The organism is Acinetobacter sp. PFS20 (assembly GCF_052261015.1).
Classification (GTDB): Bacteria; Pseudomonadota; Gammaproteobacteria; order Pseudomonadales; family Moraxellaceae; genus Acinetobacter.
In genome coordinates, this window is the sequence record NZ_JBPVZE010000001.1 from 2,940,512 (window position 1) to 2,998,182 (window position 57,671).

The following is a 57,671-nucleotide window of genomic DNA, read 5'->3' on the forward strand; positions in this document are numbered from 1 at the left end:
ATATTGGTGTTTTATTTGGCTGGATAAATCAATTAGTACTGGCGCTTTATGCTTTCGTGCTGTGCATTATGATTATTTATGCATACAGGGCTGCGTTTAAAAACTCGAATTTAAAACTCATGACGAGCCACTTTGTTGGGCAAAGCTTATTAGTTTGGAACCATGCAACTGGCTCACAAAAAATAGGATTAATATTGGTGGGTCTCGTGTTAGGGCTAAGCTTACCTGTTTTTGGTTTTAGTATTTTATTTACGCTATTTATCTTTGCTATGCGTAAATACATTCCTTCTAAATCATAACACTCACATTGGTATTAAACTTTTGAGCTGTGCATACTATGCATAGTATGCACAGCCGAAAATGACGACTAAATTAATCTTCAGATAGTGTTTTCATATCAATCACAAAACGATACTTCACATCGCTCTTTAGCATACGTTCAAAAGCGTCATTAATGTTTTGCATATCAATCATCTCTACTTCAGACACAATATTATGCTCACCACAAAAATCGAGTAGCTCTTGTGTTTCCTTAATTCCGCCAATCACCGACCCTGCAATTGATTTTCTTCCTAAAATCATAGGTACTGAATTTGCGCTAATTTCACCTAAATATCCGACCAGCACAATTGTTCCATTTAAAGCTAGTGTTGGAATATAAGGCTTCAAGTCATGGTTATAAGGCACCGTATCAATAATCAAATCAAATTGATTTAACACTGATTTCATTTGAGCTTCATCTGTTGATAACACAACATGATGCGCTCCGAGTTGTTTTGCATCCTGTTCTTTGTTTGCTGAACGAGTGAATAATGTCACTTCTGCACCTAGAGCATTGGCAAGTTTAATCGCCATGTGTCCTAAACCACCTAAACCGACTACAGCGACTTTACTGCCCTTTCCAACATTCCAGTGACGCAACGGCGACCAAGTGGTAATACCCGCACACAGTAGAGGTGGTACAGCTTGAGCATCCAGATTTTCAGGTACTTTTAATACAAAATCTTGGCTACACGTAATACTTTGTGAATATCCACCATAAGTTGGGCGTCGGTCGTGGCGATCTACGCCGCCATAAGTCTGGATGTTACCTTCTTCACAATATTGCTCTAGCCCTGAATGACAAGCCGAACAAGTACGACATGAATCGACCATACAGCCAATACCTACTAAATCACCAACTTTATACTTTGTGACCTTAGGACCAATTGAGCTGACACGACCTACAATTTCATGGCCCGGAACGATTGGATAAGCACTAAATCCCCAATCGTTTTTAGCTTGATGTAAATCGGAATGGCAAACACCACAATATTCAATTTGAATGACAACATCATCTTCACGTGGGGTTCTACGTTCAAACTTAAACGGAACTAAAGGAGTTTCTGATGACAGCGCGGCATAACCTAAAACTTCAATTGTCATATTTTTTCTCTCATGTTTAATGTTTAAATAAAGACGATTTCTTCGCTGGACATTCATTGATGGCTATAGATTTTGAAAATCCATAAATAGGTTTTAGAACGTTTTGGTTCACTAAGTTCCAACTCATCGACTTTGTGCCATGTTGATCAGTATAAAAATGAAAATCGTAAGCTGTTGTTCTATTCCTCTCACAGATTTGCCTAATCCTCCGAATTGTTGCACTTCTCACTATTTTTCTGATTTGAAATGCCTACAATAAAAACACAGAGGGTAATCGGTGGAATCTGAATGGCGAATAGGTCTCTAAACCATAATCAAGAATTAGCTCAACTTATCGATCAATGGACACGTGAGAAAGGTACATTCGAAACGCCTATTATGGGACTGACTTTATTTCGTGCAGAAAAATTGACCCAACCAAGTAGCAGCATGATGGATGCAAGTCTATGTATGATTGCTCAAGGGAGGAAACAGGTAACTCTTAGCGAAGAAACCTATACGTACGACTCTAACCATTTCCTTTTTACGGCAATTGACCTACCTGTAATTGCTCAAGTTCTTGAAGCTTCAGTTGAACGCCCCTATCTTTCAATAGTTCTACGCCTAGACCCGTATGTACTCGCCCAAATCATGCTTGAAGCCCACATACCTTTTAAAGATGTAAATACTGAGAAAAAAGGAATGGCTGTTGGAGTAGTCAATTCAGAGCTGAATGATGCTTTTATACGGTTAATAAAACTACTCGATACACCACAAGACATCCCCATCTTGTCTCCCCTGATTATTAAGGAAATTTTTTATCGTTTATTGATGAGCCCACAAGGCGATCGACTTAAACGCATTGTGGCGGCCGGAACGACTGGCCATCGAATTGTGAAAGCGATTGAGTGGCTGAAAACAAATTTTGCAAAATCCTTTAGCGTTGAAGAACTGGCAAGCACAATGGGTATGAGTGCTTCTAGTTTTCATCAACATTTTAGGGATATCACTTCAATGAGTCCCTTACAGTATCAAAAGAGAATGAAGTTAACCGAAGCACGGCGTTTATTAATGACCGAAGAATATGATATTTCATCTACCAGTATTCAAGTCGGATATGAAAGTTTGTCTCAATTTTCCAGAGAATATAAACGCTTTTTTGGGGTTTCTCCGTCAGTAGATATTAAGAATATATAAAAGCAATAAATGCTGACCTTCAAAAATTAATACCAAAAGAAAGCGGCACTTGATTATGTCTATTCATCAAGTACCGCTAAATTTAAATCAAAGCAAAATCACACTGGATTCATTCGCTCAAGTTCACGAATTAAACCAGAATGGTCCAACTCACCGTCTCCGGCAGCAAGCATATTTTCAAATAACTGACTCACTTGTTGGGCGACGGGTAAATTCAATTCAAGTGATTTGGCATAGCTAACGGCTGTATGAATATCTTTATGCTGGTTTCGAGCAGTGCCTCCCGGTTTAAAATCTCGATTTAGCATACGTTCACCATGCTGCTGTAAAATTGGAGAATCGGCAAAGCCTCCTGTGAGTGCTTGTTTTAGCTTAATAGGATCGGCTCCGGCTTTACTAGCAAGCAATAAACCTTCACTCACTGTTGCAATGGTGGTTGCTACAATCATTTGATTCACAAGTTTTGCGAGCATTCCGCAGCTAGCCCCGCCCACTAAAATTGGTCGACCCATTGCAGTTAAAATAGTTTCAGCTTGTGAAAATGTTTCAGCTTCACCACCAACCATAATGGCAAGACTTGCATTTTGGGCACCTTTTTCTCCACCGGACACAGGAGCATCTAAGTATCTAAGTCCTCTTTCTTTACACTTTTCACTTTGTGCTTTTGCAACCTCAACCGCTATCGAACTCATGACAATAACCGTGCTTTCAGGTTTTAGCTGTGAAATTGCACCATGCTGCTTAAACAGAATCTCATCACAAGTTTTTCCATCGCTGAGCATACAAATCAGAAACTCTACATCTTTCCCTACTTGTTCAAGTTCAGAGCAAACATGAGCACCCGCCTCTTTTAAGCTATCTGCTTTAGAGGAGGTTCTATTCCAGACTTTTAGCTGATGACCTGCCTTGAGTAAATTCATAGCCATCGGCATTCCCATAATACCTGTACCCACAAACCCGATGGTCGCCATTATTTTATCTCCGCAGCTGTTCGAACTTTAAGTTGCTGTTTTTCTACTTTTAAGCTATTCGATTTTAACTTTGCTAATAGCAGCAGTCCTAAGCCACCCATCGCTACAAAGCCTGCAATGGCAAGGAAAGCTACTGTATAGGTTCCTGTGGTCGTATATAAATATCCAGTTAAATATGGGCCAGTAAAACCACTTAAATTACCCACCGAGTTAATTAATCCAATTCCGGCTGCGGCCCCCACTCCCGTGAGAGTTTGCCCAGGAATGGTCCAGAAAATGTTAATTGCGCTAAACACACCAATTGCAAGAAAGATAAAGCCCACAATAATGGCCCACGGTTGATTTACAAGTAGTGCAATCGCAATTGCTAATGCAGCCATAAGTGCAGCACACGCGCCGTGTTTATAACGCTCTTGTTTACGGTCAGAACGGCGGCTCCATAAAACCATTCCGACGGCTGCAAATGCATATGGAATTGCAGTAAGTAAACCATTTTGAATCAGGCTAATTTCCATACCAAATGTGTTTCTAAATGACTCTAAAACACTTGGTAAGAAGAAGAACATTGCATTTGAACCAGAAGTAATTCCAAAGTAAACAATTGCCATAATCCAAACTAAAGGATTTTTAAACACTTGTTTAATGAGTTCACCTTTAGTTAAAGCAGCATCGGCAGATTGCTCTTTTTCTCTTTCTTCACGTTCTAGTGTAGACATTAACCATTGACGCTGCTCAGCCGTTAACCACTGTGCTTCTTTTGGGTTATTGGTTAAATATTTTAGACAGATTAATCCCAAAATAATGGATGGAATACCTTCTAAGATATACATCAAACGCCAACCTTCATAACCAATAGTATTGCCCCATTGCATGAGACCAACTGAAATTGGCGCCCCAATAATTTGAGCAATTGGTAATCCAAGATAGAACGTGGCAAAAACACGAGCACGATATTTTGCGGGAAACCACAAGGTTAAATAAAAGATCACACCCGGAAAGAAACCCGCTTCTGCAATACCAAGTAAAAACCGTAAAACAATAAACTGCGTGCCGCTATGAATAAAACCCATGAGTCCGGCAATAATTCCCCAAGTAATCATGATTCGGGCAATCCAGATTCGCGCTCCAAAACGATGAAGCAAAATATTGCTCGGTACTTCTGCAATAAAATAACCTAGAAAAAAAACACCCGCACCTAGACCAAAAATCGTTTGAGTAATTCCAAGTGCATCATTCATGTGTAGCGCAGCAAAACCAATATTGGTCCTGTCTAGAAATGCCATAATGAACAGAATAATAAGAAACGGGATAATTCGATTCGAAATACGCTTGATTGTCTGCTCTTCGAGAGCAGTTACATTTTTGATATCTTCCATAATAACTCTCACATCAATTGGCGATCACTGCCATTAATTTTGGGTATCTTCTATATGTGCCTGAATCACGCTTTCAAAATTTTCGTCTGCTTGGAAACCTAAAGATTCGGCATATTCAGCTTTCACTTGAACAGGCCAACTTTGAACAATACGTTGAATGGTTTTGTCTTCTTGCCATTGCACCAAATCAGTTGCTTGTTTGCCTGCAACTTGTTCAAGCGCCTCAAGCATTTCTTTAACCGTAACTGTTAATCCTGGTAGAGGAATAATTCGGTTATCTTGAAGTACATCTGAAGAAATTGATGCAGCTTTAATCATTGATTCAACACAACGTCGCGGTGAAGTAACAAAAACTGGAGTATCTGAAGGTACGGGGCAAACAGCCGGTTCGCCTTTTAACGGTTCACGGATGATTGAACTAAAAAATGTTGATGCTGCTTTATTTGGTTTGCCTGGACGAACCACAATAGTCGGTAGTCTTAAAACACGACCATCAATAAAGCCTTTACGTGAATAATCTGAAACAAGCAATTCTCCTACTGCTTTTTGCATGCCGTAAGAAGACTTTGGTGTAACTACTGTCTCGTCTGTCACCACCTCTGGCAACTGTCCACCAAATACAGCACAGCCACTGGCAAAAATAACCCGAGGCGTGGTTTGTTTCTTTCTTAATTCTTCTAATAAATTTAAGAGTCCGTAGAGGTTAACGTCCATACCTAAATCAAAATCGGCCTCTGCTGCTGAACTCACCACAGCAGCCAGATGCCAAACAACATCAATATTTTCTGTAATATTTGCCACAGTGGTTTTATCGGTAATATCGCCTACCACCACTTCAATTCTTGGATCTTGTGGCAAATCATCGCCAGCAAATGCATCAAATAGAATAATTTTATCGATGGACTGAGGTTTATTGTCATCTAAAGTCAAGCTGCCAGCTTTTAAGATCTCTTTGGCAATTTGCTTTCCAATAAAACCTGTTCCACCAGTGATTAGCACATTCATACAGAGGTCCTTTCCTAGTTTTTATTCACTTAAAAACTTTTGTAATTGTCGTGAATTAAACGATAAGGAGTCCTTGCAATAATTTCCAATGAATAATTTCTAAATATTGATAACTTTTTAATATCAGTTTTATGTTTATAAATTTACTAAACAGAGCAGGTTTTTCTTTTTAATTTTAAAGCCTCAAACCTAACTATGGCTTGAGGCCGAATAGATTATTTACGTTTTGCATTTTTAAGTAAAATGTTAATAAATGCTGCTGCAATATCAGAAACTGGCTCATCTTTGCGCGTTAAAATTCCATAATCCTGCGCATCTAAAATTAGATCTGTTTCTAAAATCTGTAATTGCCCTTCTTTTACCTGATCAATCACCATGGCTTCGGGCAACATCCCCACCATGGGCGCGCCTTTTAAGATCTGCAAAAAGGTCTGCATCGACATGGTATTAACCGTATTTAAAGGAATTTTGACTTTTGCTCTGGCAAATGCGCCTTCCATACGCTGTCGAATTGGCGTGCCTTTAGGATAGAGTACCCATGGCCAATTTAGTAATTCTTCTAATGTACAAAACTTTTTCTTGGCACATGGATGGGCATTATTAACAACAATACAAAACGGCTCTGGGCCTAAAGGTTGAAAATCAAAAAACTGGCTTTGTGTAACATCGGTAAAGCGGCCTATGGCTAAATCTAAAGTATGTTCGCTTAGCATTTCCATTAAATGGTCACTGGTTTGTTCAACAACATCAATAGAAAGTAATGGCCATTCTTTCTTAATCTCAATAATGGAGTTTGGAATCACAACTGCTGTTGCGGCAAAGATACCACCTACTTTTAAAAAACCATGTCCACCTAATCTTAAAATTTCTATGTCTTCGACAAAATGCTTTGCATCGTTTAATACACGCTGGGCATATCGAATTACATGTTCACCTAAAGCCGTTACTGGCATATTTCGAGGCAGTCGCTCAAAAACAGGAAAGCCCAATAAACCTTCTATTTCTTTTAGCATTTTACTCACCGCGGGCTGACTTAGGTTCATCTGCTCGGCAGCCAAATGCATATTATTGGTCCTTGCTAAAGTTTCCAATAACACCAAATGTTTGAATTTCAACCAATTATTCAGGCTTGCGTAAGTCAAATCCGCCATTTTCAAAAATCCTTTTCGATAACTTTTCGTTATTAATAATTAAATTATTACGATTGGTGTTTATTAAATAAGAAACATATCATGATTTCAAATAAAAGAAGGATGCTTTAAATGAACTTTACGTTAAATTCCCAGAACTCATTACCAGATGATGCTACTCAAGGATGTTTAATTGGTCGTGCGTGGATTCCAAATCAAATTTCCGGTCCCTCTCCGATTCTTTTAAAAGGCAATCAGGTTTTTGATATTTCTGAAAAGTTTCACACGATTTCCCAGTTGCTTGAAAGTTCGGATCCTTTAAAAGCTTTATCTGAAATTGAAGGAAAATTAGTGGGGTCAATTGATGAGTTATTTGCCAATACTGTCGCTGAGCCAGATACAAACAAAGCATATTTTTTAGCCCCTATTGATTTACAAGTAATTAAAGCAGCTGGTGTGACCTTTGCAGCAAGCATGTTAGAGCGCGTAATTGAAGAACAAGCAGGTGGCGATGCACAAAAAGCTCAATCGATCCGTGCAGTTGTACAAGGGGTAATCGGTGATAATTTAAAAACAATCGAACCCGGCTCGGAAAAAGCCCTTCAACTCAAAGAATATTTAATTGAACAAAAAATGTGGTCTCAATATCTTGAGGTAGGCATTGGTACTGACGCTGAAATTTTTACTAAAGCACCCGTTTTAGCGGCTGTGGGAACTGGTCAAAATATTGGTATTCATCCAAAGTCTGAGTGGAATAATCCAGAACCAGAAGTTGTATTGGTTGCAAATAGCCACGGTAAAATTTTAGGTGCGACTTTAGGTAATGATGTGAATTTACGGGACTTTGAAGGTCGTAGCGCCTTACTGTTGAGTAAAGCCAAAGATAACAACGCATCTTGTGCAATTGGACCGTTTATTCGCCTTTTTGATCATACTTTTACTTTAAATGACATTCGTGCTTGTGATGTTGAACTGAAAATTGAGGGGACAGATAACTTTGTGCTCAATGGCGTGAGTTCCATGTCTCAAATTAGCCGTGACCCCGAAGATTTAATCCAACAAACCCTGAATGAAAATCACCAATATCCAGATGGTTTTGTTCTATTTTTGGGAACTTTATTTGCGCCTACTCAAGATCGTGAACAAGCTGGGGCTGGCTTTACCCATAAAGTCGGAGATGTCGTCCGTATTCATTCACCTAAACTTGGTACTTTATACAACACGGTTATGACCAGCGACAAAGCAACGCCGTGGAATTTTGGAATAAATGCTTTGATGCGTAATTTAAAGCAACGTGAATTACTGTAATTTTCACGTATTATCGATCGGCTGAATTGTAAGATTCATCTCGTGAATAAACTAAATTTCAAAAAGTATGAGTGAAAGGATCAAAAAATGAATGATCAAAATAAACGGATTTTTTTACGTAGCCAAGAATGGTTTGATGATCCTGAACATGCTGACATGACAGCACTTTATGTTGAGCGTTATATGAATTATGGCCTGACCCGTGCCGAACTACAATCAGGTCGCCCGATTATTGGTATTGCACAAACTGGCAGTGATTTAACTCCATGTAACCGTCACCACAAAGAACTTGCTGAACGGGTTAAAGCAGGTATTCGAGATGCGGGTGGTATTCCCATGGAATTCCCCGTTCACCCGATTGCAGAACAAACCCGTCGCCCTACTGCCGCACTTGATAGAAATTTAGCTTACTTAGGCTTAGTTGAAATATTACATGGTTATCCGCTTGATGGTGTGGTGCTAACCACAGGTTGTGACAAAACTACACCTGCTTGTTTGATGGCTGCCGCAACGACAGATATACCAGCCATTGTGTTGTCTGGTGGACCAATGCTAGATGGCCATTTTAAAGGTGAGTTAATTGGTTCTGGGACTGTGCTTTGGCATGCAAGAAATTTACTTGCCACAGGTGAAATTGACTATGAAGGATTCATGGAAATGACCACTTCAGCATCGCCTTCGGTCGGACATTGCAATACAATGGGTACTGCACTTTCAATGAATGCATTAGCAGAAACTCTGGGCATGTCTTTACCTACATGTGCAAGCATTCCCGCGCCGTATCGCGAACGTGGGCAAATGGCCTATATGACAGGCAAAAGAATTTGTGAAATGGTTCTAGAAGATTTACGCCCTTCTAAAATCATGAACAAACAATCATTTGAAAATGCCATTGCAGTAGCCTCAGCATTAGGTGCATCAAGTAACTGCCCTCCTCATTTAATTGCAATTGCTCGTCATATGGGGATTGAGCTGAGTTTAGAAGACTGGCAACGCGTTGGGGAAAGCATTCCACTCATTGTGAACTGCATGCCTGCGGGTAAATATTTGGGTGAAGGTTTTCACCGTGCTGGCGGTGTTCCTGCTGTTTTGCATGAATTACAAAAGGCCGGCGTTTTACATGAAGGCTGTGCATCAGTCAGCGGTAAAACGATGGGAGAAATTGCTAAAAATGCAAAAACCTCCAATGCAGATGTCATTTTTCCATATGAACAACCATTGAAACATGGCGCAGGTTTTATCGTACTTAGCGGCAATTTCTTTGACAGCGCCATTATGAAAATGTCTGTCGTCGGTGAAGCATTTAAGAAAACCTATTTATCTGACCCAAATAGTGAAAATAGCTTTGAAGCACGTGCAATCGTTTTTGAAGGTCCCGAAGACTACCATGCACGAATTAATGATCCAGCCTTAGACATTGATGAACATTGTATTTTGGTCATTCGTGGCGCTGGAACAGTGGGCTATCCAGGTAGTGCAGAAGTTGTAAATATGGCTCCACCCGCAGAGTTAATTAAAAAAGGCATCGATTCACTGCCTTGCTTAGGAGATGGCCGCCAAAGTGGTACGTCTGCCAGCCCTTCTATTTTAAATATGTCACCCGAAGCGGCGGTAGGCGGTGGAATTGCATTATTAAAGACCAATGACCGTTTACGCATTGATCTCAATAAACGCTCCGTCAACGTACTCATTTCTGACGAAGAGTTAGAACAACGCCGCCGTGAGTGGAAACCGACGGTCTCTGCCTCTCAAACACCTTGGCAAGAAATGTATCGCAACATGGTGGGTCAATTATCTACTGGCGGTTGTTTGGAACCTGCAACTTTATATATGCGAGTCATAAATCAAGACAACCTTCCAAGACACTCTCATTAATTTCAGGATATTTGTTATGACCATTATCGGACACAACTTTATTGGCGGTTCACGTAGCGCACAAAGTACAACTTTATTGAAAAGTGTGAATGCAACAACTGGTGAGGCTTTGCCTTATGAGTTTCACCATGCAACCGAACAGGAAATTAATCAGGCCTGTGAAGCGGCTAGTCAAGCCTTTAAAACTTACCGTCATACTTCACCTGAACAGCGTGCTACTTTTTTAGAAAACATTGCCGATGAACTCGATGCCTTGGGCACCGATTTTCTAGAGACTATTTCGCAAGAAACCGCTTTGCCACTTGCCCGTTTGCAAGGTGAACGAGGCCGTACCAGTGGACAAATGCGTCTGTTCGCTAAAGTGTTGCGTCGCGGTGACTTTTTAGGTGCACGTATTGATACAGCTTTGCCTGAGCGTCAGCCTTTACCACGACCAGACCTGCGCCAGATTAAAATCGGTGTTGGACCAGTTGCTGTATTTGGTGCAAGTAACTTTCCACTCGCTTTTTCAACTGCGGGTGGCGACACCGCTTCGGCACTAGCTGCGGGCTGCTCTGTAGTGGTGAAAGCGCATAGCGGACATATGGCGACAGCAGGCTTTGTGGCTCAGGCAATCGAACGTGCCGTAGAAAAATCAAATATGCCTAAAGGCGTATTTAACATGATCTATGGTAATGGTGTGGGTGAACCACTGGTGAAGCATCCTTTAATACAAGCAGTGGGTTTTACTGGTTCACTACGTGGTGGCCGTGCTTTATGTGATATGGCCGCAGCCCGTCCACAACCCATTCCAGTGTTTGCGGAAATGAGCAGTATTAACCCGATGCTGATGTTACCCGAAGCCTTAAAAAACCGTGGTGATAAAATTGCACAGGACTTGGCCGACTCAGTTGTTTTAGGCTGTGGTCAGTTCTGTACCAATCCGGGTTTAATTTTAGGCATTAAATCAGCTGAGTTTAGCCAGCTCATTAACAACCTAACTGAAATTATGGGTGGCAAACCTGCACAGACTATGCTGAATGCCGGAACCTTAAAAAGCTATACCGCGGGTCTTGAGCATTTAACCCAGCATCAAGGCATTGAACATTTGGCAGGTCAAACCCAGCAAGGCAATCAGGCACAGCCACAACTATTTAAAGCTGATGTGGAGCTGTTATTGGCAGGTGATCAGCTTTTACAAGAAGAAATCTTTGGTCCCACAACAGTGGTGATTGAGGTTGAAGATAAAGCCCAACTCATTCAGGCGCTACAAAGCATGAATGGTCAGTTGACTGCAACTTTAATTGCCGATGAAGCAGACTTAACTGAATTTGCAGATGTGGTTCCTGTGCTAGAGGAAAAAGCAGGCCGATTACTCATAAACGGGTATCCAACGGGTGTTGAAGTATGTGATGCCATGGTACACGGCGGACCATACCCAGCGACTTCAGATGCGCGAGGCACCTCTGTTGGAACTTTAGCAATTGACCGTTATTTACGCCCAGTCTGTTACCAAAACTATCCGGAAAGTTTATTGCCGGAAGCCTTAAAAGACAGCAACCCATTGCAGATTTTAAGACTTGTGAATGGTGAGATGACTAAAGCAGCTATCTAATCAATTAAAAAAAGAGACCATTAGTTGGTCTCTTTTTTACTTCTACATTTAAGGTTTTATAGAGAGCAAATTCCCCAAATTAATCTAGTTTATAATTGATATTTTTTAAAAATAAATCGACAGCATATTCAACCCAAATACTAATTTCACTATCAGAAATTGCATAATTAGGATGTGTCAGACACTTTAGATGGGCATCACTTCGTAATAATGCCAAGAATATATTTGCTGCAATATCAGCAGAAGAATTTAACTCAATCTCTTTATTTTTTTGAGATTTTTCAAGATACCCCGCAATAATATTTGCAAGCTTTTGCGGGCCTACTTCAAAGAATTTTTCAGATAACTCGGGAAATCTAACTGCTTCTGCGATACAAACTCTAAAAAATGCCAATCCTGAATGCGACAATATAAAACAAAGATAGGTTTTCCCAATCTCGGTTAAAGCTGAGCGTAAATTTTCAGCTTTTGTCTCGACTAAAATGATTTGCTCTTGCATGTTCCTGCATTGACGTTCAATCACAGCTGCAAACATCGCTTCTTTATTTTTATAGCACCCATACATCGTTGCTTTTGAAACACCCGCTTCCTTTTGAATCATGTCTGTCGTTGTTCCACTAAAACCGTGAATCAAAAAAAACTTGGTTGCTGCATCCAGAATTTTTTGATCTTTTTCATGAGCTTTAGTTGAAACTGACATACTGACCTTATAAAAATTTTAGCGATTTCGTACTAAGTGTAACTCATCGAAAACTTCAAAATCGAGAATTGACGGAAATTTAATTAGAGAGTAGAGTACCGATCGGTACAGTACAGTAAATATCTGCTCCTTGCAATGAATGGATGTTTAAGATTTAAGGTAAAAAATGAATACAAAGCCACTCATCGGTTTAGCAGGTGCAATATTTGCTGCAATGACTGTTGAATTTAACAACCGAATCACCAGCATTACCTTAGTCGACATTCGTGGCGCGATGGGAATTAGTGTTGACTCTGGTTATTGGATCAACAGTATTTACGCAAGTGCCATGATTATTGGCATGATTCTGTCCACCAGTTGGGCAGTTATTTTTTCTATGCGCAGAGTTCTTCTTTTTGCGATAGGACTTTGTCTCTTTTCTAGCGTTTTAATTCCTTTTAGCCCCAATATCGAAATATTTTATTTATTGCGTGGCTTACAAGGGCTCGCTAATGGTCTAACCATTCCTTTGCTCATGGCCTGTGCGCTTAGATTTTTAGGACCTGACATTCGGCTATGGGGTCTCGCCTGTTATGCATTAACTGCAACATTCTTTCCCAACTTAAGTGCCGCACTCTCTGCATTTTATTTAGATGTGATTGGCTGGAAAATGATATTTTTCCAAACTATTCCTTTTTGTGCGCTAAGTGCTGCACTGGTTTATTTTGGTATTCCCCAAGATCCACCAAATTATTCAAGAATAAAAACTTACGATTGGATGGGCGCCATTTTAGCGATTATTAGCTTAGCCAGCCTGAGCACACTGTTATTGCATGGCAACCATTTAGACTGGTTCCATTCTCAATTAATTTGTGTACTGGCTTTAATTAGTGCCATTAGCTTACCTTGGTTTTTCATACATGAATGGCGTTATCCATCGCCATTAATTAAGCCGCAAATGCTCGAAATCCGAAATTTTGCTTACGCTGTTTTCGCTCTCTTTTGCTTTGTCATTATTGGTATGTCCACCAGCACATTACCACTGAATTACCTTAGTGCTGTACATGGCTATAAACCCACTCAGACCATGTGGATTGGCTTACAAATTGCGGCATTGCAATTTATCTATATTCCTATTGTTGTAAAGCTTTTAAACCAAGCTTGGGTGGATAGCCGATATGTACACGGTTTTGGTTTACTTCTAGTCATTGCTGGTTGCCTAGGTGCAAGTCAACTTGATACTACATGGAATCAAGATCAGTTTTATTTTTGGCATGCAATCTCATGTTTGGGACAAACCTGTGTCGTGCTCTCGCTCTTAATGATGGGTACAAATAGTGTTCATCCAACCATGGCAATTTATGCATCACCGATGATTAACACCCCGCGTGCGATTAGCGGTGTACTGGGTGTATGTATTTTAGACTGGATCAATCGAGTACGTGGTGAATACCATTCAACACGGCTGATTGAAAATACCGCCCAACATGTTTTCCAAAATATTCAAGGCCCTGTCATTAATCCACTTACTCCACCTGTGCTTAACGCAAATGGTGCAGATCGTGTTTCAGGTGGTCTATCTGCTCTAAATTCTGCGATTCAGGCGCAACAATCTGTCTTAGTTATTAGCGATCAATATCTTATCTTAGCTGGCCTTACCGCTATTTTATTCATTGTGATGTTGATTTTGCCAGTTCGAACTTACCCGCCACGTATTGCTCTCATTAAGTTAATGAATAGTCATAACTCAGGAAAATCTTTATGAGTACTCTCGAAGCTCAAGATACTACCCACACCGAACCACCTAAGTTAACCAAGGTGCAATATCTCAAAAAGCATTGGGTTATGGTTATTGCATTCATTATTGTCTTAGCATCTATTTTATGGGTTTTAAAACTTATATTTTTACCATCTTCGGTTATTGAAACAGACGATGCACGTGTGGATGTAGAGTACTCAACCATTGCCCCTAAAGTATCTGGCAATATTGAAGAAATTTATATTAAAGACCATCAGACCGTAAAAAAAGGCCAACTTTTAGCCCGTATTGATGCGCGCGATTATCAAGCTGCTTTGGCTGAGGCTGAATCTAATTATGCAAAAGCACAAGCTGACGTAAGTGAAGCAATGCTCGCAGTTGATAGACAACCCACTGTTATTCGAGAAACTGAAGCACAGCTGAGAAAAGTAGAAGCTGGAATTAAACTCACAAAAGATAATACGGCGCGTTATGAGCAACTACAGGCACTTGGAGCGGAGTCTAGATTAATTACACAGCAATCTAAGACTACATTGACTGAACAATATGCTGACTTAGACAGCAGTAAAGAAAAAGTGATTGATGCACAGTATCAGCTCAACCAATACAAGATTCAGGTACAAGCCAAACAAGCTGCTCTTAAACAAGCACAAGCAGCGCTTGATAAAGCAAAACTGAATTTGAGTTATACAGAAGTTCGAGCACCTATTGATGGCATGATTGGTCAAAAATCTGCAAACGTGGGCAACTTTGTGAACGCTGGTAATCCACTCATGGTGGTTGTGCCTTTAGACCAAGTCTATGTAGAAGCAAACTTACGTGAAATTGAGCTAAAACAAATTAAGCTCGGACAACCTGTTAATGTCTATGTAGATGCTTATAACGTTGAGCTAAAAGGTGTGGTAGACAGCTTCTCTCCATCTACTGGCGCATTTTTCTCTCCGATCTCTGCGACCAATGCAACTGGTAACTTTACCAAGATTGTTCAGCGTCTACCTTTACGAATCAAGCTTATTGAAAATCAAAAAGACGTTAAATTATTGCGTCCCGGCTTATCGGTTTTGGTCTCTATTGATACCAATAAGTAGATAGTCTAGATTTCAAAATATGAGAGAAAAAGAGACCGTAAATGGTCTCTTTTTTAATGATGAGTTTTAAAAGTCTTTAAAACTTTTTGGTGTAGTTTACAAACAGCCGATCTTCACCAAAGTCATTACCATGTTTTACGTTGTAATCAATGCGAATATATTGCAGGGCAACACCTTTTAAGAATGGCTGCTGAAACGCATAATTTAAAATCACATTAGACTCGGTTTCATGGTTGTTCTCGCCATTGGCTGCTTTAAAGTCATGGCCGTAAACATATTTCACCATCGCATTTAGGCCTGGTACATAGTCTTTAAAGTCATAGCCGTACATCACATGGTAAGACTTTTCATCTTCTTTAAAAAATCCAGTAGCATTCCAGTTAATAAAGTACGTTTCTGGTAAGAAACCATCTGGTAATGGATAAGCAGACTCACCCATAATCTGTTGGTACCCCAAACCAAAGGTATGGTTTTTTACTTTAAGAGTCTGTAGCACTCCAATATTTTGCGCATTAATATCAAAAGTATTGCCGTCATCTTTTGCATTGAAATATTTAAACTTAGACGTAAGAGCAAAATTAGGTTGTTTCCAGTTATGCTCAAGCCCTACATAGTGTTTGTTGTAGAGGTCTTCTAAATTACCAAAGTAATATTCGCCCTTGAGTGAAGGTGTAAATTGATAGCGCAGGTCAATATAATTTAAGCCATCAGATTCTTTAGTGATTCCATTTGCCGTAAATGAAAACTTTTTAAAGTCTTCTTCATTTCGTGGCGAGACTTTTTCAACTCGACCAATTTCAGCATAGAGCTGATCTGAAAGTTGCGACTTAAGATTGGTTCCCCAATAAGAGGCAAGCAATTGTCGGCTTGCATCCACAGCTGTTACGGGCAGGTCTAACCAGAGTTCACCGACACTTAAAAGTGTTTTGTCATAACCCAGTTTTAAAGTGGCGCCGTATTTTAAAAAGTCCGATGCTTGAGATTGTGTTTCCTTATTAAAAGGCAAAACTGTGTCAGCAACATGTTTGTCTGAACTCAAGCGCACGGCATATTGAACAGAAGCATCAGCACCAATGGTAATCGGCTTGTCGGCAATTTGCAGTGGAGTATCATGCATTTTCGATTTATAAAACAATGATGCGGCTTGAGACCAGCTGCCTGTGTCTTGGAGTGCATCATTGTCAAAATTGCGGTTGATATAGGCATTCTTTAGCGTGAATTTCCATTCATCTGCGCTTTGTTGAGTGGTATCTGCTGCCCACAATAATGAATGACCACTACAAATAAATAAAAGAGTAGAAAACTTTAAATATGGTGTTTTTAAATATTTCATGAAATAAATCATCCTTTAATTATTGTCTGCGCCATCCTGGCACAGACATATATTTGTTCAGTGGAATCGCCTTATCTCAATTTGAAGCAACTAAAACTTGAGACTGATTTTTCTTTAAACGTTTAATGAGTAACAACGAAACCGCGGCACAAAATGCAGGTATCGCTAAAATGCTTAAAATTTCAAAACTGGAGAGATTTAATGACATTAACCAGCCGCCCATAATTGATCCCACAATTGATCCTGAGCGCCCTACTGCATTGGCCCAACTTACCCCTGTTGCACGGCAATGTGTTGGATAAAAACTAGATGCAAAAGCATTTGCTCCCACTTGCGAACCACTAATTCCTGCACCTACCCCAAACATAGCAAACATCAATAAAATCGTATTTGCCTGTTCAATTCCAAACCCTAAACAAATCAGGAAAAAACCACCAAAAACATAAGCCGTACTTAAAATTTTGGTTGCATCCATCTTATCCATTAGCAGTCCTAGAACAATGGCACCAATAGTTCCCCCTATTTGGAAAATTGAAGTCAGCCATGACGCATTGGATAAATTAAAGCCTTCATTGGTTAATAAAGTAGGCATCCAACTTGAAATCATATAAATAATGAGAAGGCTCATAAAAAAGGTAAACCAAATCAAAAAAGTGCCCAAAGCAAAGCCTTTATTAAATAAATCTTTCAGACTTGATTTTTCAACTTCATTGACTGTTGGAACCAATGTAGGAGCACTGTTTAAATGCGGTGCGATACGGTGAATAATCTTTTCAATTTTTTCGGTGCTCTTCTTTTTAAGCACTAAAAATCGAATAGATTCAGGTAATAAAAAATATAAGAAAGGTACGGTCGCTAAAGGCAACACTCCTCCAATGAGCAAAATACCGTGCCAACCAATATGAGGAAGTAGCTGAGCCGAAAAAATACCACCAAGAGCGGAACCCACAGTAAAGCCACAGAACATCATGGTTACAAGATTAGAGCGACGAGATGTAGGCGCATATTCAGAAGTTAAAGTAATTGCATTGGGTAAAGCCCCACCTAAACCCAAACCAGTGAGAAATCTCCAAATAATTAGGGTTTGTAAATCCGCTGAAAAAGAGGCAAAAACACTGGCAATTCCAAACATAATGACCGAACCAATCAAAATCGGTTTACGGCCTAATTTATCGGATAACGGTCCGAAAATGAGTGCACCAGCCATCAGTCCAAATAAGCCAGCGCCAAATAAAGGTGCCAAATCGGTTGCTTGCAACCCCCATTCTGCCTTTAAAGCAGGTGCAATAAACCCAACTGCCGCCGTATCAAACCCATCAATCGCAACAATCAAAAAACACAACCACATGATTAATTTTTGCAAAGACGATAGCGGTATTTCATCAATGAAACTTTGTACGTCTATAGAATTTTGAGACATGAGAGCTCCTTTCGCCAATACATTGGCGTATATGCAATCCTTAGCAAAGGTGCCCAACTGTATTTTTTATTTAGGTTGAGCACCTATTTCAATAAATCAGATCAATTTGATTTATTTCACATTCACTGTAATTCCAGTCAGTCCAGTAATGTCTGCACGCATAACATCACCTTTCACTACAGCACCCACGCCTTCTGGAGTTCCTGTAAAAATCAAATCACCTGCTTTTAATTCAAATAACGTAGATAAATTGGCAATCGTTTCGGCCACAGACCAAATTAGGTGACTGACATCGCTGTGCTGTTCGGTTTTACCATTTACCGTTAAATGAATATCGGCACTATTGATTTCACCTGTTTGAGTAATCGGATGAATTGGGCCAACTGGTGCAGAAAAATCAAAAGCCTTACCGATTTCCCATGGGCGACCTTTTTCACGCATTGCCATCTGTAAATCACGGCGGGTCATATCTAAACCGACGGCATAGCCATAGATATAGTTCACTGCCTCCTCAACCGAGACATTTTTGGCATCTTTACCAATTGCAACGACCAACTCGATTTCATAATGAAAATTTGAAGTTTCAGATGGATATGGAATATCAACCGCATCTGTATTTACCGGAACAACCGACTCAAGGTCATTTGGCTTACAAAAGAAAAATGGTGGTTCACGGTCTGGGTCAAAACCCATTTCACGTGCATGAGCAGCATAGTTACGGCCGACACAGTACACACGGCGTACCGGAAATTTATGCGCTGAGCCGTGAATAAATAGACCCGCAGTGGTCATTGGTTCAAAAATAAATGACATATCTAAATTCCTTCTACTAAGTTAATCACGACTCAAAATGCATCGGCCTGTTGTTCAGGTGCTGCTTTTTGAAATGCTTCTAAGGTCATGCAGTGTTGGTAAATTTCATTAATGTTTGGATAAGCCGATAAATCGACTTTAAAACGCTCGGCAGAAACTACTTGTGGAACTAAATAGGCATCTGCAATGGTCGGTTGCTTGCCATAGCAGAACTTTTCGCGATTCTGGTCTTGTTCCAAAATATGCTCTAAAGCAGCAAATCCATCCTGAATCCACTTGGCACACCATGCATTGATTTGTGCATCATCCAGCCCTAAGTTCTGGCGTAAATATTCAAGAACACGCTTGTTGTTTAAGGGGTGAACATCGCATCCAACTAATGCAGCAATGGCACGGACTTTTTCTCGACCTAGTAAATCTGTAGGTAATAAAGCGGGCTTTGGATATTGTTCTTCTAGCCATTCGATAATGGCTGGACTTTGCAACAAGTTTCCCGATTCAGTTTCTAGTACGGGTACAAATCCTTGCGGATTTAAAGCTTTAAAAGCAGCTTGATGGTGTTCATTTTTAGCGAGCGAGATATAAGTTGCTTCGTAAGCTAAACCCTTTAGGTTCAACACAATGCGAGTTCGGTGTGAGGTACCGCTACGGAAAAAGCTATAAAGTTTCATGCCACATTCCCTTGATAGTTTTTCACTGCATCAAGGCAGTTATTGACATTCCAGCCATATAACCATTCCATTGCATCATAAAAGCGTTCAGTAGGACGTCCACGCCACAAGTCGTTGCGAACCAAGCGTTGCACACCTTTTGCATGGTAAATTTTGCCCATTTCACGTGAAGACAAAACAATGCGTGCTGTACGTGCCACACGTGCTTTTTGATAAATATCAAAAGCTTTTAAAATGTCATGGTCGGTAACACGTAACGCTTCACCTAAAGTTACGGCGTCTTCCATCGCCATACATGCACCTTGCGCCATATATTGCGTGGTTGGATGTGCTGCATCACCAAGTAATGTCACACGTCCAAAAGTCCATGTTTCAATCGGTTCACGGTCTGCGGTTGCCCAGCGGCGCCAGCTTTTAGGTAACTCGATCAATTGACGGGCTTTCGGGCAAATTCCTTGAAAATAAGACAGCACTTCTTCTTTAGAGCCATCGGTTACGCCCCACTGCTCTTGATCACGACTATGGAACGTCACCACAACGTTATATTCCTTTCCACCGCGCAGTGGATAATGCACAAGGTGGCAATTTGGCCCTACCCAAATACTGGCTGCATTCCATTTCAAGTCTTCAGGAAACTCGCTTTCAGGTACTACAGCACGGTAAACCACATGACCTGTAACCAATGCAGGGTCACCAACATAGGTGTCACGCACAACAGATTTAACCCCATCTGCACCAATAAGTGCCTGACCATGATATTGTTTGCCATTTTGATCGGTAATGGTTACGCCAGTATCATCTTGGTCAACTTTTTGAATATGACAATTAGTGATAATTTCCAAGTTGCCGTATTGTTTAGCACCTTCGACCAATGAACCATGAATATCAGCACGGTGAATCACCGCATATGGGTTACCGAAACGTTCACGGAATTTTTCATCAGTTGGAATTTTACCGACCTGATATTCATCAATCGCATCATGCATAACCATATAGTCGGTATAGACCGCCTTACTGCGAGCAATTTCACCAATTCCTAGCGCATCAAAAGCATGAAATGCATTCGGGCCTAATTGAATACCTGCACCAATCTCACCAATTTCAGGGGCTTGTTCAAAAACCTGTATCTTAAAGCCTTGTTTTGCCAAAGCGAGTGCAGCTGCAAATCCGCCAATGCCGCCACCAGCAATTAATATCGGTTGTTGAGTATTTGACATGATTTATATCCTTATAAAATATTCTATTTACTGGCGCTCACGCACAGAGTACAAACCCAGTTTCCGTTGTAAGGGTGCTTCATCTGCAATAAACAAATAACATGGTTGATCTAAGGTATTGATTAAATCAATATGAGAAAAACATGGTGCACATGCTGTATCAGCTTTATCTAAATTGAAATCTTTCTGATCAATTTTGACTTGGAGCTGACCGTCAATCACATGAAAAATTTGGGCAGTAGAACGCGGTTGGAGCTGTAAAGTTTCATTTGGTCTGAGCATTAAAGCTGAGTAACCAATAATATTTTGGCAGTCATCACCAGTTTCAGGATTGATGTAAGTCACCTGAATTGGAGCTTGATGGTTTTTATCATCTGCAAGCGCATGCAAAACTTTTTTGGTTTCTTTCCAAGAGTAGCGCATGATCGGATACGAGGCATTTTCACGGATAAAATGTGCAGTTGGTACAATGCCCGTTCCATAATGATGAGCATTTCCGGCACTGGTCACTTTTTGGATTTCACCCGGTTGTACATAAGAAGCTTCCATGTAATAAACCAAAGGTAAATCCAGTACATCTAACCAGATCACAGGCTCATCGCCATCATGTCCATGTTCATGCCAAAGCCCAGATGGCGTAAGGATTAAATCTCCATGCTCCATCATGCATTTTTGACCTTCAACTGTCGTATACGCGCCTTCACCTTCAACAATCAGACGCACTGCATTTGGGGTATGTCGATGTGATGGCGCCCACTCTTTTGGTAACAAAAGCTGCATGCCAAGATACATGACCGAACTGGCTTTCATATTTTCCAGACCATGTCCGGGATTTGCTAAAACCAATACACGGCGTTCAGCTTTTTCAATTGGTGTTAACTCACCTGCTTCGAGCAATAAAGGTTTAATATTCTGAAAATACCAAGCGGTTGCTACTGTCTGCGGCATCGGTTTATGCGGAGGCAATACATTGCGTAAACTTGGCCATAAAGGGACTAAATTTGATTCTTCAAGTTGACCAAGATAACGTTTCGGCAAGTCATCTAACGTTGCTAACTGTTCCATTTCAGATCCTCTATTTAAGGCCAATTTGTACAAGAATGCTTTGTACTTTTACGGCCTATTCTTCCTTGATCATCAATGTAACAATCGAAAATTGTTGAATCCATGCACAAAAAACAATAGTCTGTATTGATAAAATCAATACAAGGAAATTAAAGTGTTTGATCTTGATACTCGGCTTTTACAAATTTTCTTTGAAATTTATAAACATAGCAGTGTGTCTAAAGCTGCCGAACAGCTTGAAATTGGACAACCGACTTTAAGTATTGCGTTAAATAAATTACGTGAGCATTTTCAGGACCCACTTTTTGTCCGTATTGAAAATAAAATGCAACCTACTGAGTTATCTAAACAAATATATCCGCTGGTTGTAGAAATTCTGAACCGCCTGAAATTGGTTCAAAACTACAATATTGAATTTGATCCACAGACTTCAAATTATCAATTTAAAATCAGCATGACTGATATTAGCCATCTGGTTTTATTACCTAAACTGATTAATTATTTACGTGCCCATGCCCCCAATATTCGCCTAGAAATTGTCCCCATTGATGCCAATACACCTATCATGATGTCAAATGGTGATATTGATTTAGCCATTGGTTTTTTGCCTCAGCTCGAAGCTGGTTTTTATCAGCAAACACTTTTCCAGCAACGTTATATTTGTATTGCTAGTAAAGAACATCCGAGGCTTACAGGCACAACGCTTTCAGACCAAGAATTTCGCCAAGAACTACATGTCGATATTTTTGCAACGGGTGGACACTACGTGCTGGAGCATGAGTTACAAAAACTGGGAGTAAACCGAAATATTCTGGTTCGTTTGCCAAGCTATTTAGGGGTTGGCTTGGTTGTTCAAGACACAGACGCGATTGCGACCATTCCTCATTATTTAAGTCAGGTGCTTTTAGTTAGAGGTGGCTTAAAAGTTTTAGAACCGCCTTATCATTTTCCGACTTATAGCGTAAAGCAGCATTGGCATGCACGAGTTCATCAAACACCAAGCAACCAATGGTTAAGAAGAGTATGTTTTGAACTTTTTTCTGAATAGAATATTTAAACAGACACCATTAAAAATCCAATAAAAATAAAAGACTTTGCATAGATAATAAAATCTCACTACACAAAGTCTTTATAAACTCTTTTTTAATTAATCTAAATTCATGGCAACCGATCTGGTTGCTTTACGCTTTCGCGTGACAAACAACCCGCAAATGACCACCAATAAAGTTACGCCTAAAGATAAAGTAGTTTCATAACTATAGGTTGGTGATAAGAACATATAACCTAAAACAGTCATAATCACTAAAATTACAAACCACGTTAACCAAGGGAACATCCACATTTTAAAAGATATAGCTGCGCCCTCTTTTTCCAATTTATGTCTTAACCGTAGTTGTGAAAATGCAATTACTAAGTAAACCAGTAAAGCAATTGAGCCTGTGGTGGATAGCAAGAATCCAAAGACTTGCCCAGGAAACATATAGTTCACCGCGCAGCAAATCACACCAACTAAAGTCGATAAAAATACGGCGGAAGTCGGTACACCTGCCCTATTAATTTTTGTCACAATACTCGGTGCTTCGTGGCGTGTACCTAAAGCAAATAACATTCGAGATGAGGTATAAACCGCGGCATTCATACAGCTTGCAACCGCAATAAAAACGACGGCGTCCATAATCAGTTTAGTCTCAGGTACATTTAAACTCATTAACACAAACTGAAAGGTCCCGAACTTTTGTAAATCTGGCGAACGCCAATCGACCAAAGCAACTGCAAGAAAAATTGAAACAACAAAGAATAAAATAATTCGATAAAGCACCAAATTCGTTGCACGTTTAATTTTTTCTTCTGGATTTTTAGATTCTGCCGCTGCAATAGAAAGAATTTCTATTCCAAAAAATGAAAATGCCGAGATTAAAATGGCTGACAAAACACCGCCCATTCCGTGTGGCATAAAACCACCATTTGAAAATAGGTTGCCAACACCACTGACATTTGTTGCTAAAGGCCACATTCCAAATACAGCTATTGCTCCAATAATAATAAACACTACAATCGCAATGACTTTAATAAGTGCAAACCAAAACTCAAATTCACCAAAGCTTTTGGTACTAAAAAAGTTAGCTAGACTGAGTAAAATAATAAAGGCAAATGCATAAACGGCACTAGAAATTTGCGGGAACCATGCGTGTAAAATTTCAGCTCCAGCAATGGCTTCAATAGGAATCACTAGTACCCAAAACCACCAATACAACCATCCAATGGTAAACCCTGCCCAAGGACCAATTGCTTTACGGGCATATGTAGAAAAAGAACCTGTATCGGGTTGTGCGACCGCCATTTCACCCAGCATGCGCATAACCAGAAAAACTAAAATACTTGTAATTATATAAGCGAGTACGGCAGCAGGCCCTGCTTTTGCAATTGCCGCAGAAGAGCCTACAAATAAACCTGCACCAATAACACCACCAATACTAATCATGGTGACATGTCGATTAGAAAGTCCTTCACTTAATTTTATTGTTTTATCATTGTTCATATTCGATTCCTTCAAATTGACAAACTGATTTTAAAATCGTCTTAAAAATGTACTTCTCCAACTTGTACGAAACAAAAAAGGGAAAATCAGAGTTTTCCCTTTTATTGATTAATTTAATGTAGGCATAGCAAATTGTTTGGCTTCACGAAGCTGAGTTGAAGGCCAACGTTGGGTAATGGTTTTACGGCGTGTATAAAAACGCACACCATCTGGGCCATATGCATATAAATCACCGAACAATGAACGCTTCCAACCACCAAAGCTATGATATGCAACTGGTACAGGTAATGGCACATTAACCCCAACCATACCAACTTGAATATTGCTGGTAAAATAACGTGCAGCCTCACCGTCACGAGTGTAAATACACGTTCCATTACCATATTCATGGTCGTTAATCAGTTGCATTGCATCTTGCATGGTTTGTACACGAATGACCTGTAAAACAGGACCAAATATTTCTTGCTGGTAACTTGTCATATCTGGTGAAACTTGGTCAATTAAAGTCGGCCCAACAAAAAAACCGTTTTCATAACCTGCCGGTTTTGCATCACGACCATCCACAACAATTTTAGCACCTTGTTGCTCTGCACTTTGAATAAAAGCTTGTACTTTGTCTTTATGTGCTTGCGTAATGAGCGGTCCGAAGTCATTACGCTCATCTGCATAGTGCCCAAACTTCAATTGCTTCATTTCTTGTTTTAATTTTTCGATCACAACATCGGCAATTTCATCTCCAATAGCAACTGCGACTGATAACGCCATACAACGTTCGCCAGATGAACCAAATGCTGCACCTAACAAAGAAGTCACGACATTATCAATATCGGCATCAGGCATAATAATCGCATGATTTTTTGCTCCGCCTAAAGCTTGGCAGCGCTTACCACTCGCCGTTGCCGTACGGTATATGTACTCTGCAATAGGCGTTGACCCGACAAAGCTAACTGCCTGAATTTTAGGATGATGTAGCAACGTATCAACTGCTTCTTTATCGCCATTTACAACGCTAAAAACACCATCAGGTAATCCAGCTTGTTTTAAAAGCTCCGCTAAAAATAAAGCAGCAGAAGGCGCTTTTTCGGAAGGTTTTAAAATAAAACAGTTACCGCAAACAATCGCCATTGGGAACATCCACAATGGAACCATTGCAGGAAAGTTAAAAGGCGTAATCCCCGCCACTACACCTAGCGGTTGAAATTCGCTCCACGAATCAATATCTGGACCCACATTTTTTGAATATTCGCCTTTTAAAAACTCAGGCGCACCACATGCATACTCAACATTTTCAATCCCACGTTGTAATTCACCTTTGGCATCATGGCAAATTTTTCCGTGTTCCTCACCAATCAGCTGACAAAGCTTGTCAGCATTTTCTTCAAGTAGTTGCTTAAATTTAAACATGACACGCGCACGTTTAATCACTGGTGTATCACGCCATGCTGGAAAAGCTTGCTCTGCAATTTTAATGACTTGATTGACCAGCTCTGCATCTGCAAGTGCAACTTCTTTTGTACTCTCACCTGTCGCTGGGTTATAAACAGGCTGTTTCTTGGTGGTTTTAGTGACGAGTCCACCATCAATAAAATGCCCTACCACTTTAACGGTTTGCTGGCTTGAATCGGTGTCTGTGTTGGCAATTGTGTTGCTGTCAAAATTCTCTAAAGTGTTCATCTTTATTCCTTGTGTATTTTCATCTTTTCCAATTAAGTTTTAAATCGATCAATGTTATTTCACTTGATAAATTGCTTCACCAACGGCATTCATGAGTCGTTGTAACTCTGCCTCAGTGCTATTAAACATTGGGCCAAACTGAAGCGTATCTCCACCAAAACGGACATAGAAACCTGCTTTCCAAAGTTGCATACCAATTTCAAAACCACGAATCGTCGCATCGCCATCACGCGGTGCCAATTGCACAGCACCAATCAGCCCGCAGTTGCGTATATCAATAATGTTTGGAGCACCTTTTAATTCATGTAAAAGCTTTTCAAAGCTTGGAGCCAAAGCAGCCGATTGATGAATTAAGTTTTTCTTCTCTAAAACATCAAGTGTTGCTAAAGCCGCGGCACAGGCCACTGGATGCGCCGAATAGGTATAGCCATGGGTAAATTCAACTGCATGTTCAGGTAAATCTTGCTGCATAAAGGCATCATAAATTTCATGGCTTGCCACTACGCCACCCAGTGGAATAGCGCCGTTGGTAATTTGTTTGGCAAAATTTAAAATATCTGGTGTAACGTCAAAATATTCTGAAGCCGTCCAAGTCCCCATTCGCCCAAAACCAGTAATGACTTCATCAAAAATAAGTAAGATATCGTGTTGATCGCAGATTTCTCTCAAGCGTTTTAAATAACCAGTCGGCGGCACAATACATCCTGCCGAACCTGACACTGGCTCTACAATAACCGCAGCAATATTCGAAGCATCATGTAGCTCAATTAACTTAAGCATCTCATTGGCAAGCTCTACCCCACCTGTTTCTGCACAGCCTTTGGTAAAACTTAAATCGGGCTGCAAGGTATGCGGTAAGTGGTCTACATCCATAAGCTGACCAAACATTTTTCGGTTGCCACCGATACCACCAAGACTTGTCCCCGCAACGTTTACACCATGGTAGCCACGTGCACGTCCAATCAGTTTGGTTTTACTTGGTTTGCCTTTAATTCGCCAATAGGCACGCGCCATTTTAATTGCGGTGTCGGCAGACTCTGAACCCGAGTCGGTAAAGAACACATGCTGCAATTTTTTAGGCATATGCTGAATAATTCGTTCAGCCAATTGAAACGACAATGGATGACCAAACTGAAATGCCGGTGAGTAATCCAACTTTGACAACTGAGTACTTACGGCTTGCTGAATTTCAGGAAGCGTATGCCCAGCACCACATGTCCACAGTCCAGATAATGAGTCGTAGACTTCACGGCCAGTACTATCAATTAAATATGATCCTTTAGCGCCAACAATCATGCGCGGATCTTTATGGAAATTGCGATTTGCAGAAAATGGCATCCAATGCGCTTGATAATTTAAGCTCATCTGAGCATTTGATTGAACGGTTTCCGATGCAGAATCACTATCAGTTAATTTGTCGATATCAAACATAATCACTCTTCTTGTTTTGAGGCTATTTTTTGAGTGTACATAGCACTATAGTTTTGATAAATTCAAATTATCTTGAGTTTAGATTTAAAAAAACAAAACTAAATGAAACCTAAAAAATTAAATCAAGTCACTGATTTTGATATTAAATTACTTAAAGTATTTAAAACGGTTTGTGACTGTCACAGCTTTACGTCTGCCGAAAGTATTCTTGGCATTAGCCGCTCTGCAATTAGTTTGCATATGAGTGACTTAGAAAATCGTCTGGGTATTCGGCTATGTCAGCGTGGTCGTGCAGGGTTTGCACTGACAGATGAAGGACGGGAAATTTTAGAATATATAGAAGTGCTCACCGCATCTATCGAAGACTTTCGCTCCAAAGTCAATCAAATGCATAACCGTCTAAAAGGCGAATTTAATATAGGTATTATTAATAACCTTGTGACCATGCCAAGTGGCTACATTACCAATACGCTGGCACAACTTGCCGAAGAACATTCGGAAGTGATCATTAACATTAGCATGAGCACACTTTCAGATATTGAATGCCGCGTGCTCGATAACCGTTTACATGCTGGAGCTATTCCCCTCGTTACTCCACTGTCTGGTCTAGACTATTTTGATTTATATAGCGAAAGTTCATTTTTATATTGTGGCAAAAATCACCCGTTGTTTGGCAAATGTAGCAAGTTGAATTTAGATGAATTAAAAAAATGGCAAGCGGTGCTTCCCAATTATGCAATCACACCAGAAGCGGCAAAATTACACCAGTTTTTAGACTGTAAAGCGACAGCGAGTGACCGTGAAGGAATTGCCTTTTTAATTTTAACGGGAAAATTTTTAGGTTTTTTACCCGACCACTATGCAAAAAAATGGGTTGAAGATGGTTTTATGCAAGCCGTTTCAAAGGAAAAAATGCATTACAGCACACCCATTTGCTTAATTACTCACAAAGGCAAAAACCACAATATTATTTTAAAAACTTTTATGGAAATGCTCGAGAAGCGGGTGCTGAATCATTAGGGAGGTAGTTTCTACCTCCGCCAGATCGTAAAAAAATCCACTACAAACCAAAATTAAAGATTATAAAAAGAATTAGTTAATTGCTATTTCATAATGAAAATTATGAGCCAAGCCAAACGACTCACGGTATTCAACTGCAACCCCTTCAAGATTTTTTGCAATACGGCATACCTTAACTAAAGGATCTTCAAGCTTATTATTTAAATAGCTATCTTTGATATTTTTCTCAAAAGTTAACCGTTCTGTTGCAGAAGAAATAAATTGGCCACAGTGCTGATAATAAAAAGGATAAAGTAAATTACCAAACTCAGCGATCGGAATTTCTTCCAGATTTTTAAATAAATGTTCAGGCAACCAAATTCTTTCGCTTAACACAACGACTTCTTCATGCTTACGCACACGCTCGATATAAAGCAACTTTTCGGTAAGGCCAAGCCCTAGTTCTGCATTTACTTCCGATATTGCATCACACACTTCTACTTTTTTAATTTGACCTAGTGGCTGAATGAACTCGCCTTTTTTATTACGAAGTCTAAAAAAACGAATAAGTGAGTTTTCAAAATTAGGTTGTTTTAAAAAAGTGCCTTTTCCTTGCAACTTAACCAACAAGCCGTCCTCAACCAATCCTTCAACCGCCTTTCTAACGGTTCCTACCGATACGCTATACATTTGCGCAAGTTCTTGTTCACTTGGAATAGGCTCTTCAACTGTCCATTTTGACTGAATCAGGAGTTTTTGAAGTTCCCAACGGACCTTTTCATATCTTGGCAATTTAAAATTTTTAAATGCAGTCTCATCAAGCATTTGCGTTAAACATTATGAAATCGATTTGACAATATTAGCATAGTTCTGTGTAATACAAAAAACCAAACATATATATGTTTAGATGTTTATATATTTATCAAGGAAGATAATATGACTGCATTGATGCTGATGGCTTTAGCCGTATCAATAGGTTTAGGTTATAAAACGAAAATTAATATTGGATTTTTTACAATAGCGTTTGCCTACCTGATTGGTTGCTTTGGCATGGGTCTTAAGCCTTCTGAAGTTATTGAATTATGGCCTGTCAAAATTTTCTTTATCATTTTATCTGTTACTCTGTTTTATAACTTTGCTCTGGCAAATGGCGCATTAGAAAAGCTCGCCAGTCATCTTTTATATAAGTGCCGTAAGTTTCCTCAGTTTTTACCTTTAGCGATTTTTTTCGCCGCGACCATTATTGCCGGCCTAGGCGCAGGTTTTTATACGGTGCTTGCTTTTATGGCACCGATTACCCTGCTGCTGTGTAAAAAAACCAATATGAATATGATTATTGGTGGGATGGCTGCAAATTACGGCGCTTTAGCTGGCGCAAATTTTATGACATCACAAAGTGGCATTATTTTCCGAAGCTTAATGGAAAATACAGGCATTAGCTCTCAAACCGCTTTTTCATATAGTAGCGGAATTTTTGTCTTAACTTTAATTATTCCAATTGCAGTATTGGGAATTTATACCCTCTGGAATAGAAAAAGTAATTCAATTGTCATTGAAGATCAAAAGCCTGAGCCATTCGACAAAAAGCAGAAACAATCAATTTTTCTCATTATTTTAATGATGTCGATTGTTTTGGTTTTTCCCATATTGCACCTTGTTTTTCCAGATGCAAAAACCATCAGTTTTTTAAATTCCAAAATTGATATTGCTTTCCTTGCCATTACCTTTTCACTCATCAGTTTACTCATGAAACTTGCCGATGAGAAAAAGGTCGTTGCACTTGTGCCTTGGGGAACGCTTATCATGATTTGTGGTGTCGGTATGCTCATCGCATTAGGCGTGAAACTCGGCATTATTACGACACTTTCAGAATGGTTAGCACACAACGTTCCAGTTTGGGTTATTCCAGTACTGCTATGCCTGATTAGTGCCATCATGTCTGTCTTTTCAAGCACGCTTGGTGTTGTTGCCCCAACCCTATTTCCAATTGTTCCAGCGCTTGCAATTACGTCTGGATTAAATCCACTTGTGCTCTTCATTTGTATTGTTGTGGGGGCACAAGCTACAGCTATTTCTCCTTTCTCATCTGGCGGTAGCCTCATTATGGCTTCAGCACCAGCAGATATCGATAAAACCAAATTCTTTAATCAACTGTTATTTAAAGCCATTCCTGTAGGACTAATCGCAGCTTTAATCGCTATTTTCGCTTTAAAATTTGTAATGTGAGATGGAAATGAACTGTATAGATACACATGCACATGTTTTTTCGACTCAGGACCACAGTATCGAAACAGCACGATACGCACCTGATTACGATGCAACTGTACAAAGTTTTGTCTCTCATCTTGATCAACACAATTTTACGCATGGCGTTTTAGTTCAACCCAGCTTTTTGGGTACAAATAATCAAGCGATGTTAAATGCAATTCAGCAATCCCCTGACCGTTTAAAAGGAATCGCCGTTGTTCAACATACGACGGCTTTTGATGAGCTATTGCAACTTAAAGAACAAGGCATCGTCGGTATTCGCTTAAATCTATTCGGTCTTAACCCACCTTCGCTAAATACGCCTGAATGGCAAAAGTTTTTACGAAATGTGGAAAGTCTCAACTGGCAAGTTGAATTGCACGCTCCACCAAAATATCTGGTCCAGCTTTTACCACAACTGGGTGACTATAGTTTTAATGTCGTGATTGACCATTTTGGCCGAGTTGACCCAGTTAAAGGGATTGAAGATCCAGATTATCAGAAGTTTCTAAGCTTACTTAACGTAAAACAGCACTGGATTAAAGTGTCCGGTTTCTACCGTTTAGGTACTACGCCTAACAATATAAATATGGCACGACAGGCCTATAACATTCTTAAAGAAAAAGGCTTTTTACACAAACTCATTTGGGGAAGCGATTGGCCGCATACCCAACATGAATCTTCAATAACTTATGATGACGCATTTAAAACTTTTAAACACATCGTGTTTGATAAACACGAGCAATGTTTAATTTTAAATCAGAACCCGACCGAGCTGTTTGATTTCTCACGTACATAAGGAGTATGTATGAAAAATGATATATCTATATCGGAAGTAGAAAAGTCAACGATCCGTAAACTTTCTTTTCGTATTCTTCCTTTCCTCATTCTTTGTTATTTCATCGCTTATATTGATCGGGTGAATATTGGTTTCGCCGCTTTAACCATGAACCAAGAAATTGGTTTAACTGCTACCGCCTTTGGTTTCGGTGCGACATTATTCTTTATTGCCTACGTTATATTTGAAATTCCCAGCAACATGGCAATGGAAAAGCTGGGGGCACGTATCTGGATTGCAAGAATCATGATTACTTGGGGAATTGTGGGTTGCTGTACCGCCTTCATTACCGGCCCCATTTCTTATTCGATTTCAAGATTTTTACTCGGCGCTGCCGAAGCTGGTTTTTTCCCGGGCGTACTACTGTATTTAACGCTCTGGTTCCCAAAACGATATATGGCTCGAATTGTTGCTGTATTTATGGTTGCCATTCCTTTATCTAACTTTATCGGTTCACCGTTATCTGCTTTATTATTAGGTTTACATGGTTTACTGGGTTTAAGTGGATGGCAAGTGCTTTTAATTTTAGAAGCCTTACCCGCGATTCTTCTTGGTTTATTTTGTCTTGTATGGCTGCCTAACACTGCAAATAATGTTAAATGGTTAAATCAAGAAGAAAAGGAATGGCTCTCAAACACCTTAACTTTTGAAAAAAACCAATTGTTAAATTCTGAAAAACAAGACAGTGCTGAGCAGAAAAAGAGTAAGTTTAAACTTCTTATTACCAATAAATATTTATGGTTCTTCGCAATTATCTATGCAGGAAGTTCAGCAACCAGCAATATTTTATCGTTATGGATGCCTCAAATTTTAAAAGCCTTTCATTTAACTGCTATGCAAACCGGTCTGTTAAATATGATTCCGTTTGGTTTAGCCGCTGTGTTTATGATTGTTTGGGGCATACATGCTGATAAAAGTGGTAATAAGAGTTTGAACACAGCTATTCCGCTATTTGTGACGAGTCTTGGTTTGCTTCTTACGATTTTTACTTCATCTTTAACATTAAGCTTGCTTTTATTCTCGTTAGTTTTGATGGGTAACTATGCCATTAAAGGTCCTTTCTGGGCTTTGGTTTCTGAACGTTTACCACCTACTTTAGTTGCTGTGGGCATTGCGGCGGTCAATACTATCGCGCATATTGGTACTGGCCTTATGAACTCTATCATGGGCATAGTCAAAGACTACTCGGGTAGTTTCCCTATTTCTCTTTTACCGCTATGTATGCTTACATTTACGGGTGCAATGATTGCGTTATATTTGGGAAGGAAACCAACTTTGCCGAAGGCGCAAAAGGTTCAAAAAGTGGTTTAAGCAATGATATTTAATTTGCTCTCATAATTTAAGAAAGCCCTACTAAAAACAATATTTAGCAGGGCTTTCTTTACTGTAGTAAATACGATTCTAATTTAAAGACAAATATTAAAAACGATACCCCACACCTAGATATGTAATTAAGGGATCAATATCAACTTTGGTTGAGGCATGAATTAACTGCTTACCTGTTTTGCTATCAATCACATCAATATTTGCGCGGTTATTTAACTTTGCATAGGACACTGAACCAACGGCATACCAATTTGGTGTGATGTCATAAGTAGCTCCTAGACTCACAATTGGGGCAATCGCATCAGTTGCTTTAACTCGAACATATGGATTTGCACTCGAAGTTTTACCATCTAAAGCTGCACCAGCATTGTTATCTAGAACATTCTGAATCATATGCCCCGCAGCAATTAAGTCAGAATTAATTTGGTCGTTTAACTTAATGTTAGAGAAGCGTGAATACATAATTCCGGCACCAATATATGGTCGAAATTTATTTACTCCTGCCTTACCAAACTGATATTGAGCCTCTAATGCTGGAGTCCAAGCACGTACCGTAGCAGCTTTCGATTTATTACCGAGGTTAGTAATCGGAATGTCTTGTAATAAATCAAGTTTATCCCCTATAACCAAAGCAGCTAACCCTTCAGGATTTGCAAAACCAGATAACGGAGCGTTGATTTCTCCTTTCCCCTTAATATCAACTTTTGGAGGAATCCCACCGATGAGCTGTAATGACACATTTTCGTTAACGTAATAATTAAACATTAATCCCAAAGTATCTATATCATCAGCTTCAAGGCCTGACCCTTGAGCGTCCCATTGTTCAAGTCCTTTAATGGTTGCTGTACCCGTGATATCTGGCGAAACCATGTCATTTTCATCTACAAGCCCTAATAACTGACCAACCGATTGTTGCTGATTGCCGTTTTCATCGACTGGATGACTAAATACCATATCGAGAACTTCTTTGGCATTTTCCCCAGTTGATAATGTTGCATTAGGGTCTATTGATTTCATAAATGCTGAAGTAGAAATAGTTCCGACTTTGGCAGTGGTTCCATTTGCTACAGCAGTATTGATGTTGAATGGATTTGCCTTTCCTTGTGGCATGACATGCAACCACCCAGCAGACACAGAAAACCGTTTAAATTCTGCATGTGCTGTTTGAGTTCCCGTTACAAAAGCCACTGCAAGCAGATTTCCGCCTATTAATTTTAAAATATCCATTTTATTTCCTTTATTTTATTTAAGAGGTTTCCATTAACCTCTTCATTTAAAATAAAGATTTTTTTAACTTTTGGTAAAATTTTCCGATAAAAAGTATTATAAAACAATATATTAATTTTACTTAATTTATTATAATTGATTGAAAAATATACAATACAAGTGAACTTTCTATGGAAATTTATAAATTAAAAAAAGCCCACCTTCCGATGAGCTTATTTTTGCTTAGATTAAAGCCAACTTCTTTTTTTATATTTTACCTATTAAAAAACCCACCGAAGTGAGTCATTTGTACTCTATATAATAGCTGTTGCCATCGGAACTGTAGAAAACAGAATTTGAAGTAGGGTAAATAAATTCACCTTTTAACAAAATATATTCAACTTTAGGTCTCTGAACTCTAGATGAATGCTTGATTTTATTAGTATTTACTTCTGTATAGTTTGCCTGTGCTCTTTTTTCTTTACCTTGGAAATCAATAATTGTAATGTCTTTTAGCATCAATATGCTCCAATTTAATCATGCATATTATGCCTAACGACATTTTTATACTATCAATATTTTGTAGGCAACTCGATTGAATTAATTTTAAAACTGTATTAATCCACTATCTTGGAATCATTTATATATGTGTGCTTTATGTACCCCTACTTGAAATTTGGATAGGGTAATTTCAAAATTTAAAGCATAAGACTCAACAGGTTATATATAATTGATTTTATTTATGAAATAAGTCCTCGAGATAAAGATCTTTTCTAGGACATATCAACACATATGAGTCTTAAAACTACCGCAATGTAAAGACTTTTAAAGCGTACTATGAACTCTCCCTAGTGAAGATAAGAAGATAAAAATGTCAGGTTTTAAAAGTTTTTCACAAAATACAACTAACAACACAAATATCATCAAAGCTCAAATGAACAAGCATTCTGCGGCAACACCACCTACTGAAACTGAACCATCAGAAGTTCCTGGCACTGTAAAAGACCTGCCTGAGAATAATGAACAACCTGATCCAAATAACAAATAATTTCTTATTAACAGTGCCTTGGAAGATGTTTTGAGGCTCTGCTACTATAAAAAATAAATTAGTGCACTGATTTATTATAATATTAACTACTTTTATCAATTTGATTTGTTTAGTTATTTAAGAAATTACAGCCATTCATTCCAGAAAATTGATATGACTAGTCTCTCAGATATGAGGGGCTTTTTTAATTGGTTTTAAACTTAACTGGTATTTATCCGCTCATAAGAAAAAGAGCACTTAAGTGCTCTCTTATCCTTATTGATTTTTATATAAAGCAAAATTTATTGCCCTCTCATATGCTTGTTCTTGTAGCTCCGTATATACGTAGAAATGTTGTTCTGCCTTGGTAACAGGATTAATAAGTTTCATTGGTTCATAACTATGAGTATTTAAATCATTAGGATCAACATCAAAAGCTTCTAATTGCTGCTCTCTCCACTCTCCACTTAGAACACCACCCACACAAAGCCATTTCGTTGTATTGCCCGACATATCTAATCCTTATTTTTGGAGGTGTTCACATACCATATCACGTCGATCTTTATGCCGTATTATCTTTTTTATGACTAAAAAATGTTTATCTAATTTTGGCGAATTCTACTGGCGTTAATTTTTATGTTGTTCAAAATCCTAAATGATTTAGCTCTATTTAAAGCTAAAAAAATTCAACTAAAAAAACCGCCCCAGAGGCGGTCGCTGTAATATTTTCAGCAGTGTAAAGAAGTATGATGCACATACACCTTCATATTCTTCTCACGAAGATATTTTAGTTTTTTTAAAGTAATCCTCAGATTTAAAATAATTTATTATCATTTCAACACTTTCTTCTTTTTGGGGGGTTATTGGTACAGATTTGATATCTTTATTAAATTCAAAACCTTTTGGTATCATCTGAGACGTAGGAGGAAGTTTTGGCTTCCCACCGATTGTTATTCTTTCAATAAAGCCAGCCAACCACAAAATAAATTCATCTTCATTTTGAAACTTAGGCATAAGAGAAAGATCAATTTTGACTTCGCACTCAGCTAATGGCTTTAAGAGACACTCTTCAAAATTGATAAAATTATGTTTAAGTTTAAACTCAGTACCTTTAATAGCTTTACGGATTTCACTGATTAGACAATTTAAGTTCTCAACTGTATTTTCAGTATATAACTTATCATTTTTTATTTTTTCATATATTTTATCTGCGATAGCTAAATACCTTGGCATCTCCATCTCCTTATAGTTATGAGATTCAAAAGTCTTTTTACGCTTCAGTACCTCTTTATGAAATTATGATAAATTTAACGTTAAAAAATGAAATAATAATATAGTTAAATGTAATCACCATAGATTCTATGTAAGTATTAGTTTCTATACCCTTAAAAAAAGTTTTGCTAATTAATTCGCAATATAGTTGTGAAGATTTAATATCAACTCTTCAATGAAGATTCTATTTGAATTTTATATTTAATATCTTTTTCCTCATCAGTATAGGTTAGTGTGCGTTCATCCCTTCTTTTTCTTAATTTTTCAATTTCAGAATCAACTTTCGCCGTAAGCAAAGATTCCTCTTCTTCTTCCTCATTAGGAATGTAGCCAATTCTTGTTTTCATAATTTGACACTCCTGTTATATCGCATTGTTAGGTCAACACACCTAAATAAACAAGAGAGTTTGTGTATTTTTTCTAAAAAATAAAACTGAATTCTATAACAAAAAACAAAAAAGCCCATCTTCCGATGAGCTTTTTATTTAATTAAAATTAATGGTATGTATTAGCCTTTAAATTCTGCTAATACAAAGTTTTTTACTATTTCATCAAAAGTTGGTTTCAGAAGAGCTTGCTCGCTATTTTTTATAGTTTTATAACAATAACTCGCTGCAACTCCCATACTGAACAAAGCTAACAATTTCATTGCTCACCTCACTTATTGGGAAGAGTGAAATTTAAAGTATCATTCACGTTTGTAGCGTTCCAACTCGTTTTAGCGAGGTTTCTGTATATTTTTTAAGCAATGTGTAATAAAAAAGCATATATCTTTGGGATGCTTTCGTTGATTTATTCAACTACAAAAAATTTATCTGTATCGTTTCAAGCAAATTATCACCTATCACTTCAAATTCTGTAATTTGTGCTGAATAGGTTTTCATTAAAGGATGGTTTAAAGATATTTTATCTAATTTATCTAATACACGTAATTTATTAATTACATGAATTTCAAGTGGCAATAAAGTAAACGGAGGATTAATAAATTTTGGAGGATACTTACGTGAATCGCTATCTATTAATTCTTCACAGTGTAAATTTGCTATATCTGTGAGTAATGGTTGTAAAAATACTGAGTCACATGACCAATTATTTATCAAATCTTTAAATTTTCCATCTATTTTTGATTCTAATGTAAATTTTTCATTAATCCATTTGTAATAAGCCCATAATGAAAAATAGTCATAACTTAAAGGAAAATTAGATAGAAATTTTTGTTGTAAGCAAAACTCTACTTGGCGTGCTAATTTCTTTGCTAAATTTTTATTATTTAACAAAATTGCCCAAAAAAGTAATGCAGAAAATTCTGAAAAATACTTCTTTAAATCATGTACATTCATTTTATCTAAAGGTTTTATTTTAAAATCTTTTAATTGTAATTCTCTTCCCACCTCTGCATACATCAAAGCAAGATTTAAATTTTTTAAAGCCTCTATATCTGAATTATTATTTTCAATTTTTAAGAATGCCAATTGGGCATAAGGTATAGACATACCCACTATATGATGAGGGAAAATTATATCTTTCCCATCTAAACTATCTAGTATATGTTTTTGATAAAATTTTAATGAATGAATCAAACTTTCAACACTATATATTTTATAACATTTTAATAATTTATTTAATTCTCTTATTTCTCTCATAAAATAACCTTATTGGCTTTCTATCTATTAAAAATAGTTATAAAGATTTGATACTTTTAACTTTACTTTAAAATTAGCTTTATAAACTATAATTTATCTTTATGGAATTACTTATTTTATTTCCCTCCCAAAAACCTCTCCACCACCACATCCCGATCATCCAAACTGTTGGAGCTTAAAATCTGAAACATCAAGCCATCAATTAAGTTTAAAACCATATTGGCATCAGGCTTTAGCGGGCAGTTTTCTAAACTAAAAACCAGATCAAAAATCTCGTGAAGCAGCCATTTTCTATACTCAATTGCCATACGGTAGGCCTGCGGGTAAATCTGTTTAATTTCAAAAATGGCTTTCAGCAATAGATAGTACAGACTATTAAAATTGACATGTAAAACAATAATCTCTTTGAGTTTATCGCTTGAGGTTCTGTAACGGCTTGGGTAAATAATTGCTAGCATTTCTTCTTTCAATCGGCTTTTTTGAAAAGAGATGCACCTTTCAACAAGACGCTCTTTTGAATGAAAATAGTTGTAAAAAGTGGCTTTAGGAATTCTGGATTTTTTGGCAATTAAATCCACGCCCGCATTGTGAAATCCATAGTTATTAAACAGCTCTATTGCAGTATGAATAACCTGTAATTTTTTGGAAGATGTTTCTAAAGTTGGCATAGTTTTACCTTTATAAATTCTTGTTGTTTCAAAAGAGATAAAAAAGCCTGTGCCTTCTCTGGGAGAAAAAAAGGCACAGCAAAGCCGTAAAGACTGTGCTTGGCACATCTCAAGTTTTATTGTTGCTAAGTTTTAGACGTAATGATTTAAAGCCTGAAAACCTTACGGCGATCGAGCTGCTTTAAAGTGATTTAAGTTGTGTCGAGATAGATTTTGATTTTGACAGTGACTGCCAATAATTTATAAATGTGCATAGCCAACTCCTTCTATTGGGAGTTCTGCCAAAGCATTATAAATTATGGTGGCAGAACGGAAGCAGGTTGACGGACTGGTTTGAACTCCAGCACACTCGAGAGTGTCCCACTCCCGTCCTACCGCTACGGGAGGGAACGAGGTGTGCACACAAAACTATTCCTCAGAAGAAATAATCCTGATGTGGTTCAAATAACGGTCCGTCAAAACCGTCTGGCAATGTAGGCCAGCCCGCAAATGGTAATCTTCAAAAATTAAGGTGTCAATGCGAAATTGGCTAGATAATATTTAATTAATTATTGTTTTTCATTAAATTACACATTTAAGGAATATCTTAAATATTATCTTAATAAAACTCTCCTACTTTATATATGTTAACTATTAGGTTTTGCTTGAGTCGTTTTACTACTCGAATAGATAAAATAAAGGGCAATTGCTAAACAGATGAGTGCGCCTAATCGATAAGCTGAAAATGGTAAAATTTCATTGCCAAACCAACCAAAATTATCAATCAACATACTCATTAAGAGTTGTCCAAATATCACCGCAACCGTAGCAACAGCCGCCCCTATTCTTTGCACAGCTAAGATCATAATCACAATATAGGGAACGCCACACATTGCGCCAAGCAATTGCCATTTAGGTACGTCTAGCAGGGTTAAAGTTTGTTTTGGCTCAAAATAAAAAATAAGCAATGCTGTAATTAAAGCACCGACCGAAAACGTCAAGAATGCACTACGAAATACGCCTACTTTACTGCCGAGCTGACCATTAATTGCAGCTTGAACACTTAAAAGAGCACCACCGATGACTGCCAATAAAATCATGAATATTGTCATATTACCCTCTTATGCTTTTGCAACTAATGAAAGTGCAACCACAATAAAAACAAGCGCAAGCACACGTTTACGATCTACTTTTCTATGCGGAGTTCCGAGTAGTCCATAGTGATCAATAATAAGACTCTTAAAAACTTGACCCGCCAAAATCCCAATCATAGTCATGGCAATGCCAATAATCGGTGCGGTAATAGTGAGAATAATGACGTAGATCGGACCAATGACGCCTCCCAATAACTGCCAAGATGGAAGGGTAAAAAATGAAGGACTGTTACGTGGGCTAAAAAATAACATCAATAAAAAAGTAAGTGCGGCCCCTACGCCAAAAATACTAAAAGTGGCCCACAACTCCCCAACTTCTGTACCTAATGGCCCTAAAAGCCCAGCTTCTACGGATAGCCCCATTCCACCCAAAATGGTAAGGAACAGTAATAGAATTTGCATAAAACATTGCCTCATTTTATTTAGACAACGAATCTTAGAGTAGTCAATTCATTATAAAAACAGCATAATTTATGAATCACTTTTGCAGAAATTGCACAGATGAATTTAACCAATTCGATTAATATTCGTACCCTTCGCTTTTTTATCAGTGTATATAATGCTCAAAATTTCTCTTTGGTGGCGAGAAAAGAAGATGTGTCGGCATCGTTGATTTCTCGAACCATTCAACAGTTAGAAGATGCGTTGGGGCAACAACTTTTCTATCGAAATACACGAGCAATCACTCCGACCGAATCGGGCAAATTATTTTTTGAATATGCCAAAAGAATTACAGAGCAATTTGATGAAGCTCAAAAGGCATTGCAAGATAAAACCATAGAACCCTCTGGACTGGTTCGAATTAATGCACCCGTATTTTTTGGTCAACGGCATATTGCCCCTTGGTTAGCGGGTTTATCAGAACGTTATCCAAGGCTTTTAATAGAACTCATTCAGACAGACGAATTTATAGACCCTCTTCGGGATAGTACCGATTTAATTTTTCGTATTGGAACCCTGACAGATTCATCGTTTCATGCACGTATTTTCGGCACACAAAAATATCATTTGGCGGCCTCGCCTAGCTACATTGCTAAATATGGCGCGCTTGATCATCCTAAACAACTCAATGACCATAAATGCTTAGTCTATAAAGGATTTGAAGGTCCTAACCGTTGGTTAGTGAGAAAACCCAATGAGGAATGGATACATTATCCAATTGTGCCCTTACTTGCTTCAAATAATGCTGAAAGCTTACTGATGGCTGCACTCCATGGGATGGGAATTGTTTTATTTCCAGACTGGTTAATTGGTGAGGCTTTAAAGAATGGTAAATTAATCAAAATTTTACCGCAATATGAATCCTCTATTAAATCGCAGCCTCAACACATCGCCGCAATTTATCCGAATGTGCGTCATCCGCCTTTAAATATTCGGGTAATTATTGATTATTTTGCTGAAGTCTATGGTGAAACACCTTATTGGCAGGATTAAATTTACATTGAAGTACACAGTTTTTTTAACTAAAACTTATCAATCGGCATTACGAGTGTAATGGCTTATTTAGTGGAATTGTGTTAGTATTATTTTAGTAGTTACTATTGGGTTTATAAATTCGATATGAGTAAAAATAGCAATCTTGAAGTCTGCCCAATCGCTAGAAGTCTTTCTGTTCTAGGCGATGCGTGGAGTATGTTGATTTTACGTGATGCTCATGCGGGTTTTACACGTTTTGATCAGTTCCGTAAAAGTTTAGGTATTGCACCAACCATGCTAACTAAACGTTTGTCTGTTTTAGTAGAGGAAGGTTTACTCGAAAAAAGACAATATTCTGAACATCCGCCGCGTGAAGAGTACCTATTAACTGAAGCAGGTAAAGATTTTTTACCAGCTTTATTTGTGATTGGTGCATGGGGCAGAAAACATAAACCCTTTGAACAACCCGAAAAAATGGTGACTTTTCTTGATGCAGAACAAGGCACTGAAATTAAGCCAATTGTGATTGATCAAATCACTGGTGCCGAAATTGGTACGCGCCCTATTCGCCAAAAAACCGAATAAGATTTTAATTAAAAAAGCACTCAATTGGAGTGCTTTTTATTGGGCTCATATAAAGTAAACAGATTATTTTGCCCGTGCCCGTCGGGTTGCATATGTTCCCCAACCACTGCGTAAAATCGATTTAATAAATGCCCATAAACCACTTTCATGCGGTTTTGGCTCTTTACCTTTCCCCATACGTTTTAGTTGTTGGGTGTACCAAAGTACTTCCATAATCCCCAGACTATCGACCTTCTTAATGCCTGTTTTGATTGGATGCACCGACTGAAGACCATTTTTGCCAGCTAGTAAAAGTTTGGGTACATCAGGTTCAATCGCCATAATTCTCGCAATCCCAATAACATCACACGCTTGAGACTGCAAAGCTTGATTCATGCCCTCTACGGTTCGAAAACCACCTGTAACCATTAACGGTGTTTTTACAAGTTTTCTAACTTTTTCTGCGAAATCAATAAAGAAAGCTTCACGGGCAATGGTCGATGCTTTTTGTGGCGCTTTGGCTACACCTGATTCATAGGTGCCGCCTGATATTTCTATAAGGTCAATGCCTGCATCTGCTAAAGCCTGAATGGTTTCTAACGAGTCTTGTTCGGTAAAACCGCCTTTTTGAAAGTCTGCCGAATTAAGCTTAATCGCAATCGGAAACTCTTTACCGACTTGTTTGCGGATTTCTGCATAAACTTCCATTAAGAAACGACGGCGTTTTTCAGGTGTACCACCCCATTCATCATTTCTTAAATTATGTAAGGGCGACAAGAACTGATTAATCAGATAACCATGTGCAGCATGAATCTCAACGCCACTAAATCCAGCCTTTTTACAGATCGCTGCGCTACGACCAAAACGCTGAATAATATCTATAATCTCTGCTTGTGTAGCTTCATCAGGCGTCGCAAATAAAGATTGCATTTCTGGCCCAAACGGCACTGCCGATGCAGAAATAGTACGGACATTTAACCCTTTGGTTGACTGTTTCCCTGGGTGATTTAACTGTGCCCACAACTGAGAACCTTGCTCGGTCACCGATTTTGCCCATTTTTGTAAAATCGCAAAATCACGTTCATCTTCAACAACCACATTACCCGCCTCACCCAAGGCACGTCGGTCAATCATAATGTTGCCACTAATGATCATCCCAATTCCTGATGCAGCCCAGCGCTGATATAACCGCACATGTTTTTCAGTTGGATTATTTGAATAGGTGGCTAAGGTTTCGCTGGTTGAAGCCTTCGCTAGTCGGTTTGGAATGCTAAAGCCATTGGGTAACATTAATGGCTGATTTAAGAGATTAGTTTTTAATTGCGGTTGAGCCATGGTCTTATCTCACACAGTTAAAGATGATTTTGAATGAGGTTGAATAAAGTCCACTAAACTTTGAAACCACATTACATCTACAAAATTTCCACTAATGACGAGGTCTTGTGTTTTTAGTGCAGTTAAAAACGTATTCACGCTGTCTTTAGCAGACAATACGGCGAATCCTTTACTCGCAGTCTTAAATGTAAAGATAAAACTTGGCGACTTGGTTAGCCCTGAGTACGAGATAATCTTGCCATTTTTGACTTCAAAATATCGCCCTTCACCACTTGCCGTCTGAATCTGAAAGGTGACATTTTTATCATTCACAAACGCTGCACATTTCGGATTCTTTTTTACCGCACGCTGCATGAGCTTAGTGAGCATCCACAGCAACAATTTAAATTTCATGATTTTTGCCTTCTTGATTCATCAAATTGATTAGCTCGAACTCATGCATTTATTCATCTAAAAACTGGCTTGCATGCTTTACAAAGCGTTCAGGGTATTGAAATTGAGCGCCATGTCCTGCATCTGGATAGATAAATAGCTGCGCGTTTGGAATGTTAAGTGCCATGTGATAGGCGTTGATGGTCGGAATCATCACATCATCGACACCATTTAAAATGAAAGTAGGTTGTTTAATCTCACGTAAATGCGCAAATGGATCTTGTTCATCAAGTTTAGGTAAGAAATGCATATTGGCTTCTATCTGTGCCTGCATGACTTCAACTGAGCTTGGGGTATCTTGATCTTTGCGTTCATGTCGACGTTGCCAAAAGTCACGGCCCGCTTGAATAGCAGCTTCAGATCGGCCAAAAAATAAAAAGAGAAAGTCTTCTTCAGATGGCACAGCAGTTGTGGCATGTTTCAATACCAATGTCGCCACTTCGGCGTCGTCACCACGTGGTTTACCACCTCGTGGTCCTGTACCTAAAAGCATAAGTCTTCTTACAAGTTCAGGATGACGGCGTACTAAATCTTGTGCCTGAAAGCCACCGAGTGAAAAGCCTAATAAATCAACTTGTTTTAGGCCCAATGCACGAATGACTGCGGCTGCATCATCTGCCATATCTTCAATACGAGTACGAGGCTGACCTGTAGATGAAGCAATGCCTCGACCATTAAACAAAATGACTTCACGCCCTTGTGCCAAACCATTGGTAATGATTGGGTCCCAATTGTCTAAACCGCCTCGAAAGTGCTGAAGAAAAAATAGCGGTGGCTGCCCTGTATTTGAGTTACCCCATCGACGATAGGCAAATTTTGCTCCATCTACTTCAATGAATTGGGTCTCGGCTGTTTGATGTGTAATTGTTGTCATCGTCATTGTCCTAAATTTAAGTTCTTATTTCGCTAAGAATGTAAGTGATTGTTTTACAAAATCTTCATTGAATTGAAAAATTCCACCATGACCAGCATCTGGGTAAATAACGAGAGCGCTATTCGGCAAACGTTTTGCCAAATCATAGGTGTTCACAGTTGGGACCATTCGGTCATGATCACCATTAGCAACTAACACAGGTTGTTGAATCACAGAAAGGTCGGAAGGTTTCTTACTTCCCCATTTTTTGAGTGCTTTAAGCTGGGCACGGTAGGCAGAAATGGTGATTTCTTTATCGCGATTTTCGGTACGTTCGTTAATACGTTGAATAAACTGTTTAGCGGCAGCTTTACCATTTTCTGTACGCGTAAAGAAAAGATAAACTTTAGGGTCTTGGCCGGTAGCCATTCCACGAACTAAATCCCAATTAGAAATTCGTCCAACCGTACTAATGCCTGTACCACCCGCAGGGCCAGTTCCCGACAAAATCATTTTTCGAACTAAATTTGGCTGCTTCAAAACAATCTCTTGTGAAATCATGCCGCCCATCGAGAAGCCAAATAAATCAACTTGCTTAAAGCCTTTTGCTTGAATGAATGCAATCGCATCGTCTGCCATTTGCTCAATCGACTGGGCTGGTTTACCTGTAGAAGCACCAACACCACGATTATCAAACACCACAACATGATGTTTAGCCGCAATTCCATCAATAATTCGTGGGTCCCAGTTATCTAGAACAGCCGCTAAATGATTTAAGAAAATGACAGGCGTTCCACCGTTTTGTTGACCATATTCTCGGTAAGCGAAGTTAATGTCACCTGCACGAATAAATTGAGTTGGTACATTCTTCCAATTTGTATCTTGCTCGGCGTTTTGCCCTGCTTGCAGGTTGCTAACGGCAATTGATGACACTTTATGTGCCTGAATTGACGGTTCATTAAAAGAAACCGATGGCACAACCTCTGCCTGAGTTAAGGGAGCGCTAAAAACAGATAACGCCGTCAAACTCATAGCCACTGTATTTAATAAAAACTTCATTTCTCTGATCCTCAAATTTAATTCATTGATCTGATTTATCTGTTTTTTATGAGTGATCTTTCAAAGGGAGAAAAGATAAAAAACAGAGTAAGTATCGATTTAATACTCACTATACACAGGCAAAAATATATTGTCACTATCTTTTTAGTAGTAACTATTTTATTTTTAGATTATGATGAAAAAATCAAGCCGAAATTGATTTGGTTCAGGCGACAAAATTTAAGTAAGGAACATGATATGACCAGCAAAGTAGTTCTCATTACAGGTGCGTCTTCGGGTATTGGGTTAGCAACCGCAGACCTTTTACATGAGGCAGGATTTATTGTTTATGGCACAAGCCGACAAGCAAAAAAATCATCAAACTATAAATTTCATCTGATTGAGTTAGATGTAAATCAAGATGACTCAGTCACTCAAGCCATTGAAAAAGTAATAGCAAGTGAAGGCCGAATTGATGTCTTAATTAACAATGCTGGGTTTGCAATTTCACCTGCCGGCGCTGAAGAAAGCTCAATGCAACAAGCACAAGCTATTTTTGATACTAACTTTTTTGGTGCAGTTCGAATGACTCGCATAGTTATTCCGCACATGCGTCAGAAAAACTCAGGGCTTATTTTAAATATCAGTTCAATTCTTGGACTTGTACCTATGCCTTTTGGCGCTCTTTATTCTGCGTCTAAACATGCACTTGAAGGTTATTCTGAATCTTTAGACCACGAGCTAAGATCACAAGGAATTCGTGTGTCTCTAATTGAACCTGCTTATACCAATACATCTTTAGGAGTAAACTTACTTGAAGCAGACAATAAAGTTTCTTTTTACGATCAAACGCGTGAAAAGTTACATCGACAAATGATTAGCTCTATAAATAAGTCAGATGACCCAAGTGTGGTTGCCCATACCATTTTAAATGTCATTGAGAGTCAACATGTTTTACCTCGCTATACAGCAGGTAAAACTGCAAGAAACTTAAAAGCTCTTCGTCGCTTTGCTCCTGTCAAAGTCTTTGACAAGCTAGTTCAGCAAAGCATGAAAGTGTAGTGCAGAATCAAAACTAAAACATTAAAAAATTTTAAAAAGAATAGAGGTTTCAAATGAAAGCAGCTTATATAACCCGCTACGGCAATATTAGTGATGTGCAGGTCGATGAACAGCCTAAACCATCTTTGTCAGAAAATGCGGTACTTGTTAAAGTTCATGCAGCCAGTATTAACCCTCTCGACATACGAGTTTTAGATGGTGATTTTAAGGCAATTCTGCCCGTCCCATTTCCTTTCATCTTAGGCAATGATTTTGCAGGTACAGTCGTAGAAGTAGGCTCGAAGGTTTCTCAGTTTAAAGTTGGAGATGAAGTCTATGCCAAGACCGATCTGAATGGTGCTTTTGCAGACTATACGGTCGTTCAAGAGTCTTCACTGGCGCTTAAACCGCAAAATATTTCGATGGAACAGGCAGCGGCTCTACCTTTAGTTGCCTTAACTTCATGGCAAGCGCTGGTTGAAATTGCAAAAGTTAAAGCTGGTCAAAAAGTGCTTATTCATGCAGGCTCAGGTGGTGTAGGTTCAATTGCAATTCAACTTGCCAAGTCTCTTGGCGCTACAGTTGCAACCACAACCAGTGGCAAAAACAGTAGTTGGGTGAAAGAGCTAGGCGCCGACATCATTATTGACTATAAAACAATGGACTTTGAGCAAGAGCTTAAAGACTATGACGTGGTTTTAGATACGCAAGGTGGAAAAACCTTAGAAAAATCGTTGAATGTACTTAAACGCGGTGGACGTCTTATTAGTATTTCAGGGCCACCTGACCATGCTTTTGCAGAGGCAATTAATCCGAACTGGTTCCTAAAATGTGTCATCCCGATGTTAAGCTGGTCAATTCGACATAAAGCAAAAAAACGCGGCATTACTTATACATTTTTATTTATGCAGCCCAATGGTCAACAGCTCTCAAAAATTACTGAACTGGTAGAAGCTAGAAAAATTAAACCTGTGGTTGACCAGACCTATGGCTTTGTTCAAATCAAAGAAGCGCTTCAATATGTGAATACTGGCAGATCAAAAGGGAAAGTCGTTCTACAATTTGACTCGTAATATTTTTTTCATCTTATTGTTAAGCTTTTATGCAAAATATGATTGCTCTCTCATTATCTTCATGTATGATTGAGTAATCACTCAATTAATGTAATTATATATGGCTCGTCCACGTAGTGAAGATAAACGTAATGCAATTTTAAGCGCTGCTATTGAAACATTAGCAGAGCTTGGCGAACGTGCGTCTACCTCAAAAATTGCAAAAGTTGCTGGCGTGGCAGAAGGTACTTTATTTACCTATTTTAGTAATAAAGAAGAACTGCTGAATCAGTTATATCTTTCATTAAAGGCCGAACTGCGTCAGGTCATGATGCTTAGTTACCCGACTAATGCTGACCTACAAACACAAATGTCACATATCTGGCAAAGCTATTTGGACTGGAGTTTAGAAGCTCCCCTTAAGCGTAAAGTGATGGCGCAGCTTTCGACCTCGGAACAAATTACTGAGCAAAGCAAACAAATTGGTATGCAAACCTTTTGTGACCTCACCCAAAACATTCAAGAACGTATTAACGATGGCAAATTAAGAGATTATCCACCGTTATTTATTGCTTCGATTTTAGGTGCGCTTGCCGAAGTTACTCTTAATTTTATTGCCCAAGACCCTTCTCAAGCCGAACGTTATCGTAAATCTGGCTTTGAAGCGTTTTGGCATGCAGTTTCAATATAGATAAAAGTTAAGGATGCGCGGCGTCCTTATTTTTAAAGCAATTAATGAGTGAGTAAATACTCATTTAATTAAATTAAAATAAGTACTTAGCCCCAAGTTCTTATTTGCATATATAGGTTTGTTCCAATAAAGGAAAAACAAGATGACTATTTCAAACACAACAGACTTGCCTTCTCCCTTAATGCCATCTCAGCAGCAAAATGGCAAATTTAGAAATACGCGTCCGAACCAACACAAGCCTTCTTTTGGTAAAACACTTCAACTTATGTGGAAGTTTTTATTTAACAAACCAAAAGACACAGTACCGAATAAAGAGATTCCAGTTTTAAGTTTGTCAAAAGAACAGCTTTTAAGTGCGCCTGACCGCTCTCTATTTCGTTTAGGGCACTCAACCATTTTGTTAAAACTGCAAAATGAGTTTTGGTTAACCGACCCTGTTTTCTCAGATCGTGCTTCACCTTTTCAGTGGATTGGCCCAAAACGTTTCCACCAACCACCGATTAGTATCGCAGACTTACCGCCGATTAAAGGCGTGATTTTGTCGCATAACCACTACGACCACCTCGACTATCATGCTGTCATGCAACTTAACGATAAAGTTGAACATTTCTTAACACCGCTTGGTGTGGGTGATACGCTCATTAAATGGGGAATTCCAGCGGAAAAGGTTCAACAACTTGATTGGTGGGATACTACCCATGTGGATGGACTAAAATTGGTTGCTACCCCTGCCCATCACTTTTCAGGCCGCGGCATGGGCGATAGCAATGCGACGCTTTGGGCTTCATGGGTGATTATTGATAGTGACTTACGTGTATTTTTCAGCGGTGACACAGGCTATTTCGATGGGTTTAAAGAGATTGGACATCGTTATGGTCCGTTTGATTTGACCATGTTAGAAACGGGCGCTTACGACCCTGAATGGCCAGATGTTCACATGCAACCAGAGCAAACCTTACAAGCACATATCGATTTAAAAGGTCGTCATTTGTTGCCTGTACACAACGGTACTTTTGATTTGGCACTTCATGCTTGGGATGATCCGTTTGAACGTATTGTTGGTTTGGCACATGAAAATAATTTAGCCATTAGTACACCGCAAATGGGAGAACTCTTGAATCTTAATGAACCAAATGTCGAAAATTATTGGTGGCGTTCGTAAGTTTGAAGAAATTATTTGGAGAGTAAAAGAATGCTTTTGCTCTCCAATCTTAAAATTTTAACTTGTCTTATGTGCCTTCCAAGGAAACTTAATTGTGCACAAAACAAAAACCAGAAATAAAAATTGGGAAATATACATATAGTTGAGCAAGTCTCGGCCCACTTTTAATGTAATCCAAGTGTTGTGAATGACATCACTAAATATAATGAGAAAAGTTAGAATTAAGCCGATACGGGGTCTATAAAATAGAAGAATTGCTGCAAGTGGATCAATAAACGTCAAAGATGTCCAATAAATACAGGTAAATAATGGTGCATTGTTATAGTCCCAAAACAAACCGTGCACGAGAACTGTTTGTAAATGGTTGAACCCTGCACCGATAAGACAAAGTGCGTAAATACATCTAATAATAAATTCAGTTTTCAAAACAACTCTCTTATTCATTCATCGTGCTATGTAAAAAATATTTTTATTCAGATAAAGCTATACAATATTTTAATTGAAACAATCTACATAAATATAATTTAAAAGACTCTATAAATAAATGATAAATGTCTAGCCCCTTCCTCTATCTTACTTATAAGTTGTGAACTATTTGATTAAACATCTATTAGACATCCGTACGATTAAAAGAAATCAATAAAATATTTTTATTTATTAAAATTTAAATTATTCAATTAGATATATTCATAACCAAAACTTTGACAGCATTTATTTAAAACTAGGACTAACTCTATCTTAGTTTTATTATTGACTTAAAACACAGACTACATTAGTCTGTGTTTGTAATTGATCAATTATGAAATTAAATGGCTTATATCACTAGTAGCGTCGAGTATGCGATTCACTGTCTTCTTTTTCTTGTGAACAATGAAGATAAACCTTTGAGTAGTAAGGATCTTGCTGAATTACAAGGAGTCTCTCCAAGTTTTATGGCCAAGATTTTTCCTAAACTTGAAAAGGCAGGTCTCGTTATTGCTCAAGAAGGTGTTCGTGGTGGGTATTTACTCGCTCGATCCGCTCATGAAATCAGTTTTTTAGATATCGTGAATGCAATCGAAGGTGAAAAACCGCTTTTTGAGTGTCAAGAAGTTCGTGGTAAATGTGCGGTCTTTAATCATGCTCCGCCAGATTGGGCAACCAGTGGTGTGTGTGCAGTGCATGCCGTCATGCTACAGGCCGAAAAAGCCATGCGAGACGCTTTAGGTGCTCATACACTTGGTGATATTGCTGACCGTTTTGGCCGTTATGCACCCGACGTATTTTTTAGTGATGTAAATGGCTGGATTAATGAACGCATCGAAGGAAGAACAGCAAAAATGCGGAAAAACAAAATCTCACGGGATACACCAGACTAAATGAGCTTATAGGGCTTCATGCCCTAATGTAAAACTCCCCTAATCGTTTTAAACGCCTTCTCAGATTTTTCGGACAATCAGAGAAAGGATTCGCTCACCCTAAATTTTGTGATGAGTTGGAATGTGTTGTCCGAAAAATCGATCAAAAGGATAATCAAATGAGTAAGCGTATTATTATTGCAGGTTCTGGCTTTGCTGGTTTATGGGCTGCACTCGCTGCACAAAGAGCAATTCACTTAGCGTCGCAAGAACAAAATATTGAAGTGTTAATGGTTTCCCCTAGCCCGAATGTTGATATTCGTCCTCGTCTTTATGAAGCTGTGCTTGAAAACATGAACCCTGATATTTCAGAGTTATTAAGCGTGGTTGGGGTTAAATTTCTGGCAGGTTGGGTAAATAAAATTGACTCAAATCAACAGACAATTGACGTTTCAACCACCGATGGCAACAAACAAACTTTAAGCTATGACCGTTTTATTCTCGCAACCGGAAGTACGACGTTTATGCCGTCTATATCGGGTCTTACCGAATATGGCTTTAGCGTAAGCACTCTAGAAGATGCCGAAAAACTAGACCAACATCTTAAAAACTTAGCCAGTAAACCTGCAAATGCAGCGCGTAATACGGTGGTCGTTGCAGGTGGTGGTCTTACTGGGTTAGAAACCGTTACTGAAATGCCTGAACGTCTGCGTAGCATTTTAGGTGAAACTAATGTCCGTGTAGTTTTAGTTGATTCCTCAACAGAAATTGGCGCGGCGATGGGTGACCAAGCTGCTACCGTTATTCGAGAAGCTCTTAGCGAGCTTGGTGTGGAAGGTAAAGCTGGGCTACGAGTTACAGCACTAGATGCATCAGGGGTAACACTTTCTAATGGCGAAAGAATTCAAACAAAAACCGTGATCTGGACTGCGGGCATGCGAGCCAACCCACTCACCTCTCAAATTACTGGTGAAAAAGATAATTTAGGACGTATTTTAGGGGATTCTTATTTACATGCACCTGAAGCAAAAAATATTTTTGTGACGGGCGACACTGTAAAAGTTCCAACCGATGATTTAGGTAACTTTAACGTGATGTCTTGCCAACATGCCATGAGTCTAGGTCGTGTAGCGGGTTACAACGCTGCGGCAGAATTGGTTGATTTACCACTTCATTCCTACAGTCAACCGAAGTATGTGACGTGTGTTGATTTAGGTCCGTGGGGCGCACTTTATAGCGAAGGTTGGGATCGCCAGGTTCAATTTGTGCGTGATGAAGCTAAAAAAATTAAACAAGAAATTAATACCGTCTGGATTTATCCACCAGCCGCAGACCGCGAAGCAGTTTTTGCAATAGCTAACCCTGATTTTGTGATTGTTCCTTAATATTAGTTTTCTACAACAACTACTTATTTAGATACCCTAAAAGCAAAGCCGTTGCTGGTTTTGCTTTTAGGTTTTTTTGAGTCATTAAATTATGACTTTTCTAACTCTTCTATTATCGCTAAAGCTGTTTTTTTAGCAGAAAACGGGTTCTGTCCTGTAATTAAATTGCCGTCTTGAACTACATGTGGTGCAAATGGAATAAAGGCCTTATCATAATGTGCCCCATATTCTTTAGCTAACTCTTCAGCATTGTATGGGACTTTTTTTGCAACACCCGCCAAAACTTCCTCACTCCAAGCAAAGCCAGTTAACTTTTTGTCTTTTATCAGTCGTTCGCCATTTGAAAGTCGTACATTGAGCAAGCCGCAATACCCATGGCAAACACTCGAAACAATGCCACCCTTTTCATAAATATTTTTGGTGATTTCTTGCAGTTCAGGATTATCTAAAAAATCCCACATGACACCGTGACCGCCTGTGTAATAAATCACATCATAATCTTGCCAATTAATATCGGAAGGCTTAAAAGTATTGGCTAATAAAGTCATAAAAGCTTGATCATCTTCTCTCGCTTTTACAGACTTGTCAGAAACCAAAGCTCCTAATGATTTTGGTTCAATCGGAGTTTTTCCGCCATTTGGACTGACAATGTCTTGCACATAACCTTGCTTTTCAAATTCATCATAGGCATGAGTGAGCTCGCCTAGCCACAGCCCTGTTGGTTCATCGATATCTTTATAGCGTGAAACATTGGTCACGACATGTAATATACGTTTAGACATTTCATCACCTCATTGTTCATATTTATAATTCTTTCTTTCATCTATCAAAGCATAGAAAGCTGTTACTGAAAGTGTGCGCTTAGTAAAGTTATGAACCTTGCTTTTACATGACTATAAGTCTAAAGTTAACTTGAATGTCAATAGAGTATGTGGCTATGAATATTAGCGAGTTATCTAAACTAAGCGGTTTAAGTACCCCTACAATTCGTTACTACGAGCAAATCAAACTCTTGCCTAAAGCCAAAAGAAAATCGAATGGCTATCGTGAATATACCGACAACGATTTAAAGCAACTTTCTTTAATTCAGCAAGCCCAACAAGTTGGATTTTCTTTAGCAGAAATTAAAGCCTTTTTGCCTTCAAAAGTTGCTACTTGGGACCATGATGCACTCATTCAAACGCTTGAATCCAAAATTCAGGAAATAGAACTTTTAGAACAAAAACTAAAAGTGAGTAAGCAAAATTTACGAACCATGGTTGAAGCTATTAATAACAAACCAGATGAAATTACTTGCGAAGAAAATGCAGAACGACTCATGAACCTCTATTACGACAAAGCAAAGACATCGTAATTTCTTAGAGACCTATTGACCTTAAAGTACACTTTAAACATATGATGGATCACAGGTAATAGATGAGGAGCCTGTGATGTTTAAAGTTTGGGATTTTCAGCGTTGGTTAACCATTATTTTTGCTATTTTTTTGACTGCCAATGTGGCTCATGCCGCAGAGTCAGATAAAGCTCAAAGCCTTAACAAAGCAAAGGGAAAAATTTTAGTCGTGATGACCAATCACTCAGCTTACCCTTTCCGTTCGGATAAAACAGGACTTTGGCTGACTGAACTCACTCATTTTTACGATGTCGCTTTGGCTGCTGGCTATGACATGGATTTTGTAAGTCCTTTAGGCGGTCATGTTCCTCTGGATGAACGTAGCTTAAAGTCTATTTATTTAGACAAATCGGCACAAGATCACTTAGCCGACCCAGCATTTATGCAAAGGTTAAAATCAACATTAGCTCCAAATATGATTAATCCTTCGCAGTACAAAGCCATTTACTATACTGGTGGACACGGCACCATGTGGGATTTCCCAACCAATAAAGCTCTACAAAATATTAGTGAACAGATCTATCGCCAAGGAGGGATCGTTTCAGCAGTATGTCACGGCGTGGGTGGTTTATTACCTTTGCAGGATGAAAATGGCAAACCTTTAATTGCAGATAGAACCGTTACGGGTTTCGCAAATATTGAAGAAACGCTGTCGGGTATTAAGTCTCAAGTTCCTTTTTCACTACAAAATGGGCTCATTGAACGTGGAGCAAAATATAAACAAGCATTTGTTCCATTTACCTCATATGTAGTTTCGGACGATAGAATTATTACGGGACAAAACCCACAGTCGAGTAAGGAAATTGCCGAGGCAGTTGTTAAGCGTTTAAGTAACATTCAATAAATCTAAAAAGACGAATTACAGAATAGGGCTGTAATTCGTCTTTTTCATATAAATACTATAAAAAATCAGCCGATCTTTTGATAGTTAAGACCAATTGCACCTGAAGCAAACGTTTTATTTTCAATAAGTTTAAGATTAGTCTTTTCTTGAATACCTTGGAATAGTAGCAAGCCACTACCAATCAGCACAGGCGAAACCGTAATTTTGTATTCATCAATTAAACCAAGTTGCATCAGATAATGCGCAAAGCGAGGACTCCCCAGAATTACCATATCCTTGCCCTGCTTCTGTTTAAGTTTATTAATTTCTTCTTCGACATGGTCTTTCACCAGTCTAGAGTTATTCCATTCAACTTTATCTAGGGTTGTAGAAAAAACGATTTTCTCTGTTTTTTCAATCCACTCAGCATGATTTCGTTCGTGCTCCGAAGCTTCTGGGTTTGAAAGCATGGTTGGCCAGTAATTATGCATCATTTGGTAAGTTGCACGCCCCCAAATCACAGTATCAGCAGTACTCAAAACTTCTTTGGCATGATTTGCTAAATCGGCGTCGTAAGCAATCCAGCCTATGTCCATTGCCCCATTTGGACCTTACACAAAACTATCTAGCGATGCATGTAGAAATAGTATGAGTTTTCTCACTATTCTCATTCCTTTGTTATGAAAAATATTTATCGCTTTTTAGTATATTCAATTTGAATTATTTCTTATGGAGTGTTTTGTTTGCTGTTTTTCTTTCATCTATATAAAGCTGTATTTACTTGAAATATTTAAAAATAACCCGAACATGAATGACTCCTTGTTCGGGACTATTTATAAACATGCTGTTTTAATAAAGGCTTTATTAAGTAATGACCAGCGGACCAGAACCCGGCAGCTCGGTCACTAGCTTATAACCTATTAGTTTTGCAGGTGTATATGTACCGCCTTTAACGGTATTTTTGAGTAAATAATTCACCACAGTCAGAGAGCCATTTACGGTAAGGCTATACGCATTTTCTGTTTGGATACGGGCAGTTTTTATTTCCCCACGCATATTTCTTGCCTCACCCCAAACATAGGTAGGTACTTTCGCGCGAAGTTCCTCATTTGGTCCCACAACCGTTTTTTCAATACGCGACTTAATAAACTTCTGCACAGCATTGATTTTTAATACTGGGCGTAAATAGTTCATCATTTTCGCACCAAAAATCATTTTGGGAAATGCGGGTACAAACACTTCAATGTTTGGAATACCTGTTGTATAGAAAGCTGTAGATACGTCACCCCACGGAACACTCATGGCACTTTTTTTACCGTCCCCAAAATCAATAGTTCGGACGTAGTGCGCCAATGGAACTGTAGTAATTTTTCCGTTTTTACGAATTTTTCCACCCTCTGCCATACCTTCTGTACTGGTTTTGGCAGTACCCGGTGAAAGTCCTGTTCTTGAGTCGAAACCAAGTGCTAAATGAGTCGCATCTGGCAGTGCTTCTTTCAAGGCAGCTGCCACACAGTCTGTCGGTATCACATCGAAACCAACACCCGGACAAAGCACGATATCGGCTTTTTCGGCTTGGCTGTTAAGTGACTGCGCTAATTCAAATACCGCAATTTCACCAGTAATATCGAGATAGTGAGCACCTGCTTTTATACAAGCTTCCATCATGGGTTTCGAGGTCGCTGAAAATGGTCCTGCGCAGTGCATGACCAATTTAAAGCCTTGGATTTGCTCACTTACTGCATCTACGCTATCAAGTCCAAAAGCTTTATAGTTGAGTCCCAACTCTTGAGCGAGTGTTTCAACCTTGGCTTTGTTACGACCAGCCAAAGTTGGTTTTAGACCTTGGCGTACAGCTTCACGAGCGATTAACTCGCCCGTGTAGCCATTTGCTCCATAAATTATCCAGTTTGAATCATTCGGATTTGTCATAACACAACTCACTTATTAAGAAGCAAATGTATAGTCACGCATGCCTTTTTTGTATTGGCGGGTACGGCATGACATCGCTGATTGTTGCAAAATTAAAGCCCAAGCTGGTGAAACATTTGGTTTTGTTTTTTTGCCAGAACTTAAATTACGTAACTGGAATTTGACCACAGCCATATTCGCAAGTGAAGCTAGTGTTTTATTCTTCCAAGTAATTGGTTTTAGCTCTGGTGTGACATTGTGGCCTTGTTTCCAAGCATTTGGCAAATTAGGTTCAATTGCTAGTGCTGTGGCAATACCGACCATATCTACACCACTTTCAACCACTTGCTCTGCTACCTGCTTACGACGTATGCCACCTGTTACCATAACAGGCATTTTGGCAACTTTACGAATCTCTTGTGCAAACTCTAAAAAGTAAGCTTCACGGGCAAGTGTTCGGCCATCACGTGCTTGACCCTGCATTGCTGGCGCTTCGTAACTACCGCCTGAAAGCTCTACCAAATCGACTGCATGCTCATTTAACATTTTAACCACTTGTTGAGCGTCTTCAGCACTAAACCCGCCACGCTGGAAATCGGCTGAATTTAGTTTTACCGCCACAGTAAATTCAGGTGAAACCACTTTACGAACTGCATCCACAATTTCAATTAAGATACGAGCGCGATTTTCTAAGGAACCACCCCATTGATCTTGGCGTTTATTACTCAGTGGAGAAAGAAACTGGCTTAATAAATAACCATGTGCTGCATGAATTTCTACGCCAGTAAATCCTGCTTTTTCACCTAACCTCGCAGTGTTTGCAAAACGCTGAATCACCTCTGCAATCATAGATTCAGTCATTTCGATTGGTATATTAAAACGATCTGACATTTTTCCTAAATCTAAAGCAACAGCAGAAGGTGCCCATGTTTGTTGCCCTAAATTTGACTGCATTTGACGACCAGGATGGTTGATTTGAAGCCAAACCTGAGCGCCTTTTGAACGGCCAATTTGTGCCCATTTTTTGAAAGTATCTAGATGCTTTTCATCTTCCAGCACGACACCGCCCGGTCCAGTCATTGCGCGGCGATCTACCATTACATTTCCGGTAATGATTAAACCTACGCCACCATTTGCCCAAGCTTGATATAAACGCATTAATTCTTCTGATGGTGCATGGTTTAAATCAGCCATGTTTTCTTCCATTGCAGCTTTAGCAATACGGTTAGGAACATTTGAGCCATTTGGAAATACTAATTTTTCGAACACTTTCATTGGAATGACCTCATTCAATATGGCTTTACTTTAAGATTAAAGCTAACTTTAATGT

The 57,671-nt window shown here is 38.8% G+C and carries 57 protein-coding genes and 1 pseudogene (1 of these 58 cut by a window edge); 23 read left to right on the top strand and 35 right to left on the bottom strand.

Translation table 11 applies throughout. The annotated features are described in order from the left end of the window. Positions 1 to 299 carry the end of a PepSY-associated TM helix domain-containing protein gene (locus ACS125_RS13790; protein WP_443272747.1) on the top strand. Its footprint begins 1,045 nt before the window's first position, so only the last 299 of its 1,344 coding nucleotides appear in the window; its start codon lies beyond the left edge, outside the window; it ends in the stop codon at positions 297 to 299. 73 nt (positions 300 to 372) lie between these two features. Here the strand turns inward: ACS125_RS13790 and ACS125_RS13795 are convergent, their stop codons facing one another. Further along, positions 373 to 1,425, bottom strand: a complete 1,053-nt coding sequence (locus ACS125_RS13795) for an NAD(P)-dependent alcohol dehydrogenase (protein WP_443272749.1) — start codon at positions 1,423 to 1,425, stop codon at positions 373 to 375. Positions 1,426 to 1,713: 288 nt separating this feature from the next. On the opposite strand from ACS125_RS13795, the gene ACS125_RS13800 reads away from it, so the two are divergent. Beyond that, complete coding sequence (locus ACS125_RS13800; protein WP_443272751.1) at positions 1,714 to 2,601, top strand: AraC family transcriptional regulator N-terminal domain-containing protein; 888 nt, start codon at positions 1,714 to 1,716, stop codon at positions 2,599 to 2,601. A gap of 98 nt (positions 2,602 to 2,699) precedes the next feature. Here the strand turns inward: ACS125_RS13800 and ACS125_RS13805 are convergent, their stop codons facing one another. The 4 genes from ACS125_RS13805 to ACS125_RS13820 form a co-directional block, all read right to left on the bottom strand. Then, positions 2,700 to 3,572 (bottom strand): NAD(P)-dependent oxidoreductase, encoded by an 873-nt coding sequence (locus ACS125_RS13805; protein ID WP_443272753.1) that lies wholly within the window; start codon positions 3,570 to 3,572, stop codon positions 2,700 to 2,702. Then, a complete protein-coding gene (locus ACS125_RS13810) occupies positions 3,572 to 4,948 on the bottom strand; it encodes an MFS transporter (RefSeq protein WP_174744779.1) in 1,377 nt (458 codons plus the stop codon). The genes ACS125_RS13805 and ACS125_RS13810 overlap by 1 nt, the downstream gene beginning before the upstream one ends. A gap of 33 nt (positions 4,949 to 4,981) precedes the next feature. Next, the gene (gene denD / locus ACS125_RS13815; protein ID WP_443272755.1) at positions 4,982 to 5,953 is read right to left on the bottom strand and encodes a D-erythronate dehydrogenase; all 972 of its coding nucleotides are present in this window, start codon (positions 5,951 to 5,953) and stop codon (positions 4,982 to 4,984) included. Between the two features lie 215 nt (positions 5,954 to 6,168). Beyond that, positions 6,169 to 7,104 (bottom strand): LysR family transcriptional regulator, encoded by a 936-nt coding sequence (locus ACS125_RS13820; RefSeq protein ID WP_443272758.1) that lies wholly within the window; start codon positions 7,102 to 7,104, stop codon positions 6,169 to 6,171. Between the two features lie 111 nt (positions 7,105 to 7,215). On the opposite strand from ACS125_RS13820, the gene ACS125_RS13825 reads away from it, so the two are divergent. From ACS125_RS13825 to ACS125_RS13835, 3 genes are all read left to right on the top strand, one after another. Continuing rightward, positions 7,216 to 8,391 (top strand): fumarylacetoacetate hydrolase family protein, encoded by a 1,176-nt coding sequence (locus tag ACS125_RS13825; RefSeq protein ID WP_443272761.1) that lies wholly within the window; start codon positions 7,216 to 7,218, stop codon positions 8,389 to 8,391. Positions 8,392 to 8,478: 87 nt separating this feature from the next. Beyond that, positions 8,479 to 10,266, top strand: coding sequence for an IlvD/Edd family dehydratase (locus tag ACS125_RS13830; RefSeq protein ID WP_443272763.1), 1,788 nt, complete (start codon positions 8,479 to 8,481; stop codon positions 10,264 to 10,266). Positions 10,267 to 10,282: 16 nt separating this feature from the next. Then, a complete protein-coding gene (locus tag ACS125_RS13835; RefSeq protein ID WP_443272765.1) occupies positions 10,283 to 11,860 on the top strand; it encodes an aldehyde dehydrogenase (NADP(+)) in 1,578 nt (525 codons plus the stop codon). A gap of 79 nt (positions 11,861 to 11,939) precedes the next feature. Here the strand turns inward: ACS125_RS13835 and ACS125_RS13840 are convergent, their stop codons facing one another. Further along, positions 11,940 to 12,560: a TetR/AcrR family transcriptional regulator gene (locus ACS125_RS13840; RefSeq protein ID WP_443272767.1), complete on the bottom strand. Its 621-nt coding sequence runs from the start codon at positions 12,558 to 12,560 to the stop codon at positions 11,940 to 11,942. Between the two features lie 166 nt (positions 12,561 to 12,726). Between ACS125_RS13840 and ACS125_RS13845 the strand changes: the two genes are divergently transcribed. Then, positions 12,727 to 14,304: an MFS transporter gene (locus ACS125_RS13845; RefSeq protein ID WP_443272769.1), complete on the top strand. Its 1,578-nt coding sequence runs from the start codon at positions 12,727 to 12,729 to the stop codon at positions 14,302 to 14,304. After that, positions 14,301 to 15,386: an HlyD family secretion protein gene (locus ACS125_RS13850; protein WP_443272771.1), complete on the top strand. Its 1,086-nt coding sequence runs from the start codon at positions 14,301 to 14,303 to the stop codon at positions 15,384 to 15,386. The genes ACS125_RS13845 and ACS125_RS13850 overlap by 4 nt, the downstream gene beginning before the upstream one ends. A 76-nt stretch (positions 15,387 to 15,462) precedes the next feature. Here ACS125_RS13850 and ACS125_RS13855 read toward each other — a convergent pair whose 3' ends face one another. The 6 genes from ACS125_RS13855 to ACS125_RS13880 all read right to left on the bottom strand — a co-directional run bounded on the left by ACS125_RS13855 (position 15,463) and on the right by ACS125_RS13880 (position 21,905). Continuing rightward, positions 15,463 to 16,719 carry an OprD family outer membrane porin gene (locus ACS125_RS13855; protein WP_443272773.1) on the bottom strand — a complete coding sequence of 419 codons (1,257 nt, stop codon included), beginning with the start codon at positions 16,717 to 16,719 and terminating at the stop codon, positions 15,463 to 15,465. A 76-nt stretch (positions 16,720 to 16,795) separates the two neighbouring features. After that, positions 16,796 to 18,139, bottom strand: a complete 1,344-nt coding sequence (locus ACS125_RS13860) for an MFS transporter (protein WP_443272774.1) — start codon at positions 18,137 to 18,139, stop codon at positions 16,796 to 16,798. Between the two features lie 111 nt (positions 18,140 to 18,250). Beyond that, positions 18,251 to 18,952 carry a fumarylacetoacetate hydrolase family protein gene (locus ACS125_RS13865; RefSeq protein WP_004792190.1) on the bottom strand — a complete coding sequence of 234 codons (702 nt, stop codon included), beginning with the start codon at positions 18,950 to 18,952 and terminating at the stop codon, positions 18,251 to 18,253. A 32-nt stretch (positions 18,953 to 18,984) separates the two neighbouring features. Next, on the bottom strand, positions 18,985 to 19,623 hold the full coding sequence (gene maiA, locus ACS125_RS13870; RefSeq protein WP_296517535.1) for a maleylacetoacetate isomerase: 639 nt from the start codon (positions 19,621 to 19,623) through the stop codon (positions 18,985 to 18,987). Next, entirely contained in the window at positions 19,620 to 20,840 is a 1,221-nt protein-coding gene (locus tag ACS125_RS13875; protein WP_004792186.1) for a 3-hydroxybenzoate 6-monooxygenase, read from the bottom strand. Before ACS125_RS13875 ends, maiA begins: the two co-directional genes overlap by 4 nt. Positions 20,841 to 20,867: 27 nt before the next feature. Continuing rightward, the gene (locus ACS125_RS13880) at positions 20,868 to 21,905 is read right to left on the bottom strand and encodes a cupin domain-containing protein (protein WP_443272777.1); all 1,038 of its coding nucleotides are present in this window, start codon (positions 21,903 to 21,905) and stop codon (positions 20,868 to 20,870) included. A gap of 154 nt (positions 21,906 to 22,059) precedes the next feature. Here ACS125_RS13880 and ACS125_RS13885 point away from each other — a divergent pair, with 154 nt between their 5' ends. Next, entirely contained in the window at positions 22,060 to 22,953 is an 894-nt protein-coding gene (locus ACS125_RS13885; RefSeq protein WP_086395197.1) for a LysR family transcriptional regulator, read from the top strand. A gap of 99 nt (positions 22,954 to 23,052) precedes the next feature. Here ACS125_RS13885 and ACS125_RS13890 read toward each other — a convergent pair whose 3' ends face one another. The 3 genes from ACS125_RS13890 to ACS125_RS13900 form a co-directional block, all read right to left on the bottom strand. Continuing rightward, on the bottom strand, positions 23,053 to 24,444 hold the full coding sequence (locus ACS125_RS13890) for an amino acid permease (protein WP_151962902.1): 1,392 nt from the start codon (positions 24,442 to 24,444) through the stop codon (positions 23,053 to 23,055). 108 nt (positions 24,445 to 24,552) lie between these two features. After that, entirely contained in the window at positions 24,553 to 26,118 is a 1,566-nt protein-coding gene (locus tag ACS125_RS13895; RefSeq protein WP_174739329.1) for a CoA-acylating methylmalonate-semialdehyde dehydrogenase, read from the bottom strand. A gap of 54 nt (positions 26,119 to 26,172) precedes the next feature. Then, positions 26,173 to 27,555 (bottom strand): aspartate aminotransferase family protein, encoded by a 1,383-nt coding sequence (locus ACS125_RS13900; RefSeq protein WP_443272780.1) that lies wholly within the window; start codon positions 27,553 to 27,555, stop codon positions 26,173 to 26,175. 96 nt (positions 27,556 to 27,651) lie between these two features. Between ACS125_RS13900 and ACS125_RS13905 the strand changes: the two genes are divergently transcribed. After that, positions 27,652 to 28,569 (top strand): LysR family transcriptional regulator, encoded by a 918-nt coding sequence (locus tag ACS125_RS13905; protein WP_443272782.1) that lies wholly within the window; start codon positions 27,652 to 27,654, stop codon positions 28,567 to 28,569. Positions 28,570 to 28,641: 72 nt separating this feature from the next. On the opposite strand, the gene ACS125_RS13910 is transcribed toward ACS125_RS13905, so the two are convergent. Beyond that, on the bottom strand, positions 28,642 to 29,373 hold the full coding sequence (locus tag ACS125_RS13910) for a GntR family transcriptional regulator (RefSeq protein ID WP_151962906.1): 732 nt from the start codon (positions 29,371 to 29,373) through the stop codon (positions 28,642 to 28,644). A 111-nt stretch (positions 29,374 to 29,484) separates the two neighbouring features. Here ACS125_RS13910 and ACS125_RS13915 point away from each other — a divergent pair, with 111 nt between their 5' ends. From ACS125_RS13915 to ACS125_RS13925, 3 genes are read left to right on the top strand one after another with little or no spacing between them, the layout of a single operon-like run. Beyond that, complete coding sequence (locus ACS125_RS13915) at positions 29,485 to 30,774, top strand: SLC13 family permease (RefSeq protein WP_151962907.1); 1,290 nt, start codon at positions 29,485 to 29,487, stop codon at positions 30,772 to 30,774. Positions 30,775 to 30,781: 7 nt separating this feature from the next. Next, on the top strand, positions 30,782 to 31,594 hold the full coding sequence (locus tag ACS125_RS13920; RefSeq protein WP_443272785.1) for an amidohydrolase family protein: 813 nt from the start codon (positions 30,782 to 30,784) through the stop codon (positions 31,592 to 31,594). 9 nt (positions 31,595 to 31,603) lie between these two features. Continuing rightward, positions 31,604 to 32,944 carry an MFS transporter gene (locus tag ACS125_RS13925; protein ID WP_004792157.1) on the top strand — a complete coding sequence of 447 codons (1,341 nt, stop codon included), beginning with the start codon at positions 31,604 to 31,606 and terminating at the stop codon, positions 32,942 to 32,944. 108 nt (positions 32,945 to 33,052) lie between these two features. On the opposite strand, the gene ACS125_RS13930 is transcribed toward ACS125_RS13925, so the two are convergent. Both ACS125_RS13930 and ACS125_RS13935 read right to left on the bottom strand, forming a co-directional pair. Beyond that, entirely contained in the window at positions 33,053 to 34,186 is a 1,134-nt protein-coding gene (locus tag ACS125_RS13930) for an OmpW/AlkL family protein (protein ID WP_004792155.1), read from the bottom strand. Between the two features lie 282 nt (positions 34,187 to 34,468). After that, entirely contained in the window at positions 34,469 to 34,684 is a 216-nt protein-coding gene (locus tag ACS125_RS13935) for a hypothetical protein (protein WP_004792153.1), read from the bottom strand. Positions 34,685 to 35,036: 352 nt separating this feature from the next. On the opposite strand from ACS125_RS13935, the gene ACS125_RS13940 reads away from it, so the two are divergent. Further along, positions 35,037 to 35,213: a hypothetical protein gene (locus tag ACS125_RS13940; RefSeq protein WP_443272789.1), complete on the top strand. Its 177-nt coding sequence runs from the start codon at positions 35,037 to 35,039 to the stop codon at positions 35,211 to 35,213. Positions 35,214 to 35,468: 255 nt separating this feature from the next. On the opposite strand, the gene ACS125_RS13945 is transcribed toward ACS125_RS13940, so the two are convergent. From ACS125_RS13945 to ACS125_RS13980, 8 genes are all read right to left on the bottom strand, one after another. Further along, the gene (locus tag ACS125_RS13945; RefSeq protein WP_004792149.1) at positions 35,469 to 35,705 is read right to left on the bottom strand and encodes a hypothetical protein; all 237 of its coding nucleotides are present in this window, start codon (positions 35,703 to 35,705) and stop codon (positions 35,469 to 35,471) included. Between the two features lie 261 nt (positions 35,706 to 35,966). Beyond that, the gene (locus ACS125_RS13950; protein WP_440203096.1) at positions 35,967 to 36,425 is read right to left on the bottom strand and encodes a hypothetical protein; all 459 of its coding nucleotides are present in this window, start codon (positions 36,423 to 36,425) and stop codon (positions 35,967 to 35,969) included. Between the two features lie 203 nt (positions 36,426 to 36,628). After that, positions 36,629 to 36,811 (bottom strand): hypothetical protein, encoded by a 183-nt coding sequence (locus ACS125_RS13955; protein WP_443272791.1) that lies wholly within the window; start codon positions 36,809 to 36,811, stop codon positions 36,629 to 36,631. Positions 36,812 to 36,972: 161 nt separating this feature from the next. Further along, entirely contained in the window at positions 36,973 to 37,113 is a 141-nt protein-coding gene (locus tag ACS125_RS13960; RefSeq protein ID WP_004792143.1) for a hypothetical protein, read from the bottom strand. A 151-nt stretch (positions 37,114 to 37,264) separates the two neighbouring features. Continuing rightward, positions 37,265 to 38,107: a hypothetical protein gene (locus ACS125_RS13965; protein ID WP_443272793.1), complete on the bottom strand. Its 843-nt coding sequence runs from the start codon at positions 38,105 to 38,107 to the stop codon at positions 37,265 to 37,267. A gap of 116 nt (positions 38,108 to 38,223) precedes the next feature. Continuing rightward, entirely contained in the window at positions 38,224 to 38,775 is a 552-nt protein-coding gene (locus ACS125_RS13970) for a TetR/AcrR family transcriptional regulator (RefSeq protein WP_443272795.1), read from the bottom strand. Between the two features lie 626 nt (positions 38,776 to 39,401). Beyond that, positions 39,402 to 39,866, bottom strand: a complete 465-nt coding sequence (locus tag ACS125_RS13975; protein WP_443272797.1) for a DMT family transporter — start codon at positions 39,864 to 39,866, stop codon at positions 39,402 to 39,404. Between the two features lie 9 nt (positions 39,867 to 39,875). Further along, positions 39,876 to 40,310 (bottom strand): DMT family transporter, encoded by a 435-nt coding sequence (locus tag ACS125_RS13980; protein WP_004792134.1) that lies wholly within the window; start codon positions 40,308 to 40,310, stop codon positions 39,876 to 39,878. Between the two features lie 99 nt (positions 40,311 to 40,409). On the opposite strand from ACS125_RS13980, the gene ACS125_RS13985 reads away from it, so the two are divergent. Next, positions 40,410 to 41,342 (top strand): LysR substrate-binding domain-containing protein, encoded by a 933-nt coding sequence (locus ACS125_RS13985; RefSeq protein ID WP_443272799.1) that lies wholly within the window; start codon positions 40,410 to 40,412, stop codon positions 41,340 to 41,342. Between the two features lie 126 nt (positions 41,343 to 41,468). After that, complete coding sequence (locus ACS125_RS13990) at positions 41,469 to 41,909, top strand: winged helix-turn-helix transcriptional regulator (RefSeq protein ID WP_131325075.1); 441 nt, start codon at positions 41,469 to 41,471, stop codon at positions 41,907 to 41,909. Between the two features lie 63 nt (positions 41,910 to 41,972). On the opposite strand, the gene ACS125_RS13995 is transcribed toward ACS125_RS13990, so the two are convergent. From ACS125_RS13995 to ACS125_RS14010, 4 genes are read right to left on the bottom strand one after another with little or no spacing between them, the layout of a single operon-like run. Further along, positions 41,973 to 43,223 (bottom strand): NADH:flavin oxidoreductase/NADH oxidase family protein, encoded by a 1,251-nt coding sequence (locus tag ACS125_RS13995; RefSeq protein WP_443272802.1) that lies wholly within the window; start codon positions 43,221 to 43,223, stop codon positions 41,973 to 41,975. 9 nt (positions 43,224 to 43,232) lie between these two features. After that, positions 43,233 to 43,619 (bottom strand): helicase, encoded by a 387-nt coding sequence (locus ACS125_RS14000; RefSeq protein WP_443273985.1) that lies wholly within the window; start codon positions 43,617 to 43,619, stop codon positions 43,233 to 43,235. A gap of 46 nt (positions 43,620 to 43,665) precedes the next feature. Continuing rightward, on the bottom strand, positions 43,666 to 44,529 hold the full coding sequence (locus ACS125_RS14005; protein WP_443272804.1) for an alpha/beta fold hydrolase: 864 nt from the start codon (positions 44,527 to 44,529) through the stop codon (positions 43,666 to 43,668). Positions 44,530 to 44,553: 24 nt separating this feature from the next. Beyond that, entirely contained in the window at positions 44,554 to 45,567 is a 1,014-nt protein-coding gene (locus ACS125_RS14010) for an alpha/beta fold hydrolase (protein WP_004792121.1), read from the bottom strand. Between the two features lie 237 nt (positions 45,568 to 45,804). On the opposite strand from ACS125_RS14010, the gene ACS125_RS14015 reads away from it, so the two are divergent. The 4 genes from ACS125_RS14015 to ACS125_RS14030 all read left to right on the top strand — a co-directional run bounded on the left by ACS125_RS14015 (position 45,805) and on the right by ACS125_RS14030 (position 49,492). Beyond that, positions 45,805 to 46,608 carry an oxidoreductase gene (locus tag ACS125_RS14015; protein ID WP_443272806.1) on the top strand — a complete coding sequence of 268 codons (804 nt, stop codon included), beginning with the start codon at positions 45,805 to 45,807 and terminating at the stop codon, positions 46,606 to 46,608. A 53-nt stretch (positions 46,609 to 46,661) separates the two neighbouring features. After that, positions 46,662 to 47,660, top strand: a complete 999-nt coding sequence (locus ACS125_RS14020; RefSeq protein ID WP_443272808.1) for an NADP-dependent oxidoreductase — start codon at positions 46,662 to 46,664, stop codon at positions 47,658 to 47,660. A 100-nt stretch (positions 47,661 to 47,760) separates the two neighbouring features. Further along, a complete protein-coding gene (locus ACS125_RS14025; protein WP_000113716.1) occupies positions 47,761 to 48,330 on the top strand; it encodes a TetR/AcrR family transcriptional regulator in 570 nt (189 codons plus the stop codon). A gap of 142 nt (positions 48,331 to 48,472) precedes the next feature. After that, the gene (locus tag ACS125_RS14030) at positions 48,473 to 49,492 is read left to right on the top strand and encodes an MBL fold metallo-hydrolase (RefSeq protein ID WP_443272811.1); all 1,020 of its coding nucleotides are present in this window, start codon (positions 48,473 to 48,475) and stop codon (positions 49,490 to 49,492) included. Between the two features lie 57 nt (positions 49,493 to 49,549). Here the strand turns inward: ACS125_RS14030 and ACS125_RS14035 are convergent, their stop codons facing one another. Further along, positions 49,550 to 49,918: a hypothetical protein gene (locus ACS125_RS14035; RefSeq protein WP_443273987.1), complete on the bottom strand. Its 369-nt coding sequence runs from the start codon at positions 49,916 to 49,918 to the stop codon at positions 49,550 to 49,552. Between the two features lie 383 nt (positions 49,919 to 50,301). On the opposite strand from ACS125_RS14035, the gene ACS125_RS14040 reads away from it, so the two are divergent. Both ACS125_RS14040 and ACS125_RS14045 read left to right on the top strand, forming a co-directional pair. Then, a complete protein-coding gene (locus ACS125_RS14040; protein WP_003651943.1) occupies positions 50,302 to 50,850 on the top strand; it encodes an RrF2 family transcriptional regulator in 549 nt (182 codons plus the stop codon). A gap of 158 nt (positions 50,851 to 51,008) precedes the next feature. Further along, positions 51,009 to 52,214, top strand: coding sequence for an NAD(P)/FAD-dependent oxidoreductase (locus ACS125_RS14045; RefSeq protein WP_443272813.1), 1,206 nt, complete (start codon positions 51,009 to 51,011; stop codon positions 52,212 to 52,214). An 89-nt stretch (positions 52,215 to 52,303) separates the two neighbouring features. On the opposite strand, the gene ACS125_RS14050 is transcribed toward ACS125_RS14045, so the two are convergent. Then, the gene (locus tag ACS125_RS14050; protein ID WP_443272816.1) at positions 52,304 to 52,996 is read right to left on the bottom strand and encodes a type 1 glutamine amidotransferase domain-containing protein; all 693 of its coding nucleotides are present in this window, start codon (positions 52,994 to 52,996) and stop codon (positions 52,304 to 52,306) included. Positions 52,997 to 53,151: 155 nt separating this feature from the next. On the opposite strand from ACS125_RS14050, the gene ACS125_RS14055 reads away from it, so the two are divergent. Beyond that, positions 53,152 to 53,568, top strand: coding sequence for a MerR family transcriptional regulator (locus ACS125_RS14055; protein WP_443272818.1), 417 nt, complete (start codon positions 53,152 to 53,154; stop codon positions 53,566 to 53,568). Between the two features lie 76 nt (positions 53,569 to 53,644). Next, on the top strand, positions 53,645 to 54,451 hold the full coding sequence (locus ACS125_RS14060) for a type 1 glutamine amidotransferase domain-containing protein (protein ID WP_443272820.1): 807 nt from the start codon (positions 53,645 to 53,647) through the stop codon (positions 54,449 to 54,451). A gap of 65 nt (positions 54,452 to 54,516) precedes the next feature. On the opposite strand, the pseudogene ACS125_RS14065 reads toward ACS125_RS14060, so the two are convergent. From ACS125_RS14065 to ACS125_RS14075, 3 genes and pseudogenes are all read right to left on the bottom strand, one after another. Then, positions 54,517 to 55,092: pseudogene (locus ACS125_RS14065) on the bottom strand (dihydrofolate reductase family protein). A 202-nt stretch (positions 55,093 to 55,294) separates the two neighbouring features. Then, entirely contained in the window at positions 55,295 to 56,362 is a 1,068-nt protein-coding gene (locus tag ACS125_RS14070) for a saccharopine dehydrogenase family protein (RefSeq protein ID WP_443272822.1), read from the bottom strand. Between the two features lie 15 nt (positions 56,363 to 56,377). Continuing rightward, positions 56,378 to 57,616 (bottom strand): NADH:flavin oxidoreductase/NADH oxidase family protein, encoded by a 1,239-nt coding sequence (locus tag ACS125_RS14075; protein WP_443272824.1) that lies wholly within the window; start codon positions 57,614 to 57,616, stop codon positions 56,378 to 56,380. Positions 57,617 to 57,671: the final 55 nt, after the last annotated feature.

Bases quoted from the DNA above. Each gene is read 5' to 3' on its own strand.
- ACS125_RS13860 (WP_443272774.1), bottom strand. From the start codon at position 18,139: ATGTCTCAAAATTCTATAGACGTACAAAGTTTCATTGATGAAATACCG.
- denD (WP_443272755.1), bottom strand. From the start codon at position 5,953: ATGAATGTGCTAATCACTGGTGGAACAGGTTTTATTGGAAAGCAAATT.
- ACS125_RS13905 (WP_443272782.1), top strand. From the start codon at position 27,652: ATGAAACCTAAAAAATTAAATCAAGTCACTGATTTTGATATTAAATTA.
- ACS125_RS14040 (WP_003651943.1), top strand. From the start codon at position 50,302: ATGGCTTATATCACTAGTAGCGTCGAGTATGCGATTCACTGTCTTCTT.
- ACS125_RS13845 (WP_443272769.1), top strand. From the start codon at position 12,727: ATGAATACAAAGCCACTCATCGGTTTAGCAGGTGCAATATTTGCTGCA.
- ACS125_RS13935 (WP_004792153.1), bottom strand. From the start codon at position 34,684: ATGCTAAAAGACATTACAATTATTGATTTCCAAGGTAAAGAAAAAAGA.
- ACS125_RS14015 (WP_443272806.1), top strand. From the start codon at position 45,805: ATGACCAGCAAAGTAGTTCTCATTACAGGTGCGTCTTCGGGTATTGGG.
- ACS125_RS13910 (WP_151962906.1), bottom strand. From the start codon at position 29,373: ATGCTTGATGAGACTGCATTTAAAAATTTTAAATTGCCAAGATATGAA.
- ACS125_RS13805 (WP_443272753.1), bottom strand. From the start codon at position 3,572: ATGGCGACCATCGGGTTTGTGGGTACAGGTATTATGGGAATGCCGATG.
- ACS125_RS14030 (WP_443272811.1), top strand. From the start codon at position 48,473: ATGACTATTTCAAACACAACAGACTTGCCTTCTCCCTTAATGCCATCT.
- ACS125_RS13930 (WP_004792155.1), bottom strand. From the start codon at position 34,186: ATGGATATTTTAAAATTAATAGGCGGAAATCTGCTTGCAGTGGCTTTT.
- ACS125_RS14025 (WP_000113716.1), top strand. From the start codon at position 47,761: ATGGCTCGTCCACGTAGTGAAGATAAACGTAATGCAATTTTAAGCGCT.
- ACS125_RS13965 (WP_443272793.1), bottom strand. From the start codon at position 38,107: ATGAGAGAAATAAGAGAATTAAATAAATTATTAAAATGTTATAAAATA.
- ACS125_RS13880 (WP_443272777.1), bottom strand. From the start codon at position 21,905: ATGGAACAGTTAGCAACGTTAGATGACTTGCCGAAACGTTATCTTGGT.
- ACS125_RS13980 (WP_004792134.1), bottom strand. From the start codon at position 40,310: ATGCAAATTCTATTACTGTTCCTTACCATTTTGGGTGGAATGGGGCTA.
- ACS125_RS13830 (WP_443272763.1), top strand. From the start codon at position 8,479: ATGAATGATCAAAATAAACGGATTTTTTTACGTAGCCAAGAATGGTTT.
- ACS125_RS13855 (WP_443272773.1), bottom strand. From the start codon at position 16,719: ATGAAATATTTAAAAACACCATATTTAAAGTTTTCTACTCTTTTATTT.
- ACS125_RS14070 (WP_443272822.1), bottom strand. From the start codon at position 56,362: ATGACAAATCCGAATGATTCAAACTGGATAATTTATGGAGCAAATGGC.
- ACS125_RS13940 (WP_443272789.1), top strand. From the start codon at position 35,037: ATGTCAGGTTTTAAAAGTTTTTCACAAAATACAACTAACAACACAAAT.
- ACS125_RS13990 (WP_131325075.1), top strand. From the start codon at position 41,469: ATGAGTAAAAATAGCAATCTTGAAGTCTGCCCAATCGCTAGAAGTCTT.
- ACS125_RS13925 (WP_004792157.1), top strand. From the start codon at position 31,604: ATGAAAAATGATATATCTATATCGGAAGTAGAAAAGTCAACGATCCGT.
- ACS125_RS14045 (WP_443272813.1), top strand. From the start codon at position 51,009: ATGAGTAAGCGTATTATTATTGCAGGTTCTGGCTTTGCTGGTTTATGG.
- ACS125_RS13795 (WP_443272749.1), bottom strand. From the start codon at position 1,425: ATGACAATTGAAGTTTTAGGTTATGCCGCGCTGTCATCAGAAACTCCT.
- ACS125_RS13865 (WP_004792190.1), bottom strand. From the start codon at position 18,952: ATGTCATTTATTTTTGAACCAATGACCACTGCGGGTCTATTTATTCAC.
- ACS125_RS14005 (WP_443272804.1), bottom strand. From the start codon at position 44,529: ATGACAACAATTACACATCAAACAGCCGAGACCCAATTCATTGAAGTA.
- ACS125_RS13800 (WP_443272751.1), top strand. From the start codon at position 1,714: ATGGCGAATAGGTCTCTAAACCATAATCAAGAATTAGCTCAACTTATC.
- ACS125_RS13985 (WP_443272799.1), top strand. From the start codon at position 40,410: ATGAATTTAACCAATTCGATTAATATTCGTACCCTTCGCTTTTTTATC.
- ACS125_RS14020 (WP_443272808.1), top strand. From the start codon at position 46,662: ATGAAAGCAGCTTATATAACCCGCTACGGCAATATTAGTGATGTGCAG.
- ACS125_RS13975 (WP_443272797.1), bottom strand. From the start codon at position 39,866: ATGACAATATTCATGATTTTATTGGCAGTCATCGGTGGTGCTCTTTTA.
- ACS125_RS13945 (WP_004792149.1), bottom strand. From the start codon at position 35,705: ATGTCGGGCAATACAACGAAATGGCTTTGTGTGGGTGGTGTTCTAAGT.
- ACS125_RS14060 (WP_443272820.1), top strand. From the start codon at position 53,645: ATGTTTAAAGTTTGGGATTTTCAGCGTTGGTTAACCATTATTTTTGCT.
- ACS125_RS13890 (WP_151962902.1), bottom strand. From the start codon at position 24,444: ATGAACAATGATAAAACAATAAAATTAAGTGAAGGACTTTCTAATCGA.
- ACS125_RS14075 (WP_443272824.1), bottom strand. From the start codon at position 57,616: ATGAAAGTGTTCGAAAAATTAGTATTTCCAAATGGCTCAAATGTTCCT.
- ACS125_RS13810 (WP_174744779.1), bottom strand. From the start codon at position 4,948: ATGGAAGATATCAAAAATGTAACTGCTCTCGAAGAGCAGACAATCAAG.
- ACS125_RS14010 (WP_004792121.1), bottom strand. From the start codon at position 45,567: ATGAAGTTTTTATTAAATACAGTGGCTATGAGTTTGACGGCGTTATCT.
- ACS125_RS14050 (WP_443272816.1), bottom strand. From the start codon at position 52,996: ATGTCTAAACGTATATTACATGTCGTGACCAATGTTTCACGCTATAAA.
- ACS125_RS13895 (WP_174739329.1), bottom strand. From the start codon at position 26,118: ATGAACACTTTAGAGAATTTTGACAGCAACACAATTGCCAACACAGAC.
- ACS125_RS14055 (WP_443272818.1), top strand. From the start codon at position 53,152: ATGAATATTAGCGAGTTATCTAAACTAAGCGGTTTAAGTACCCCTACA.
- ACS125_RS13840 (WP_443272767.1), bottom strand. From the start codon at position 12,560: ATGTCAGTTTCAACTAAAGCTCATGAAAAAGATCAAAAAATTCTGGAT.
- ACS125_RS13820 (WP_443272758.1), bottom strand. From the start codon at position 7,104: ATGGCGGATTTGACTTACGCAAGCCTGAATAATTGGTTGAAATTCAAA.
- ACS125_RS13915 (WP_151962907.1), top strand. From the start codon at position 29,485: ATGACTGCATTGATGCTGATGGCTTTAGCCGTATCAATAGGTTTAGGT.
- maiA (WP_296517535.1), bottom strand. From the start codon at position 19,623: ATGAAACTTTATAGCTTTTTCCGTAGCGGTACCTCACACCGAACTCGC.
- ACS125_RS13950 (WP_440203096.1), bottom strand. From the start codon at position 36,425: ATGCCAAGGTATTTAGCTATCGCAGATAAAATATATGAAAAAATAAAA.
- ACS125_RS13995 (WP_443272802.1), bottom strand. From the start codon at position 43,223: ATGGCTCAACCGCAATTAAAAACTAATCTCTTAAATCAGCCATTAATG.
- ACS125_RS13875 (WP_004792186.1), bottom strand. From the start codon at position 20,840: ATGTCAAATACTCAACAACCGATATTAATTGCTGGTGGCGGCATTGGC.
- ACS125_RS13960 (WP_004792143.1), bottom strand. From the start codon at position 37,113: ATGAAATTGTTAGCTTTGTTCAGTATGGGAGTTGCAGCGAGTTATTGT.
- ACS125_RS13825 (WP_443272761.1), top strand. From the start codon at position 7,216: ATGAACTTTACGTTAAATTCCCAGAACTCATTACCAGATGATGCTACT.
- ACS125_RS13955 (WP_443272791.1), bottom strand. From the start codon at position 36,811: ATGAAAACAAGAATTGGCTACATTCCTAATGAGGAAGAAGAAGAGGAA.
- ACS125_RS13920 (WP_443272785.1), top strand. From the start codon at position 30,782: ATGAACTGTATAGATACACATGCACATGTTTTTTCGACTCAGGACCAC.
- ACS125_RS13835 (WP_443272765.1), top strand. From the start codon at position 10,283: ATGACCATTATCGGACACAACTTTATTGGCGGTTCACGTAGCGCACAA.
- ACS125_RS13850 (WP_443272771.1), top strand. From the start codon at position 14,301: ATGAGTACTCTCGAAGCTCAAGATACTACCCACACCGAACCACCTAAG.
- ACS125_RS13970 (WP_443272795.1), bottom strand. From the start codon at position 38,775: ATGCCAACTTTAGAAACATCTTCCAAAAAATTACAGGTTATTCATACT.